Source organism: Nocardioides albertanoniae, from assembly GCF_006716315.1.
GTDB classification, from domain to species: domain Bacteria; phylum Actinomycetota; class Actinomycetes; order Propionibacteriales; family Nocardioidaceae; genus Nocardioides; species Nocardioides albertanoniae.
In genome coordinates this window covers 4,751,687-4,806,500 of the sequence record NZ_VFOV01000001.1, presented here as the reverse complement: position 1 = coordinate 4,806,500, position 54,814 = coordinate 4,751,687, and the positions used below count along the sequence as shown (strand labels likewise).

At 69.1% G+C, this 54,814-nt stretch carries 56 protein-coding genes and 1 tRNA gene (2 of these 57 cut by a window edge); 29 read left to right on the top strand and 28 right to left on the bottom strand.

All coding sequences use genetic code 11. From position 1 onward, the window contains the following. A protein-coding gene (locus FB381_RS23045) for a DsbA family oxidoreductase (protein ID WP_141782401.1) crosses the window boundary here: on the top strand, positions 1–673 show its 3' portion. 5 nt of this gene lie to the left of the window's left edge; 673 of the gene's 678 nt are visible here — the last part of the coding sequence; its start codon lies beyond the left edge, outside the window; its stop codon occupies positions 671–673. Between the two features lie 12 nt (positions 674–685). Here FB381_RS23045 and FB381_RS23040 read toward each other — a convergent pair whose 3' ends face one another. After that, entirely contained in the window at positions 686–1,117 is a 432-nt protein-coding gene (locus tag FB381_RS23040) for a winged helix-turn-helix transcriptional regulator (RefSeq protein WP_141782400.1), read from the bottom strand. A 120-nt stretch (positions 1,118–1,237) separates the two neighbouring features. Between FB381_RS23040 and FB381_RS23035 the strand changes: the two genes are divergently transcribed. Next, a complete protein-coding gene (locus tag FB381_RS23035) occupies positions 1,238–1,873 on the top strand; it encodes an FMN-dependent NADH-azoreductase (RefSeq protein WP_141782399.1) in 636 nt (211 codons plus the stop codon). 71 nt (positions 1,874–1,944) lie between these two features. Here FB381_RS23035 and FB381_RS23030 read toward each other — a convergent pair. Together FB381_RS23030 and FB381_RS23025 are read right to left on the bottom strand one after the other, a co-directional pair. Further along, a tRNA-Pro gene (locus FB381_RS23030) sits at positions 1,945–2,018 on the bottom strand. Positions 2,019–2,090: 72 nt separating this feature from the next. After that, complete coding sequence (locus FB381_RS23025) at positions 2,091–3,011, bottom strand: metallophosphoesterase (RefSeq protein ID WP_141782398.1); 921 nt, start codon at positions 3,009–3,011, stop codon at positions 2,091–2,093. Between the two features lie 26 nt (positions 3,012–3,037). On the opposite strand from FB381_RS23025, the gene FB381_RS23020 reads away from it, so the two are divergent. After that, positions 3,038–3,496, top strand: a complete 459-nt coding sequence (locus tag FB381_RS23020; protein ID WP_141782397.1) for a GatB/YqeY domain-containing protein — start codon at positions 3,038–3,040, stop codon at positions 3,494–3,496. 95 nt (positions 3,497–3,591) lie between these two features. On the opposite strand, the gene FB381_RS23015 is transcribed toward FB381_RS23020, so the two are convergent. Beyond that, the gene (locus FB381_RS23015; protein WP_141782396.1) at positions 3,592–6,042 is read right to left on the bottom strand and encodes a penicillin-binding protein; all 2,451 of its coding nucleotides are present in this window, start codon (positions 6,040–6,042) and stop codon (positions 3,592–3,594) included. Between the two features lie 226 nt (positions 6,043–6,268). Here FB381_RS23015 and FB381_RS23010 point away from each other — a divergent pair, with 226 nt between their 5' ends. Further along, positions 6,269–6,544, top strand: coding sequence for a WhiB family transcriptional regulator (locus FB381_RS23010; protein ID WP_141782395.1), 276 nt, complete (start codon positions 6,269–6,271; stop codon positions 6,542–6,544). Between the two features lie 76 nt (positions 6,545–6,620). Here the strand turns inward: FB381_RS23010 and bagB are convergent, their stop codons facing one another. Genes bagB through FB381_RS22995 form a run of 3 tightly spaced genes read right to left on the bottom strand, consistent with a single transcriptional unit; the run spans position 6,621 to position 9,686 of the window. Then, positions 6,621–7,802 carry an ArsA family ATPase gene (gene bagB / locus FB381_RS23005; protein WP_246088277.1) on the bottom strand — a complete coding sequence of 394 codons (1,182 nt, stop codon included), beginning with the start codon at positions 7,800–7,802 and terminating at the stop codon, positions 6,621–6,623. Next, positions 7,799–8,815: an ATPase BagA gene (gene bagA / locus FB381_RS23000; RefSeq protein ID WP_141782394.1), complete on the bottom strand. Its 1,017-nt coding sequence runs from the start codon at positions 8,813–8,815 to the stop codon at positions 7,799–7,801. The genes bagB and bagA overlap by 4 nt, the downstream gene beginning before the upstream one ends. Before the next feature lie 55 nt (positions 8,816–8,870). Further along, the gene (locus tag FB381_RS22995) at positions 8,871–9,686 is read right to left on the bottom strand and encodes a maleylpyruvate isomerase family mycothiol-dependent enzyme (RefSeq protein WP_141782393.1); all 816 of its coding nucleotides are present in this window, start codon (positions 9,684–9,686) and stop codon (positions 8,871–8,873) included. Between the two features lie 93 nt (positions 9,687–9,779). Between FB381_RS22995 and sp36 the strand changes: the two genes are divergently transcribed. The 4 genes from sp36 to FB381_RS22975 all read left to right on the top strand — a co-directional run bounded on the left by sp36 (position 9,780) and on the right by FB381_RS22975 (position 12,138). Beyond that, a complete protein-coding gene (gene sp36, locus FB381_RS22990; protein WP_141782392.1) occupies positions 9,780–9,935 on the top strand; it encodes a Sp36 family protein in 156 nt (51 codons plus the stop codon). Beyond that, on the top strand, positions 9,932–10,390 hold the full coding sequence (locus FB381_RS22985; protein WP_141782391.1) for a RidA family protein: 459 nt from the start codon (positions 9,932–9,934) through the stop codon (positions 10,388–10,390). The genes sp36 and FB381_RS22985 overlap by 4 nt, the downstream gene beginning before the upstream one ends. A gap of 84 nt (positions 10,391–10,474) precedes the next feature. Beyond that, on the top strand, positions 10,475–11,347 hold the full coding sequence (locus tag FB381_RS22980) for an NUDIX hydrolase (RefSeq protein ID WP_141782390.1): 873 nt from the start codon (positions 10,475–10,477) through the stop codon (positions 11,345–11,347). Continuing rightward, positions 11,344–12,138: an MBL fold metallo-hydrolase gene (locus tag FB381_RS22975; protein ID WP_141782389.1), complete on the top strand. Its 795-nt coding sequence runs from the start codon at positions 11,344–11,346 to the stop codon at positions 12,136–12,138. The genes FB381_RS22980 and FB381_RS22975 overlap by 4 nt, the downstream gene beginning before the upstream one ends. Positions 12,139–12,256: 118 nt before the next feature. On the opposite strand, the gene FB381_RS22970 is transcribed toward FB381_RS22975, so the two are convergent. Then, positions 12,257–12,934: a Crp/Fnr family transcriptional regulator gene (locus FB381_RS22970; protein ID WP_141782388.1), complete on the bottom strand. Its 678-nt coding sequence runs from the start codon at positions 12,932–12,934 to the stop codon at positions 12,257–12,259. A 187-nt stretch (positions 12,935–13,121) separates the two neighbouring features. Here FB381_RS22970 and nth point away from each other — a divergent pair, with 187 nt between their 5' ends. The 4 genes from nth to FB381_RS22950 are packed head-to-tail and all read left to right on the top strand — an operon-like array spanning position 13,122 to position 16,352. Then, positions 13,122–13,838 (top strand): endonuclease III, encoded by a 717-nt coding sequence (gene nth, locus FB381_RS22965; protein ID WP_141782387.1) that lies wholly within the window; start codon positions 13,122–13,124, stop codon positions 13,836–13,838. An 11-nt stretch (positions 13,839–13,849) separates the two neighbouring features. After that, the gene (locus tag FB381_RS22960; protein WP_170225281.1) at positions 13,850–14,488 is read left to right on the top strand and encodes a TlpA family protein disulfide reductase; all 639 of its coding nucleotides are present in this window, start codon (positions 13,850–13,852) and stop codon (positions 14,486–14,488) included. Continuing rightward, positions 14,485–15,177: an NUDIX hydrolase gene (locus FB381_RS22955; protein ID WP_141782385.1), complete on the top strand. Its 693-nt coding sequence runs from the start codon at positions 14,485–14,487 to the stop codon at positions 15,175–15,177. The genes FB381_RS22960 and FB381_RS22955 overlap by 4 nt, the downstream gene beginning before the upstream one ends. Next, positions 15,174–16,352: a MarP family serine protease gene (locus FB381_RS22950; protein WP_141782384.1), complete on the top strand. Its 1,179-nt coding sequence runs from the start codon at positions 15,174–15,176 to the stop codon at positions 16,350–16,352. Before FB381_RS22955 ends, FB381_RS22950 begins: the two co-directional genes overlap by 4 nt. Positions 16,353–16,488: 136 nt before the next feature. Here the strand turns inward: FB381_RS22950 and FB381_RS22945 are convergent, their stop codons facing one another. From FB381_RS22945 to nhaA, 3 genes are all read right to left on the bottom strand, one after another. Further along, entirely contained in the window at positions 16,489–17,421 is a 933-nt protein-coding gene (locus FB381_RS22945) for a DUF559 domain-containing protein (RefSeq protein ID WP_141782383.1), read from the bottom strand. A 178-nt stretch (positions 17,422–17,599) separates the two neighbouring features. Beyond that, positions 17,600–18,007, bottom strand: a complete 408-nt coding sequence (locus tag FB381_RS22940) for a phage holin family protein (protein ID WP_141782382.1) — start codon at positions 18,005–18,007, stop codon at positions 17,600–17,602. A gap of 42 nt (positions 18,008–18,049) precedes the next feature. After that, the gene (gene nhaA, locus FB381_RS22935) at positions 18,050–19,348 is read right to left on the bottom strand and encodes a Na+/H+ antiporter NhaA (protein ID WP_141782381.1); all 1,299 of its coding nucleotides are present in this window, start codon (positions 19,346–19,348) and stop codon (positions 18,050–18,052) included. A gap of 565 nt (positions 19,349–19,913) precedes the next feature. On the opposite strand from nhaA, the gene FB381_RS22930 reads away from it, so the two are divergent. Beyond that, positions 19,914–20,432: a C40 family peptidase gene (locus tag FB381_RS22930; RefSeq protein ID WP_170225280.1), complete on the top strand. Its 519-nt coding sequence runs from the start codon at positions 19,914–19,916 to the stop codon at positions 20,430–20,432. A 55-nt stretch (positions 20,433–20,487) separates the two neighbouring features. On the opposite strand, the gene acs is transcribed toward FB381_RS22930, so the two are convergent. From acs to FB381_RS22895, 7 genes are all read right to left on the bottom strand, one after another. Next, positions 20,488–22,455, bottom strand: coding sequence for an acetate--CoA ligase (gene acs, locus FB381_RS22925; RefSeq protein ID WP_141782379.1), 1,968 nt, complete (start codon positions 22,453–22,455; stop codon positions 20,488–20,490). Positions 22,456–22,564: 109 nt separating this feature from the next. Next, positions 22,565–24,184, bottom strand: coding sequence for a solute symporter family protein (locus FB381_RS22920; RefSeq protein WP_141782378.1), 1,620 nt, complete (start codon positions 24,182–24,184; stop codon positions 22,565–22,567). Position 24,185: 1 nt separating this feature from the next. Next, complete coding sequence (locus FB381_RS22915; protein ID WP_141782377.1) at positions 24,186–24,536, bottom strand: DUF485 domain-containing protein; 351 nt, start codon at positions 24,534–24,536, stop codon at positions 24,186–24,188. Positions 24,537–24,729: 193 nt separating this feature from the next. Continuing rightward, positions 24,730–26,250 (bottom strand): sodium/solute symporter, encoded by a 1,521-nt coding sequence (locus FB381_RS22910; RefSeq protein ID WP_141782376.1) that lies wholly within the window; start codon positions 26,248–26,250, stop codon positions 24,730–24,732. Further along, positions 26,247–26,621, bottom strand: a complete 375-nt coding sequence (locus FB381_RS22905) for a 6TM ABC transporter family protein (RefSeq protein WP_141782375.1) — start codon at positions 26,619–26,621, stop codon at positions 26,247–26,249. The genes FB381_RS22910 and FB381_RS22905 overlap by 4 nt, the downstream gene beginning before the upstream one ends. Beyond that, positions 26,618–27,385 (bottom strand): LytR/AlgR family response regulator transcription factor, encoded by a 768-nt coding sequence (locus tag FB381_RS22900; RefSeq protein ID WP_141782374.1) that lies wholly within the window; start codon positions 27,383–27,385, stop codon positions 26,618–26,620. The genes FB381_RS22905 and FB381_RS22900 overlap by 4 nt, the downstream gene beginning before the upstream one ends. Next, on the bottom strand, positions 27,382–28,497 hold the full coding sequence (locus tag FB381_RS22895) for a sensor histidine kinase (RefSeq protein ID WP_141782373.1): 1,116 nt from the start codon (positions 28,495–28,497) through the stop codon (positions 27,382–27,384). The genes FB381_RS22900 and FB381_RS22895 overlap by 4 nt, the downstream gene beginning before the upstream one ends. A 123-nt stretch (positions 28,498–28,620) precedes the next feature. On the opposite strand from FB381_RS22895, the gene FB381_RS22890 reads away from it, so the two are divergent. The 3 genes from FB381_RS22890 (at position 28,621) to FB381_RS22880 (ending at position 32,682) form a co-directional block, all read left to right on the top strand. Continuing rightward, the gene (locus FB381_RS22890) at positions 28,621–29,094 is read left to right on the top strand and encodes a PNPOx family protein (RefSeq protein ID WP_141782372.1); all 474 of its coding nucleotides are present in this window, start codon (positions 28,621–28,623) and stop codon (positions 29,092–29,094) included. A 463-nt stretch (positions 29,095–29,557) separates the two neighbouring features. Next, the gene (locus tag FB381_RS22885; RefSeq protein WP_141782371.1) at positions 29,558–31,018 is read left to right on the top strand and encodes an alkaline phosphatase PhoX; all 1,461 of its coding nucleotides are present in this window, start codon (positions 29,558–29,560) and stop codon (positions 31,016–31,018) included. Positions 31,019–31,230: 212 nt separating this feature from the next. Continuing rightward, positions 31,231–32,682, top strand: coding sequence for an MFS transporter (locus FB381_RS22880; RefSeq protein ID WP_141782370.1), 1,452 nt, complete (start codon positions 31,231–31,233; stop codon positions 32,680–32,682). 99 nt (positions 32,683–32,781) lie between these two features. On the opposite strand, the gene trpS is transcribed toward FB381_RS22880, so the two are convergent. Further along, positions 32,782–33,735 (bottom strand): tryptophan--tRNA ligase, encoded by a 954-nt coding sequence (gene trpS, locus FB381_RS22875; RefSeq protein WP_141782369.1) that lies wholly within the window; start codon positions 33,733–33,735, stop codon positions 32,782–32,784. 198 nt (positions 33,736–33,933) lie between these two features. On the opposite strand from trpS, the gene FB381_RS22870 reads away from it, so the two are divergent. From FB381_RS22870 to FB381_RS22850, 5 genes are all read left to right on the top strand, one after another. Further along, the gene (locus tag FB381_RS22870; RefSeq protein WP_141782368.1) at positions 33,934–35,127 is read left to right on the top strand and encodes an acetoin utilization protein AcuC; all 1,194 of its coding nucleotides are present in this window, start codon (positions 33,934–33,936) and stop codon (positions 35,125–35,127) included. 197 nt (positions 35,128–35,324) lie between these two features. Then, positions 35,325–35,528: a helix-turn-helix domain-containing protein gene (locus FB381_RS22865; protein WP_141782367.1), complete on the top strand. Its 204-nt coding sequence runs from the start codon at positions 35,325–35,327 to the stop codon at positions 35,526–35,528. 185 nt (positions 35,529–35,713) lie between these two features. Further along, the gene (locus FB381_RS22860) at positions 35,714–35,815 is read left to right on the top strand and encodes a 30S ribosomal protein bS22 (protein ID WP_008356322.1); all 102 of its coding nucleotides are present in this window, start codon (positions 35,714–35,716) and stop codon (positions 35,813–35,815) included. Between the two features lie 30 nt (positions 35,816–35,845). Further along, entirely contained in the window at positions 35,846–36,895 is a 1,050-nt protein-coding gene (locus FB381_RS22855) for an NAD-dependent epimerase/dehydratase family protein (RefSeq protein ID WP_141782366.1), read from the top strand. Further along, complete coding sequence (locus FB381_RS22850; RefSeq protein ID WP_141782365.1) at positions 36,888–37,841, top strand: lysophospholipid acyltransferase family protein; 954 nt, start codon at positions 36,888–36,890, stop codon at positions 37,839–37,841. Before FB381_RS22855 ends, FB381_RS22850 begins: the two co-directional genes overlap by 8 nt. Positions 37,842–37,908: 67 nt before the next feature. On the opposite strand, the gene FB381_RS22845 is transcribed toward FB381_RS22850, so the two are convergent. The 3 genes from FB381_RS22845 to FB381_RS22835 form a co-directional block, all read right to left on the bottom strand. Then, positions 37,909–39,123, bottom strand: coding sequence for a DUF5667 domain-containing protein (locus FB381_RS22845; protein WP_141782364.1), 1,215 nt, complete (start codon positions 39,121–39,123; stop codon positions 37,909–37,911). 142 nt (positions 39,124–39,265) lie between these two features. After that, the gene (locus FB381_RS22840; RefSeq protein ID WP_246088276.1) at positions 39,266–40,003 is read right to left on the bottom strand and encodes a sigma-70 family RNA polymerase sigma factor; all 738 of its coding nucleotides are present in this window, start codon (positions 40,001–40,003) and stop codon (positions 39,266–39,268) included. Between the two features lie 214 nt (positions 40,004–40,217). Beyond that, on the bottom strand, positions 40,218–41,117 hold the full coding sequence (locus FB381_RS22835; protein WP_141782362.1) for an HAD family hydrolase: 900 nt from the start codon (positions 41,115–41,117) through the stop codon (positions 40,218–40,220). 69 nt (positions 41,118–41,186) lie between these two features. Between FB381_RS22835 and FB381_RS22830 the strand changes: the two genes are divergently transcribed. The 7 genes from FB381_RS22830 to FB381_RS22800 all read left to right on the top strand — a co-directional run bounded on the left by FB381_RS22830 (position 41,187) and on the right by FB381_RS22800 (position 48,267). Beyond that, a complete protein-coding gene (locus FB381_RS22830) occupies positions 41,187–41,426 on the top strand; it encodes a glutaredoxin family protein (RefSeq protein WP_141782361.1) in 240 nt (79 codons plus the stop codon). A 193-nt stretch (positions 41,427–41,619) separates the two neighbouring features. After that, complete coding sequence (locus tag FB381_RS22825) at positions 41,620–42,330, top strand: redox-sensing transcriptional repressor Rex (protein WP_141782945.1); 711 nt, start codon at positions 41,620–41,622, stop codon at positions 42,328–42,330. After that, positions 42,327–43,661 (top strand): glutamyl-tRNA reductase, encoded by a 1,335-nt coding sequence (locus tag FB381_RS22820; RefSeq protein WP_141782360.1) that lies wholly within the window; start codon positions 42,327–42,329, stop codon positions 43,659–43,661. The genes FB381_RS22825 and FB381_RS22820 overlap by 4 nt, the downstream gene beginning before the upstream one ends. Continuing rightward, positions 43,658–44,698 (top strand): hydroxymethylbilane synthase, encoded by a 1,041-nt coding sequence (gene hemC, locus FB381_RS22815; protein ID WP_141782359.1) that lies wholly within the window; start codon positions 43,658–43,660, stop codon positions 44,696–44,698. The genes FB381_RS22820 and hemC overlap by 4 nt, the downstream gene beginning before the upstream one ends. Further along, positions 44,695–46,380, top strand: a complete 1,686-nt coding sequence (locus FB381_RS22810) for a bifunctional uroporphyrinogen-III C-methyltransferase/uroporphyrinogen-III synthase (RefSeq protein WP_141782358.1) — start codon at positions 44,695–44,697, stop codon at positions 46,378–46,380. Before hemC ends, FB381_RS22810 begins: the two co-directional genes overlap by 4 nt. Before the next feature lie 118 nt (positions 46,381–46,498). After that, positions 46,499–47,482 (top strand): porphobilinogen synthase, encoded by a 984-nt coding sequence (hemB, locus tag FB381_RS22805; RefSeq protein WP_141782357.1) that lies wholly within the window; start codon positions 46,499–46,501, stop codon positions 47,480–47,482. Positions 47,483–47,547: 65 nt separating this feature from the next. After that, positions 47,548–48,267, top strand: coding sequence for a TetR/AcrR family transcriptional regulator (locus tag FB381_RS22800; protein WP_141782356.1), 720 nt, complete (start codon positions 47,548–47,550; stop codon positions 48,265–48,267). A gap of 72 nt (positions 48,268–48,339) precedes the next feature. Here FB381_RS22800 and FB381_RS22795 read toward each other — a convergent pair whose 3' ends face one another. Further along, complete coding sequence (locus FB381_RS22795) at positions 48,340–49,617, bottom strand: lytic transglycosylase domain-containing protein (protein ID WP_141782355.1); 1,278 nt, start codon at positions 49,615–49,617, stop codon at positions 48,340–48,342. 366 nt (positions 49,618–49,983) lie between these two features. On the opposite strand from FB381_RS22795, the gene FB381_RS22790 reads away from it, so the two are divergent. Further along, positions 49,984–51,186 carry a hypothetical protein gene (locus tag FB381_RS22790; RefSeq protein WP_211352515.1) on the top strand — a complete coding sequence of 401 codons (1,203 nt, stop codon included), beginning with the start codon at positions 49,984–49,986 and terminating at the stop codon, positions 51,184–51,186. 67 nt (positions 51,187–51,253) lie between these two features. Here the strand turns inward: FB381_RS22790 and FB381_RS22785 are convergent, their stop codons facing one another. From FB381_RS22785 to FB381_RS22765, 5 genes are all read right to left on the bottom strand, one after another. After that, a complete protein-coding gene (locus FB381_RS22785; protein ID WP_141782354.1) occupies positions 51,254–51,589 on the bottom strand; it encodes a DUF202 domain-containing protein in 336 nt (111 codons plus the stop codon). Further along, on the bottom strand, positions 51,589–51,963 hold the full coding sequence (locus FB381_RS22780; RefSeq protein ID WP_141782353.1) for a YidH family protein: 375 nt from the start codon (positions 51,961–51,963) through the stop codon (positions 51,589–51,591). Before FB381_RS22780 ends, FB381_RS22785 begins: the two co-directional genes overlap by 1 nt. After that, positions 51,960–52,832 carry a formylglycine-generating enzyme family protein gene (locus tag FB381_RS22775; RefSeq protein WP_141782943.1) on the bottom strand — a complete coding sequence of 291 codons (873 nt, stop codon included), beginning with the start codon at positions 52,830–52,832 and terminating at the stop codon, positions 51,960–51,962. Before FB381_RS22775 ends, FB381_RS22780 begins: the two co-directional genes overlap by 4 nt. Before the next feature lie 124 nt (positions 52,833–52,956). Further along, positions 52,957–54,465, bottom strand: a complete 1,509-nt coding sequence (locus tag FB381_RS22770) for a sulfatase family protein (RefSeq protein WP_281285068.1) — start codon at positions 54,463–54,465, stop codon at positions 52,957–52,959. Continuing rightward, positions 54,462–54,814, bottom strand: the final stretch of a protein-coding gene (locus FB381_RS22765; RefSeq protein WP_141782351.1) for an aliphatic sulfonate ABC transporter substrate-binding protein. It continues 628 nt past the right edge of the window; the window shows 353 of its 981 coding nt (coding positions 629–981); the start codon falls outside the window, past its right edge; it ends in the stop codon at positions 54,462–54,464. Before FB381_RS22765 ends, FB381_RS22770 begins: the two co-directional genes overlap by 4 nt.

The following is a 54,814-nucleotide window of genomic DNA, read 5'->3' as shown; positions in this document are numbered from 1 at the left end:
AGAGATCCCGGCCGAGAAGGCACACCTGGCCGTCGAAGTCTGGGCGGACCTGGGATGTCCGTGGTGCTACATCGGCAAGCACCGTCTTGAGGAGGCCATCGGCCGCCGTCCTGATGCAGACCGCTTCGTGGTCAAGATCCGCTCGTTCGAGCTCGATCCGACCGCGCCGCGCGACCCGGAGTCGATCGAGGGTGCGTACATCCGCTCACACGGCGGCGGCGCCGAGGGGGTGCGAGCGGCAGAGGGACGTGCCCAGTCCCTGGCGGAGCGGGAGGGTCTCCCGTTCGCGCCCGACCGACTGCACGCGAACACGTTCGACCTGCACCGCGTCCTGCACCATGCCGAAAAGTCGGGGAGGGGGTCGGCGTTCTTCTCGCTGGTGCAGGACCGATACTTCGCCGGCGAGCTCAACCCGTTCGCCGCCGATGCGCTCATCGAGACGGCAGAGTCGGTCGGGCTGCGGGCGTCGCGGGTGCGGGAGGTTCTGCTCGGTGACGACTACGCCGAGGACGTACGCGCAGACGTACAGGAAGGTCTCCGGCTCGGGGCACGCGGTGTGCCGTTCACGGTGTTCGACCACCGTCTGGCGGTCTCGGGGGCGCTGACGGTCGACGGCTACGCCCGTGCGCTCGATGAGGCAGCCGGGAGCGCGACGGAACCGGCAGCGACATGAGCGCCCCCGTCCTCAACGGGCGCGAGAACCCTCCGGCGAGGTTGTGCGCGCCTTCTCTCGGCCGACGCCGGTCTGCTCGTGGGCTCGACGGTTGGCTGCGACGTCTTCGTGATGGGTCGCCGCCCATGCCGCCAGTGCCTTCACGGACGTCAGCAGCGACCGTCCCAGATCGGTGAGCTCGTATTCCACGCGCGGCGGAATCTCGGGGTAAGCGGTGCGTAGGAGCAGGCCGTCACGTTCGAGGGCCTTGAGGGTCACGGTGAGCATCCTCTGCGAGATCCCCGGGATGCTCGCCTGCAGGTCGGAGTAGCGCATCGGTCCACCGGCGAGCGTGCTGATGACCAGCACCGTCCACTTGTCACCGATGCGGTCCAAGACCTCCCGGATGAAGCCGCTCTCCTCCGGCCAGGCCTGGCACGGCCCGCTGGTCGTTCTGGCTGCCATGGCAACACCTCTTCCCATCTAGACGCTACCGCATCAGCGGTATGTAACGCACCTGGCTGGCCGGTCATGAGGCCGTGCTCGTCAGGGCGCGATCAACATCTCCATCGAAAGGAATCAGCCATGTCATATCTGCTGCACATCGAGTCCTCCTCGCTCGGCGAGGCGTCGGTCTCGCGCCAGGTCGCCCGGTCCTTCCGTCAGGCGTGGCAGGGCGAGGTCGTCTACCGCGATCTCGCCGAAGTGCCTGTGCCCCACCTCAACGGCGCGGGCATTACGGCCCGCGCCACCGAACCGGCCAGCCGTACGCCCGAGCAGGCCGATGCGGCCAAGGTGCAGGACGAGCTCATCGAGGAGTTCCTCGGCGCTGGCGCGTACCTGTTCACGGTGCCGATGTACAACCTGACGATGCCGTCGGTCTTCAAGGCGTGGCTCGACCAGATCATGGTGGACGGGCGCACCTTCAGCCATGCCGGGCCGTCGCCGGCCGCGGGCCGCCCGGCCGTCCTGATCTCGGCTCGCGGCGGCGGGTATGGACCGGGTGCGCCCAGGGAGGGCTACGACTACGTCGTGCCGGTCCTGGAGGCGATCCTCGGACATGACGACCTGCTGGGGCTGGACGTGACCACTGTGATCCCCGAGCTGACCATGGCGCGACACGCCCCGGCGCTAGATGCGCTGCTGCCGAAGCACGAGGAGTCGATGGCGCGCGCCCACGAGCGGGCACAGGAGCTTGCCGCCGCGATCGCCGCGGCGTGAGCGAGGGGCGATCGCACTGCAAATGAGCTCAGGCTCGGAGATCTTGACGATCTCCGAGCCTGAGCTCGATGTCGGGTTGACAGGATTTGAACCTGCGGCCCCCTCGTCCCGAACGAGGTGCGCTACCAAGCTGCGCTACAACCCGAATGCTGCACCGATCATCGGTCCAACGAGCAATGAGCATAGCCCAGACGACGGCCCCACCCGTAATCGGGCCCTACCGACGAGAAGAGCCCCGCGGAGTGAGCGTCAGCATGGTGGCTTCGGGGCGGCAGGCGATGCGGATCCGCGTGTAGGGGGAGGTGCCGAGACCGGCCGAGACGTGCATCCACGCCTGTCGTCCGCCGTGGGTGTGGGTGTGCAGTCCCCGCACCCGGTCGGGGTCGAGATCGCAGTTGGTCGTCAGCGCCCGTCCGCCGGGGAGGCAGACCTGGCCGCCATGGGTGTGGCCGGCGAGGATGCCGTCGTAGCCGTCGCGGGTGAACTGGTCCAGCACCCGCAGATACGGCGCGTGAGCGACTCCGAGGCGTACGTCGGCGGACGGGTCGGCAGGGCCGGCGACGGCCGGCAGGTCGTCGAGGCGCAGGTGAGGGTCGTCGACTCCGGCGAAGGCGATCTCGATGCCTCTGACGGTCAACGAGGAGCGGGTGTTGGTGAGATCGAGCCAACCGGCCTTGGAGAACGCCGTCGACAGGTCGCGCCACGGCAGCTGTGGCACGTTGGTCTGCCGCTTGCCGCTGTCGGGCAGCAGATAGCCGATCGGGTTGCGCAGCCGCGGCTCGTAGTAGTCGTTGGAGCCGTGCACGAAGACGCCGGGCACGTCCAGCAGCGTGCCGAGCGCGTTGACGACGGCCGGCACCGCCCGCTGGTGGGCGAGGTTGTCGCCTGTGTCGACGACCAGATCCGGCTTGAGCGAGGCCAGCGAGGCGATCCAGTCGAGCTTCTTGTGCTGCGAGGGAACGACATGCATGTCGGAGAGATGCAGCACCCGCAGCGGGTCGGCGCCCTCGGGGAGCACCGGCATCCTCACGTGGCGCAGAGTGTATTGGCGCGCCTCCCACAGGGCGTACGCAGTCATGGCGGCGCCCGTGGCGAGGCCGGTGCCGAAAGTAGCGCCGATAACTGAGGCGAGCCGCATGCCTCAACCCTGCCACAATGGGACACATGGGAACTCTGAAGGACCGACTTCGTACTGATCTGACCTCTGCGATGAAGGCGCGCGACAAGGATCGTGTCGGCACGCTGCGGATGGTCATGGCCTCGATCAGCGAGGCCGAGGTCGCGGGCGACGAGGCCAAGGAGCTCACCGACGAGGAGATCACCGCCATCCTCACCCGCGAGGCGAAGAAGCGCCGCGAGGCCGCCACCGCCTTCGCCGACGGCGGCCGTACGGAGCAGGCCGAGAAGGAGACCGCCGAGGCCGCGGTGATCACCGAGTATCTCCCCGAGCAGCTCAGCGCCGAGGAGATCTCCGCGCTGGTCACCAAGGCCATCGACCAGTCCGGAGCCGCTGGTGAGGGCATGCGTGCGATGGGCAAGGTCATGGGCATCCTGACCCCGCAGACCAAGGGTCGCGCCGACGGCGGTGCCGTGGCCGCCGAGGTGCGCAAGCAGCTCGCCTGACCGACCTACAGAGTCGACAGTAACCACAGAGACGACTGTGGCCCCCGCCGGATCGGCGGGGGCCACAGTCAGATGAGCTGGTGAGGGCGGCTAGATCAGCCGGACGGCCATTCGAAGCCCCAGTCGACATCTTCGTCGGGTGCGGCGGCCGGTTTCTTCTTGCCGTCGTCGCCCTTCTTCTTGTCGGGCTTGCCCGGCTTCTTGTCCGGCTTGGGATCCGGCTTCGGCTTCGGCTTGGGGCCGAGCGAGGTGTAGATCGTGATCGGCGAGCCCTCGGCCGCCTTGTCGGACGGGCTGGTGAAGGCCACGTCGCCGTAGGAGTACTCCGAGTAGGCCTCCGGGCCGACCTGCACCTGGAAGCCGGCCTTGCGCAGCACTCTCGTCGCCTTCTCGACCGACATGCCGCCGGTCCAAGGCACGTCGACCGTGTGGCCGGCGATGACCTTCGGGTCGGGCGCGTGGAAGTCCTGGTACTTCAGATACTGGTCGATCTCCTGCATCGCGCCGCCCCACATCGGCCCGGCGAAACCTGAGCCGGACGCCTCGTAGATGTAGGTGCCTCCGACGTTCTGGCCGCTGAGCTTGAGGGGCGTGCCCTTCGAGTTGGCTCCGGCGATCATCGCGGCGGTCGCGAGGCGCGGCGTGTAGCCCATCAGCCACACGGCCTTGTTGTCCTGCGTGGTGCCGGTCTTGCCGGCGCTCGGCACCGAGAGGGCCAGGTTCTGCCCGAAGCCGCCGGGCTCCATCACGCCGCGGAGGATGTCGTTGACGGCGTCGGCGGTGCCCTTGGCCATCACCTGCTGGCAGGTGGGCTTGTACTCCTTGATCACCTTGTCGTTGGCGTCGAGGATCTCGTTGACGGGCACCGAGTCGCAATGCTGGCCGCGAGCACCGAACGTCGCGTACGCCTCGGCCATCTCGAGCGGGCTGACGTCGACCACGCCGAGGGTGAAGGTGGGCACGCGCTCGGCGCCGCCGCAGCGCGTCTCGCTCGGCTTGCAAGCGTGGCCGTCGTCGAAGCTGACACCGAACGGGGCGGTGAGCTTGACGCCCATCTTCTGGGCCAGCTTGTAGGGCGCGCACATGCCGGTCAGCTGGAAGAGCTGGGCGTAGAAGGTGTTCACCGACTCGCGGGTGCCGGTGTAGGCGTCCTTCATGCCTGAGGTCGTCGAGTTGTGGAAGGTGTGGTTGCCGACCCGGTTGCCGTCGCCCGGGCACCCGGCGAAGGTGGACTCGTCGAGGGTCAGCTCCTCCGGGGCGTTCATCTTCTGCTTGAGCGGGAAGCCCTGCTGGATGGCCGACGCCAGCGTGAACGCCTTGAAGGTCGAGCCGGCCTGGAAGCCGTTGGAGTCGCCCGCCTTCTCCTTGGGCACCAGATAGTTGAGGTAGGACTGACCCTTCTTCTTGTTGTCACCCATCGGGCGCGACTGCGCCAGCGCACGCACCCGGCCGTTGCCGGGTTCGACCATCGCCAGGGCGCCGATGGCCTGGTCGGTGGAGTAGACGTGGGACTCGACGGACTCCTGGGCTGCGTTCTGGAACCGCTGGTCGAGGGTGGTCTTGATGGTCAGTCCGCCGGACTTGATCAGGGCCAGCCGGTCGGCCTCGGTCTCGCCGAAGGCAGGGTCCTTGGTGAGCCACTTGACCACGTAGTCGCAGAAGAACTCCGCCGACGAGCCGAGGCAGCCGTTGCGCTGCTTCTGGACGTCAAGACCGAGGTCGGCGTCCTTCAGCTTCTCGGCCTCGGGGCGGGAGACGACCTTGAGCGCGGCCATCCGGTCGATGACCACGTTGCGGCGGGCGATGGTGGCGTCGGGGTAGTTGGTCGGGTCGTAGCCGGTGGGGTTCTTCACCATCCCGGCCAGCATCGCCGCCTGCTGCCAGCTGAGCTCGGAGGCGTTGACGTTGAAGTAGTGCTTCGCGGCCGCCTGCACGCCGTAGGCACCATCGCCGAAGTAGGCCGCGTTGAGGTAGCGCTCCAGGATCCAGTCCTTGGAGTACTTCTCCTCGAGCGCGATCGCGTAACGCAGCTCGCGGACCTTGCGGGCCGTCGACTTCTCGATGGCCGCGTTGCGCTCGGCCTCGGTCTTGGCCGTATAGAGCAGCGTGGTCTTCACCAGCTGCTGGGTGATCGAGGAGCCACCCTGCACCGAGTCGCTGGCCTGGTTGGTGACCAGCGCGCGGAGCGTGCCCTTCAGATCCATCGCGCCGTGCTGGTAGAAGCGGTAGTCCTCGATCGCCAGAAGAGCTTTCGTCATGTTGGACGAGATCTTGTCGAGCGGACGGTAGACGCGGTTCTGGTCGTAGAGCGTCGTGATCAACTTGCCCTTGCGGTCGACGATCTTGGTCGTCTGCGACATGTTGTCGACCTCGAAGGCCTTCGGCAGCGAATCCATCTTCTCGGCGGTCGACTTGGCCGCGACGCCGGCGACGCCGGCGAACGGGATGGCCAGCCCGGCGGCGACGACACCCAGCACGGCTGCCACGCCGCACATCACGGCAAGATGCTTGAGCACGGTCTGCGGGCGCAGCGACGGCGAGGACATGGTGGTCATCGTAGGTGATCGCGGTTAATAGCACATGATCCACAGCCCACGCGGGACAGGGCGGTCAAATGCAGTCTTCTGAGGCTTCGCCATAGTCATTTCGGACTACGGATTTAGGGCCAGATGGGTGTGTCCCTCGCCGCACTTGTGTCTTTAACCTTTAACCCGCATGGGCGCCCACGCCGTCGCTGGGGAGGGCGAAGCGCTCTGACGAAGGGATGCACACATGTGGGTAGATGAATGGTCACTGCAGGCAGCGTGCCGCGAGAAGGAGCCCGACGAGCTGTTCGTCCGCGGAGCTGAGCAGAACAAGGCCAAGATGGTCTGCTCGGGCTGCGCGGTTCGCACCGAGTGCTTGGCCGAGGCTCTCGACAACCAGATCGAATGGGGTGTCTGGGGCGGCATGACCGAGCGTGAGCGCCGTGCGCTGCTCCGCCGCAGCCCCAACGCATCGTGGCGCGCAGTCCTGGAGGCCGCGCGCACCCGCGCCACCGTCGACTGACCGCCGGCGCACAAGCACACATACACACAAGCACCCGCGGGCCGGGACGTACGTTCGTCGTACGTCCCGGCCCGACTCATGCTCCGGCGAGCAGCCGCCCGATCTCGCGCAAGCCCGTCAGGTCGTGCACGTCACCGGAGAGCGCCGGCACGACGGAGGTCGGCACCTGAGGATGAGCGACCGCGAACCGGTCGCGCAGCTGCTCCTGGCGCTCGACGAGAAGCGCGCGGTCGGCGTGGAGTCGCAGCAGCCCCGCGGTCAGGGGAGCGTCGGGGAGCCGCTCGGAGGCGGCTCCGGCCGCGGAGGCGGTGAGCGAGACGTCGTCGGGGAGCGTGGCGCGGTTGATGATCAGCCCCTGGAGCGGCATCCGGTCACCGGAGAGGCGCTCGACGAAGTAGGCGGCCTCCCTGAGCGCATCGGTCTCGGGGGCGGCGATGACGAGGAAGGCGGTCTCATCGGCCTGGAGGAGTGCGTAGGTCTCCTGGGCTCGTTGCCGGAAGCCGCCGAAGACGGTGTCGAGCGCGGTGACGAACGTCTGCAGGTCGGTGAGCATCTGCCCGCCGAGCACCTTCTTGAGCGCGTTGGTGACCAGGTTGATGCCGGCCGACATCAGCCTGACGGGCCCCTTGGTGGGCGCCAGCATGAGCCGGATGAAACGGCCGTCGAGGAAGCTGGAGAGCCGCTCGGGTGCGTCGAGGAAGTCGAGGGCGCTCCTGCTGGGCGGGGTGTCGACGACGACCAGGTCGTAGCCGCTGGCGTCGCCGTCGTGGGCGAAGGAGTCGCGGTAGAGCTGGCCGAGCTTCTCCATCGCCATGTATTCCTGCGTGCCCGCGAAGCTGGAGCTGAGCGCGATGTAGAACGGGTTGGTGAGGATCTGCTGGGCCTTCTCCGGGCTGGCCTGCGACTCCACCACCTCGTCGAAGGTGCGCTTCATGTCGAGCATCATCGCGTCGAGGGTGCCCGGACCGATGCCGGGCACGGGGCGAGGAGTGTTGTCGAGCTGGTCGATGCCCATCGCCTGGGCGAGCCGTCGGGCAGGGTCGATGGTCAGCACCACGACCTTCCTGCCCCGCTCGGCCGCCCGCAGCGCGAGCGCCGCCGAGGTGGTCGTCTTGCCCACGCCGCCGCTGCCGCAGCAGACGATGATGTGGGTGTCGCGGTCATCGAGCAGCCGGTCGACCTGGACGGCACCGACGTCGCCCGCCTGGGCGTCGTTCGCGTGGGCGGCGAGCGGGCCGACCCGAGGACGGGACTTCATACGAGCCCCTGGTCCTGGAGATCTGCCGCGAGCTCGTAGAGCCCGCCCATGTCGATCCCGCCCGCGAGCCGGTTGAGCTCGTACGTCGGCACCCCGAGGTCGGCGACGATCCCTCGCTGGGCGTCCTCCAGCGACCGGCGCTCGGCGTAGTCCTTCGCCTCGGCGGTCAGTGTGGAGATCAGGGCGGGTTCGGCCTCGACACCGGCGCGCTTGAGGTCCTCGGCGATCAGGTCGGCATCGAGGTCGCCGGCGAGGGCCGTGGCGAGGGAGTCGTCGGGCAGGTCGCGCGGGCGCACCTGGTTGACGATGACGCCACCGACCGGGAGCCCGGCGGCGCGCAGCTCGCTGATGCCGTCCGCCGTCTCCTGCACGGGCATCTCCTCGAGCAGCGTGACCAGGTGGACCGCGGTCCTCCTCGAGCGGAACAGGGTCATCATGGTGTCGGCCTGGTTCTTGATCGGGCCGACCTTGGCCAGCCCCGCGACCGACTCGGAGACGTTGAGGAAGGTCGTGATCCGGCCGGTCGGGGGAGCGTCGAGCACCACGGCGTCGTAGCTGCGCGCCCCCTTGTTGCGACTGTTGCGTTGCACCGCCTCGAAGAGCTTGCCGGTGAGGAGCACGTCCCTGACCCCGGGGGCGATCGTCGTCGCGAACTCGATGACGCCGAAGCGGTCGAGAGCGCGACCGGCGGGCCCGAGCTTGTAGTACATCTTGAGGTATTCGAGGAGGGCTTCCTCGGGCCCGATGTGCAAGGCGTAGACGTTGCCGGGTGTGGTGTCGGTGCCGGGCGACGGCGGCGTGCGCAGCCCGGTCGCGATGCGGGTCTCGGCGTAGGGCAGCGGGTCGACGTCGAACATCCGCGCCACCCCCTGGCGCCCCTCGACCTCGCAGAGCAGGACGTTCTTCCCGTGCGAGGCCAGGCCCAGCGCCAGGGCCGCGGCCACCGTCGACTTGCCGGTGCCACCCTTGCCGGTCACCACGTGCAGCTGCACGTGGGGCCAGTCGGAAGTCATGGGGGCGACTTTATCTGGGTCTGCGGCGGCGCGAGACGGGTCCCAGGTTTCTCGTCTACGGGGTGATGTTGAGGTTGGCGACGACCTGGGCGCCGAGGTCGGCGTCGCCGTCGATCTTCACCTTCGCGGGGTCGCCGGAGGCACGGCCTCCGGCAAGGAGCACGTACGTCTCCCGGTCGGTCGTGAGGGTCACGGTCGGGTCGCTCGGCAGCTCAGGGAGCGGCGCGCCCTTGCCGCCCTCGGAGACCGCGAACCCGCGCGGAGCATGGCCCTCGACTTCGACGACGACCGTGGTGCCGGGGGCGGCTCCGACCTTCTTGGCGAGCACGAACCCGATGCCCTCGAGGAGGTATTCGGCGGTGTGGACGGCCCCGGCGGTGTCGAGGTGTGCGGGGCGTCCGGTCGCTCGGCGGATGTCCTGCTCGTGGAGCCAGACGTCGAGCGGCCGGTTGCGCAGCAGCTTGGCGTGGCTCCACCCGATCGCACCGAAGAGGCCGGGCGAGGGGGCTTCGGGGTCGTCGGGGAGGCCCGCGAGCAGCTCGTCGTGGCGTACGGACGCGTAGCGACGGATCTCGTCGACGATGCCGGCCCGGTCTGCGTCACGGCGGGTGAGGACGCCGATCTCCGTGAATTGGCCCATCGGCGACTTGATGTGCGCGAGCTCGGGCACGTCTGCCTCCTCGTGCTCCGCGCCCCCGGTGAGGCCCTCGAGATGAGCTACGTGGGAGGCGATCGCGCGGACGTCCCAGCCCGGGAGGTCGGTTGCCAGGCTCCAGTCGGAGTCGGGCAGCTCCTCGAGAAGAGCGATGAGGTCCTTGATGGAGGTCCACCAGGCTTCGACGTACGCCTGCAGCTGCTCTGTAGAAGTCACGAACCCGACGGTAGCGCTCCCGGCGGCCGCCCGGAAGGTCGGTCCACGGCGCTGAGGGAGCGGCGCGGACCACGGCGAAGTAGGGTGCGGGATATGACCAAGTGGGAGTACCAGGTGGCGCCGATCCTCAACCACGCTGCGGCGCAGATCCTCAACAACTTCGGGACCGACGGGTGGGAGCTCGTCTCGATCCTCGACAACGGCACCGGCAACTACGTCGGCTTCTTCAAGCGGGCGGTCGCGGAGTGAGCGGGCCCGAGGAGGTCCTCGCCGAGCTCGGGCTGAGCGTGCCGGAGGTGGTGCCGCCGGTGGCGGCCTACATCCCGGCGCTCCGCTCCGGCAACCTCGTCTTCACCTCGGGCCAGCTGCCGATGAAGGACGGCGCGCTGCTCTCGGTCGGCAAGGTCGGCGGCGAGGTCTCGGCCGAGGACGGCTACGCGGCTGCGCAGCAGTGCGCGCTCAACGCCCTGGCCGCGGTCAAGGCCGAGATCGGCGACCTCGCCCAGGTCAAGCGGATCGTGAAGGTGCTCTGCTTCGTCGCCTCCACCCCCGACTTCACCGGCCAGCCGGGCGTTGCCAACGGCGCGTCCGAGCTGCTCGGCAAGGTCTTCGGCGACGCCGGCCGGCACACCCGCTCGGCCGTCGGCGTCCCCGTGCTGCCGCTCGACGCCGCCGTCGAGGTGGAGATCGTCGTCGAGGTCTGAGCCTCGGAGCCGTGAACGCGGGTCGAGACCTACATCCTCGGATGGGGGTGGGGCTCGCGAGCGCGCGTCGCTACAGTGACGAGCGTGCGTATCCCGATCCCTCCTGTCCGGCTTGGTGACGACGTCGTGGCGTTGGCCGGGGAGTACGCCGAGGGCGTACGCACCCCGGCCGAGGCGCGTGATGCGGCGACCGTGCTGCTGCTGCGGCCCGGCGCCGGATCGGGACCCGAGGTCTATCTGCTCCGTCGCCAGCTGACGATGGGGTTCGCCGCCGGGATGGCGGTCTTCCCGGGCGGTGGCGTCGACGCGCGCGATGCCGAGCTGCCCGACTCCCGCTGGGCCGGGCCGCCCGCGGTCGAGTGGGCTGCCCGGCTCGGGGTCGATGAGTCGCGGGCACGTGCGCTGGTCGCCGCGGCCGTGCGGGAGACCTTCGAGGAGTCCGGTGTGCTGCTCGCCGGGCCGTCGGACGGAGTCGTCGTCGACGACGTCTCCGGCGCCGACTGGGAGGCCGATCGGGTCGCCCTCGAGTCGAGGGAGCTGTCGCTGACCGAGCTGCTGACCCGGCGCGGGCTGGTGCTGCGTACGGACCTGCTGGCGCCGTGGGCCGCGTGGACGACGCCGGTCTTCGAGCCGAAGCGATACGCGACCTGGTTCTTCGTCGCGCGGCTGCCCGAGGGGCAGGTCACCCGTGACGTGTCGAGCGAGTCGTCGTCGGTGCTGTGGCTGGGGGCGGCCGAGGCGGTGCGCCAGGTCGAGGCCGGCGAGCTGGCGATGATGCCGCCGACCTATCTCAACTGTCTCGAGGTCGCCTCGCTCGGCGGGGAGGACGACGTGCTCGCCGACGCGGCCGGGCGCACGCTGACGATGTTCACGCCGCAGGTCACGGCCGCCGACGGAGGGCACACGCTGTCGATGATGCCCCGACACGCCTCCCTCGTCGAGGGGAGGCGCTCATGAGCAGCAGCCCCTGGTCAGGTGGTGTCTTCGGGGAGCGCGGGCAGTGCATCCTCGCGCCCAACCCCGGCATCATGTCGCTCGACGGCACCAACACGTGGGTGCTGCGCGAGCCGGGTGCGAAGCGGTCGGTGGTCATCGATCCGGGGCCTCTGGACGAGGGGCATCTCGATGCTGTCGCGGAGGCCGCCGGCGACGTCGCGACGGTGCTGCTGACCCATCACCACTACGACCACTCCGAGGCCGCACGGGCTTTCGCGGAGCGGGTGGGTGCCGGCGTACGGGCTCTGGATCCTGAATACCGGCTCGGCACCGAGGGGCTCGGCGACGGTGATGTCATCGAGGTCGACGGCCTGGAGATCCGCGTCGTCGGCACGCCGGGGCACACCTCCGACTCGCTGTCGTTCTGGCTGCCCGGGGACGGGGCGGTGCTGACCGGTGACACCGTGCTCGGCCGTGGCACGACCGTGGTCGCCCACCCCGACGGTGAGCTGGGCGCCTACCTCGACTCGCTCGACCGGCTCCACGCGCTCGCCTCCGAGCATGGCATCGGCAACGTATGGCCAGGTCACGGGCCGGTCATCGGCGACGCGCTGGCCGCTCTGGACTACTACATCGCGCACCGGCGCGAGCGCCTCGGACAGGTCGAGGAGGCGGTCTCCAGGCTGGAGACCACGCCTGCTTCGGCCGATCCGAGGGCGATCGTCGAGATCGTGTACGCCGACGTCGACCCGGTGCTCTGGGGTGCCGCCGAGCTCTCCGTACGCGCTCAGCTCGCCTACCTCGCCGAATAGCGAGAATCAGGGCGTTCGGAGTGCGTGCATGGCAAGGCGGAGGAGGGAGGCGACCTTAGAGCGGAGCGGGTCGCCGACCGACGACAACGCCGCCAGGCGCGTACTCCGAACGTCCTGATCAGCGGGCGCGGCGGGCCATTCGCTCGATGTCGATGATGACCACGCTGCGGGGCTCGAGGCGGAGCCAGCCGCGGCTGGCGAAGTCGGCGAGCGCCTTGTTGACCGTCTCGCGGGAGGCGCCGACGAGCTGGGCGAGCTCCTCCTGGGTGAGGTCGTGGTGCACGTGGACGCCGTCGTCGGCGGTGCGGCCGAAGCGGTCGGCGAGGTCGAGGAGGGCCTTGGCGACGCGACCGGGCACGTCGGAGAAGACCAGGTCGGCGACGACGTCGTTGGCCTTGCGGAGGCGTCCGGCGAGCTGGGAGAGCAGGCCGCGGGCGACGACCGGGCGACCCTCGAGCCACTTGAGGAGGTCCTCGTGGGAGAGGGAGGCGAAGGTGGAGTCGGTGACCGCGGTGACGGTGGCCGAGCGGGGGCCCGGGTCGAAGAGGGAGAGCTCGCCGAACATCTGGCCGGGGCCCATGATGGCGAGCAGGTTCTCGCGACCGTCGGACGAGGTGCGACCGAGCTTCACCTTGCCGTCGACCACGACGTAGAGCTTGTCGCCGGAGTCGCCCTCGTGAAAGAGCACGTCTCCGCGGCGGAGCTTCGACTCTGCCATCGAGGCGTGCAGGGCCGTCATCGACTCATCGTCGAGTGCGCTGAAGAGCGGTGCCTGACGGAGTACGTCGTTGTCCATTGCGGCCATTCCTCCTGGTTTCCCCACATCCGCGGGCATTACACCCGGAATCCTATCTGTGTAACGTCTCACAAGTGCACATCCCCCACCGATAAGCGCAGAAACCGGACGTGTCGTGCCGAGCCGTCGGGAGCTGTCCTTGCCGGGCCGGATCGGGATTGTCGGTGCACCCGCGTAGCCTTGCCGCGTGCCTGCCCAGAAGTTTGCGACTGAGACGCGCCTGGGTCTGGTGCGCCGTGCCCGGCGTATCGACCGCATCCTCGGCGAGACCTATCCGGACGCGAAGGCGGAGCTCGACTTCACCAACCCGTTCGAGTGTCTGGTCGTGACGGTGCTCAGCGCGCAGACGACCGACAAACGGGTCAACGCGGCCTCGCCGGCGCTGTTCGCGGCCTATCCGTCCGCCAAGGAGATGGCCGCGGCGCCGCGAGAGCATCTGGAGCAGCTCGTCGGGCCGCTCGGGTTCTTCCGGGCCAAGACGGAGTCGTTGTTGAAGCTGAGCGCGGTGCTCGTGGAGGACTACGACGGTGAGGTGCCCTCCCGCCTGGAGCAGCTGGTGAAGCTGCCCGGCGTCGGGCGCAAGACTGCCAACGTGGTGCTGGGCAACGCGTTCGGCAAGCCCGGCATCACCGTCGACACCCACTTCGGGCGGCTCTCGCGACGTTTCGGATGGACGACCGAGAAGGACCCGGTCAAGGTCGAGCACGAGGTCGGCGCCCTCTTCGAGAAGCGCGACTGGACGATGCTGTCCCACCACGTGATCTGGCACGGGCGACGGATCTGCCACGCTCAGAAGCCGGCGTGCGGCGCGTGCCCGATGGCGACGCTGTGCCCTGCCTACGGCGAGGGCCCGACCGACCCCGAGGCCGCCGCCAAGCTGGTGCGCACGGAGGGCCGCAACTGATGGTGCGTGCCTTGGGGAGACGAGCCCGGGTCGCGGCTGGGGCTGCGCTGTCGCTGGCTGTGCTGGTTGGGCTGGCCGGCTGTGGCGAGGAGACGTCGGGCGGACAGGCCGGCGCGCCGCTCGGTGACAAGCCGAGCTCGTCCAAGGTCGATGTCGCCACCGACGAGATGGTCTCGGCCAAGAAGGCCTCCGAGGTGGAGCCGTGCCGAGCCGGACCTGCCGACGACGGCGGGTTGCCGAAGATCGAGCTGCGGTGCCTCGGCGGCGGTGAGTCGGCCGACCTCGCCTCCTTCGAGGGACCGTTGGTGATCAATCTCTTCCAGGGCTTCTGCGCGCCCTGCAAGGAGGAGATGCCGGCGCTGCAGAGCTTCTACGAGACCTATGGCGACCAGGTGCCGGTGATCGGCATCGACGTCATGGACACCGTGCCCGGGGTCGCTCTCGAGGAGGCGATCTCGCGCGGCGTGACCTTCCCGATGTACGCCGATCCCGGCGGCGAGCTGCAAGGCGGCCCGCTCACGGCGCGGGCGGTGCCGGCGACGTACGTCTTGTCCTCCTCCGGCAAGGTGCAGCTGCTGCAGATGGGTGGCATGAAGAGCGCGACCCAGGTCAAGGAGCTCGTGGAGAAGAAGCTGGGGACCACCCTGTGACCGCCGCTGAGGTGGCGAGCTCGCGGCCGGAGTGGTTCGAGGAGATCGTCGCGGCGGCGCAGCAGATCCAGGGCGAGGACATCTCCCAGTTCCTTCCGCCGGAGGACGGCAGTGCGCGTGAGTCGGCCGTGCTCCTGCTCTTCGGTGAGGGGCCCGACGGCCCTGACCTGCTGCTGACCGAGCGCTCGCACACGATGCGTTCCCACCCGGGGCAGGTGTCGTTCCCCGGCGGCAAGCTCGATCCAGGTGAGACGGCCGAGGAGGCGGCGCTCCGGGAGGCATGGGAGGAGACGGGTCTCGACCCGACCGGCGTCGATGTCGCCGCCCGGCTTCCCGCGCTGTGGATTCCTTTCTCGAACCACGCGGTGGTGCCGGTCATCGCGTGGTGGCGCGAGCCGTCGCCGGTTTCGGCGCGTTCGTTGGAGGAGGTGCACGCCGTCTACCGGGTGCCGTTGTCGGACCTGATCGAACCGGCTCACCGGATCCAGGTGGGCGCCCCCGGCCGGGTCGACTGGCTGATGCCCGCGTTCTTGATCGGACCGGCGAAGGATGTCATCCTCTGGGGCTTTACAGGTGGAATCATCAACCGCTTCTTCACCTTTCTCGGGTGGATCACGGAGATTCCGGACGCCCCTATCAAGGAGTTGCCCGATTACATGCTGCAGGGACGCGAACGGAATCACCCGTGAACTTTCTTGACTGGATTCTGATCATTCTCGTCGGTGCCTATGCGCTGTCGGGCTACTGGCAGGGCTTCATCACCGGCGCCTTCGCGACCGGTGGACTTCTTCTCGGTGGTTTCATCGGCATCTGGCTGGCGCCGAAGGTCCTGGGCAGCGCGGCCCCGTCGCTGTGGGTCTCGCTCGGTGCGCTCTTCGTCGTGATCGCGTGCGCGTCGATCGGGCAGGCGATCCTGCAGTACGGCGGCGTACGTGTGCGCGACGAGATCACCTGGCAACCCGCGCGGATAGTCGATGCGCTCGGCGGTGCGCTGCTGAGCGCGGCGGCCGTGCTCGTGGTCGCCTGGGCGCTCGGCGTCGCTGTCTCCGGTGCGCAGATCAACGGGCTCACGCCGGCGGTGCGCGGGTCCACGATCCTGGCGAAGGTCGACTCGATCATGCCCTCGCCCGCCGACCGTGCGCTCGGGGCGTTCAACGACGTCGTGGGCACCTCGTTCTTCCCGCGCTACCTGGAGCCGTTCGCTCGGGAGCGGATCGTCGAGGTCGGCCCGGGGCCACGGCGGATGCTGACCGACCCCGACGTCGCACGCTCCGGTGAATCTGTGCTCAAGGTCCGTGGCGCCAACGAGTGCGGCAAGGGCGTCGAGGGCACCGGTTTCGTGATCGGGCGCGGTTACCTGATGACCAACGCGCACGTCGTCGCCGGAGTCGACGACCCCAACGTGATCGTCGGCGACGGCTCCGTCGATGCGAAGGTCGTGCACTACGACCCCGAGATCGACATCGCGGTCCTGAAGTTCGAGGGCGGGGGCAACATCAAGCGCCTCGACTTCGACCGCACCGCCGCGGCCGAGGACCCGATCGCGGTCCTGGGCTATCCGCAGGACGGTCCGTTCGACGTGCAGCCCGGTCGTATCCGCGCCGAGCAGCGCCTCCGCTCGCCCGACATCTACGGCAACGGCACCGTCATCCGTGATGTCTACTCCGTGCGCGGCCTCATCCGTCCCGGAAACTCCGGCGGTCCCATCGTCGACTCCGAAGGTGACGTCGTCGGCGTGGTCTTCGCCGCCTCGGTCACCGACTCCGAGACCGGCTATGCCCTGACCACCGACCAGGTCATCGACATCGCCCGGGAGTCTCGCACCCAGACCGCCGCCGTCGACACCGGCGCCTGCGCCGGCTGACCACCCACCGCCGAGAAGTCACCCCTGCAGGTCGAGAGGTCAGGTCTGCAGGTCGAGTTGGCAGCCCGCCGCCAACTCGACCTGCGGGAGTGACTCTTCGACCTGCAGGGGTGACTCTTCGGCCAGCGGGCGGGGGTCAGAAGCGGCGGGAGCTGTATGTCGGGGTGAGGGCGTCTTTGATCTCGCGGAGCCATGCGAGGAGGCGGTCGCCGGTGAAGTCGCCCTTGCGGACGATGATGATCGTCCAGCCGTGGTCGATGAGCCAGCCGCGTCGCTCTTCGTCGTAGATGTGCTGGTCTTCGTTGTCGTGGTCCTCGCCGTCGTACTCGATCGCGACCCGGGCCAAGCGGTAGGCGAAGTCGAGGCGGTAGGTGGGGATGCCTTCGACGTCGACCCAGACCTGCGCCTCGGGGAGCGGCAGGCCGGCATCGCGGATGGCGAGCTTGACCCACGACTCGCGTTGCGACTCCGTGTGGCTGCTGACGAGAGGGATGAGGTCACGGAGCTGGAGGACGCCACGTCTCCCCTTGAACCTCGAGAGCTGGCCGCTGAGCACCGAGCGAGAGACCCCGTGTTTCTTGGCGAACTCGTCGAGCACGGCCATCGCCTCCCGACGGTTCAGGTTGCAGCCGAGGTCGAGCGCGGTGCGCAACGGTGTCGTCACCGGTACGCCGCCCAGGACCACGATGTCGTCGGGCACCAGGTCGCGGGTGCGGCCGTCGGTGCCGGGACGCCGGGTGCGGGTGTGCCCGCGCACGGCGCAGGTCTCCACGGGCGGCGGCTGCGCTTCCTCGGTCAGGCTGAAGGCGTCGATGCCATGCACCCAGGCCGCGCTCCGATCACTGATCACCTGGTGGCTGGAGACCACGCTGACCAGGGCTGCCGCCCGTGTCGCCGGATCGTCGTCGATCTTCGAGGGTAGATAGACCCCTCGAAACGGGCGACGCACGTCGCCGTGGCTGATCGCCTGGTCCAGGGCATACCGGTTGATCGCCATCGACTGGACGTCGACCGCGGTGAACGGGCGCTCGGGCAGGTTGCTGTCGGTCTTGACGAGTGACATGTTCATGCCCGCAGCGTGCGCCGGGCGGCGTACGAAATCATCCGTCTTGTCGACGGCTGTGGATAACGCAGGCCTCAGCAGTGCCTGTGGACAGCAACCGGCCCGAATACCTCGGCAGCCGTGACTACTCGACCTGCAGGAGTGACTCTTCGGCCTGTAGGGGTGACCTCTCGGCGGAGAGGGGTCAGTGGTGGCCCTTGAGCGCCCGGGGGATCTCCTTGCCCTGGGCGATCGCCTTCTCGGGTGCCTTGACCTTCTTGACCTTGAGCACTCCGACGAAGCCCAGGAGGGCGGCGAGGAGGACGTAGAAGCCGAAGACGATGAGGAAGGACCAGTGCAGGCCGAGGCCTGCCCAGTGGATGAAGTAGGCCACCGAGACCGAGAGCATGATCACGGCGAGCACCAGCAGGAACGCGGCTGCGGCGAAGAGGCCGATGCCGACGCCGGCGTTGGTCACCGAGACCTTGAGCTCCTGTTTGGCGAGCGCGATCTCCTTGTTGACGAGGCCGGAGATGTCGCGGGTGGCGTCGACGACGAGCTTGCCGATCGTCGGATCCTCGCCGCTCGGGGACTTCGCGATGTCGACTGCCATGGGAACCCTTCGCTGATACGTGTGATTGGAGCGTCTCAGACCTTACCGGTCCCGGTGCTCTTCATCCTCGAACACGTCCGGCACGCCGTCCTTGTCGACATCGATCGTCTCGAGCTCCCCGATGCGACGGTAGACGCGATTGCGGGCCCGCAGCACCACCGTGGCCAGCGCGGCGGCGAGGACGGATCCGAACAGCACGCCCACCTTCATGTGGTCGTGGGCGGCCGGATCGGCGTGGAAGGCCAGCTCGCCGATCAGCAGCGACACCGTGAATCCGATGCCCGCCAGCATCGCCATCCCGATCACGTCCCACCAGGCGAGGTCGTCGTCGAGCGATGCCTTGGTGAACCGGGACAGGAGCCACGTCGAGCCCGCGATGCCGATGGTCTTGCCGACGACCAGGCCGAGGATGATGCCGAGGGTGATGGGGTCGTGCAGCGCCCCGGTCACACCGTCCCAGCCGCCGAGGGACACACCGGCGGCGAAGAAGGCGAAGATCGGCACCGCGACACCGGCGGAGATCGGCCGGACCAGGTGCTCGAAGTGCTCGGCGAGCCCGCGCTTGGCCTCCGGGTTCCGGGCGATCACCGGCACGGTGAACCCCAGCAGGACACCGGCGACGGTGGCGTGGACACCACTGGAGTGGACGAGCGCCCAGGCGATCAGGGCGAGCGGGACGAGCAGCCAGGGGCTGCGTACGCGGCGCTGCACCAGCAGGGCGAAGAGCCCGATCGGGACGAGCGCCAGCAGGAGGAAACCGATGTGCAGGCTGGAGGTGAAGAACACCGCGATGATCGTGATGCCGAGCAGGTCGTCGACGACGGCGAGAGTCAGCAGGAAAGTACGCAGCCCGGCAGGCAGGTGGGTCGAGATGACCGCCAGGATGGCGACGGCGAAGGCGATGTCGGTCGCGACCGGGGTCGCCCAGCCGGCCAGCGATCCGTCGTCGACGAGGTTGACGGCAACGTAGATCAGCGCGGGAGCGACCATGCCGCCCACCGCTGCCGCGATCGGCAGCGCGGCCCGTCGCGGGTCGCGGAGGTCGCCGGCGACGAACTCCCGCTTGAGCTCGAGCCCGGCGACGAAGAAGAAGATCGCCAGCAGGCCGTCGGCGGCCCAGGCCCCGATGCTGAGGTCGAGATGGAGCGCAGCGGGCCCGACGCGGAAGTCACGGACCGCCTCGTAGGCCTCCTGCCAGGGGCTGTTGGCGAGCACCACGGCGATGATCGCGGCGATGATCAGGAGCACGCCGCCGGTCGTCTCGGCGCGCAGGATCTCGGCTGTGCGCGAGGTCTCCAGCCAGGATCCGCGGGTGAAGAGGCGGTTGCGGGTGTCGGTCACGGGTTGGCCTCCAGGGGCTCGGGGGTCGTCGAAATCACGCCGACCAGACTTCCCGGCACACCTGACATCGACCCTAGCAAGGCCTCGTGGCGACGTGCTCCGGGCTGCGCGGACGGACCCATTCTGCATGCAGTATCGAAACGGCAAACGCACGCAAACGAACGCAAACAGTCAGGACACGTGCTGAGATTTAGGTCTCAACGCGTTGCGGGAGCCGATTTTCGTTGCATAGTGGTTTCAGCCCTCACCAGATGGTGAGGCCGCTCCGGTCGCGCCGAGGCCCGTCACAGCCGGAGGAGAACCGATCCACACCAGGTGGCGGGCACGGGGGAGCCGAGCAGTACGCCGGGAGCCAGAGACAAGGCCGACCGGCTTGGGGTGAAGGCGCAGACGGAACACAGGGATTCCAGCGCCCGGGCATCAGCAGCCCGAATCCGACAGGTAAACCTTCGCAGGCGTCGCTGCACCGAGGGAACCTCGAATGATCGGATCGTGTATCCGTGCGCTTTCGCGCGCGCCCAGGAAGATCACCAGACATATCGGCATCGGACTCGCGGCAGCCCTCGTGACCGGGCTCGCACTCGTCGCCGTACCCAACCAGTCGGCCACCGCCGCCCCTTCGCCGGGGACGAGCGCCCAGACCGGCACCCACTCCGCCACGACCACGAGCGTCTCGGAGAAGAAGGCCGCCAAGCAGAAGGCCAAGAAAAAGAAGAAGTCGCGAGGCATCAGAGCCTGGCGTCGCGTCAAGACCCGCGCCGGTGACCCCTACTCCTACGGCGCCGCCGGCCCGCACTCCTTCGACTGCTCGGGCCTGACCCGGTGGGTCTACAAGAAGCTCGGCCACAAGCTGCCGCACAGCTCGTCTGCGCAGGTCAGCCACACCTTCAAGGTCAAGAAGCCGCGCAAGGGCGACCTCGTCTTCTTCTACGACGGCGGCGGTGTCTACCACGTCGGCATCTACGCCGGGAAGCACGACGGGCGCCGCTGGATCTGGCACGCGCCCAGGTCTGGCGAGACGGTCAAGAAGGACCCGATCTGGACCAGCAAGCACTTCATCCGGCGGGTGAAGTACAAGCACTGACGACGTACGCAGCGGCCCGGTCACCCATCACGGGTGACCGGGCCGCTGTCTGTGCTCACTCGGTCTCGGTGGTCTTCCCGGCCGCGATGAGATCCATGATGGTCTGGTCGGCGAGAGTGCTCGTGTCGCCGACGCCACGGCCCTCGGCGAGGTCGCGCAGCAGGCGCCGCATGATCTTGCCCGAGCGGGTCTTGGGCAGCTCGGGGACGATCATGATCTGACGCGGCTTCGCGATCGGACCGATCTCCTTGCGGACGTGGTCGGAGAGCTCCTTGTGGCAGTCGTCGGGGGCGCCGTCGCGCAGGATGACGTAGGCCACCACGGCCTGGCCGGTGTCGGCGTCGGTGGCACCCACGACGGCCGCCTCGGCGACGTAGTGGTGAGAGACGAGCGCCGACTCGATCTCGGTCGTGGACAGCCGGTGACCCGACACGTTCATCACGTCGTCGACGCGGCCGAGGACCCAGATGTCGCCGTCCTCGTCCTTCTTCGCGCCGTCGCCGGCGAAATAGAAGCCTTGATCCTTGAACCGCGCCCAGTAGGTGTCGATGAAGCGCTGGTCGTCGCCCCAGATCGTACGCAGCATCGACGGCCACGGCTTGGTGAGCACGAGATAGCCGCCCGCACCGTTGGGCACGGAGACGCCGTTGTCGTCGACCACGTCGGCGCCCACGCCGGGCAGCGCCTTCATCGCCGAGCCGGGCTTGCCGGCGGTGACACCCGGGAGCGGCGAGATCATGATCGCGCCGGTCTCGGTCTGCCACCAGGTGTCGACGACGGGCACCTTGTCGCCGCCGATGACGGTGCGATACCAGACGTAGGCCTCCGGGTTGATCGGCTCACCGACCGACCCGAGCAGGCGCACCGAGGACAGGTCTCGGGTGTCGGGCACGTCGCGGCCCTGCTTCATGAAGGTGCGGATCGCCGTCGGTGCCGTGTAGAAGAGGGTGACGCCGTACTCCTCGATGATCTGCCACCAGCGGCCCTTCTCCGGGAAGTCGGGCGTGCCCTCGTAGAGCACCTGGGTCGCGCCGTTGGCGAGCGGCCCGTAGACGATGTAGGAGTGGCCGGTGATCCAGCCGATGTCGGCGGTGCACCAGTAGACGTCGGTCTCGGGCTTGAGGTCGAAGACCGACCAGTGCGTGTAGGCCGCCTGGGTCAGGTAGCCGCCGGTGGTGTGCAGGATGCCCTTGGGCTTGCCGGTGGTGCCGGAGGTGTACATGACGAAGAGCGGGTGCTCGGCGTCGTGGGCGACCGGGGTGTGGTCGGTCGAGGCCGCGTCGACGGCGTCGCTCCACCACGTGTTGAGCGAGTCGTCCCACTCGACGTCCTGACCGGTGCGCTTGACGACCAGCACGTTCTCGACCAGGCCGGGCTGGGTCGCCTCGACCTTGGTGACGGCCTCGTCGACGGCCGGCTTGAGGGCCGAGGGCGCGCCCCGGCGGTAGCCGCCGTCGGAGGTCACGACCAGCTTCGCGCCGCAGTCGACGATGCGGGTCGCGAGCGCGTCGGCGGAGAAGCCGCCGAAGATGACGGTGTGGATGGCGCCGATCCGCGCACAGGCCAACATCGCGAAGACGGCCTCGGGGATCATCGGCAGGTAGATCGCGACCCGATCGCCCTTGCCGACGCCCAGCGCCTCGAAGGCGTTGGCGGCCCGGGAGACCTCGTCCTGGAGCTCGGCGTAGGTGATGGTGCGCTTGTCGTCGGTGGGCTCGCCGACCCAGTGGATCGCGACCCGGTCACCGTTGCCGGCCTCGACGTGGCGGTCGACGGCGTTGTAGGCCACGTTGATCTCGCCGCCCTCGAACCACTTCGCGAACGGCGGGTTGTCCCAGTCGAGGACACGGTCGAACGGCTTGGCCCAGGTGAGCCGGTTGGCCGCCTCGGCCCAGAACGCGTCGTTGTCGGTGTCGGCGGCGGCGTAGGCCTCTGCCTTGACGTTGGCGGCAGCGGCGAGCTCGGCGGGCGGCTCGAACCGGCGCTTCTCGTGCAGCAGGTTGGACAGGGTCTCGTCGGTCACAGTTGCTCCTACGTACGAAATATGTGGCTCAGACCACAGGGTAGTGCGGGGATGAGAACGATGGTGGGCCGCCGTACAGCCCGAGGTGTACGACGGCCCACCATCGAGATCAGTGCTGGATCGCCTTCTCGGAGCCCGCACCGGTGAGGGCGCGCACCTCGAGCTCGACGTAACGCTCGGCGGTCTCCGGCTCCTTCGACGTCACCGTGCCCAGCCAGCCCAGGAAGAACCCGAGCGGGATGGAGACGATGCCGGGGTTCTCGAGGGGGAACCAGGAGAAGTCGATGCCGGCCGGGAACAGCGAGAGGCTGTCGCCGGTGGCGGGGTCGACCTTGCCGGAGACGACCGGTGAGAAGAGCACCAGGCCGACGCACGAGATCAGTCCGCCGTAGATGGACCAGACCGCGCCGCGGGTGTTGAACCGCGCCCAGAACATGTTGTAGATGATCGCCGGCAGGTTCGCCGAGGCGGCGACCGCGAAGGCCAACGCCACGAGGAACGCGATGTTCAGCGACTGCGCCGGGATGGCCAGCAGGATCGCGACCAGGCCGATGCCCGCCGCGGCCCAGCGGGAGACCTTCATCTCCTCCTTCTCCGAGGCCTTGCCGCGCTTGATCACCGAGTTGTAGATGTCGTGGGCGACGGAGACCGAGGAGGTCAGCGTGAGGCCCGCGACGACGGCGAGGATCGTGGCGAAGGCGACCGCGGAGATGAGCGCCAGCAGCACGGCGCCACCGATGGAGCCGTCACCGCCACCGACCTCCTGGGCGAGCAGCGGTGCCGCCAGGTTGCCGGCCTTGTCCATGGTGGCCGGGTCGACCAGTGCGGCCGCACCGAAGCCCAGGACCAGGGTGAACAGGTAGAAGACGCCGATCAGGCCGATCGCCCACAGCACCGACTTGCGGGCGTCCGCGGAGGTCGGCACGGTGTAGAAGCGGATCAGGATGTGCGGCAGGCCGGCGGTGCCGAGCACCAGGGCCAGACCGAGCGAGATGAAGTCCATCTCGCTGGTGAAGCTCAGGCCGTACTTCAGGCCGGGCTGCAGGAAGGCATCGCCCTTGCCCGAGGCGTCGGCGGCGGAGCCGAGCAGCTCGGAGAGGTTGAAGCCGAACTGCGCGAGCACCAGGATCACGATCAGGGCCGAGCCGGTCATCAGCAGCACGGCCTTGACGATCTGCACCCAGGTGGTGCCCTTCATCCCGCCGACGGTGACGTAGAAGATCATCAGCGCGCCGACGAAGAGGATCACGATGTTCTTCACCGCCTGGTCCTCGACGCCGAGCAGCAGGGCCACCAGGGCGCCCGCGCCGACCATCTGGGCCAGCAGGTAGAAGATGCTGACGACGACGGTCGAGGTGGCCGCCGCCATCCGCACCGGGCGCTGCTTCATCCGGTACGCCAGCTGGTCGGCCATCGTGTAACGACCCGAGTTGCGCAGCACCTCCGCGACCAGCAGCAGTGCCACCAGCCAGGCGACGAGGAAGCCGATCGAGTAGAGGAAGCCGTCGTAGCCGGAGAGCGCGATGGCGCCGGAGATGCCGAGGAACGACGCGGCCGACATGTAGTCGCCGCCGATCGCGAGCCCGTTCTGGAACCCGGAGAACCCGCGGCCGCCGGCGTAGTAGTCGGCCGCGGTCTTCGTCTGCCGGCTCGCCCAGAAGGTGATGCCGATCGTGATCGCGACGACGGTCAGGAAGAGGACCGTGGTGAGGATCTGGCTGCCGTCCATGTCAGAGCTGCCTCTTTCCGGTCTCGTATTCCTCGTCCAGCTTCCTCGCCAGCGGGTCGAGGTGCTTGGTGGAGTAGTTGGCGTAGAAGTAGGCGATGCCGAACGTGGTCGCGAACTGCAACAGCCCGAAGATCAGCGCGACGTTGATGTTGCCGACCAGCTTGGCGTCCATGAAGCCGTCTGCCCAGTTGGAGCAGAAGACGTAGAGGAGATACCAAACCAGGAATGCCACCGTGGCCGGGAAGACGAACTTCCGGTACGCCGACCGTAGAGCGCGAAACTCAGCGGTGGCGTGCAGGCTGTCGTAGACCGGGTCGTGCCGGTGGGCTTGGTCGTGTGCTTCTTCGCTCACGGTCGAACCCTTTCGTTGACGAGGCCGTCCTCCGTGGGGGTGAAGGACGGGCGACGTGTGATTGCAGTCACAGTAGGGGCTCACGGGTGTGCGCGTCGCGAGGAAGCGCCCGGTCCCTCGGTGGGCGGCGCTGTCGCGCGACGAGCGGTCGAAATGGCGCGCCGAATGGCGCCTCCTGAGCGGCGGTGGTCTCTCAGCGCTGCTGCATCGCGGGAGTCGTGACCGTCGGCTCGGGGGTGTGGAGGCGTACGAGGAGGCGGGTGGTGTGGGCGGGGACGCGGGCGGCCGTCGCGAGACTGGCGAGGATCATGACCGCGAAGGAGAGGGGCACCGTCCACAGCGCGGGCTGGGTGAGCACGACGTCGACCCAGGTGTCCGTACGCCACCCGCTGATCGTGAAGATCACCGCCGCCCCGGTCGTGAGCAGCCCGGTGACCAGGCCGGCGGCGGCGCCGTAGGCGGTCAGGCGGCGCCACCAGATGCCGAGCAGGAGGAGCGGGCAGAAGGTGGCGGCGGCGAGGGCGAAGGCGAGCGCGACGCCGCGGGCGACACCGACGCTGGGGGTCAGCAGCGCGCCGGTGACCGGCACGATGACGGCGACGAACGAGGCGATGCGGAAGGCGGCGACGCCGCCGAAACGGCTGCCGCGGCGACGCAGCCACGGCACCACCACGTCTTGCGAGAGCACGCCGGAGACGGCGATCGCCAGGCCGGAGGAGGTGGAGAGGAACGCCGCGAAGGCGCCCGCGCACACCAGACCGGTCAGCGCGTCGCCCGCCCAGCCGGAGACCATCAGCCGAGGCAGCTCGAGCACCAGGGTGTCGGCGGAGGCGGGGGTGGCTGCGTACACACGCCCGAGCACGCCGAGCACCGGCGGCAGCAGGTAGAAGACGCCGATGAGCGCCAGCACCACCAGGGTCGTGCGGCGGGCGGCGCGGCCGTCGGGGTTGGTGTAGAAGCGCACCCCGACGTGCGGCAGGCCCATCGTGCCGAGGAACGTGGCCGCGATCAGCGAGTAGGTGGCGTAGAGACCGGTGGCGTCGTTGGTGCCCATCGGCAGCGACCACGCCTGGCTGAGGTCGGCGCGGGGTGCGCCGTCGCTGCCCCAGACCGCGACCAGCACGCCGACGGGCACGAGCAGAGCAGTGAGCTTGAGCCAGTACTGGAAGGCCTGCACGAACGTGATCGAGCGCATCCCGCCGGAGAAGACGGAGACGAGCACGACGGTGCCGACCAGCGCCGCACCCACCCAGCGCGGCGCACCGGCGACCAGCTCCAGGGTGAGGCCGGCGCCCTGGAGCTGGGGGATCAGGTAGAGCCAGCCGATCGAGACGACGAGCAGCGAGCAGAGCCGTCTGACTCCTCGTGAGGCGAGTCGCTCCTCGGCGAAGTCGGGCAGCGTGTATGCCCCTGACCTGCGCAGAGGGGCAGCGACGAGGGTCAGCAGCACCAGGTAGCCCGCGGTCCAGCCGATCGGATACCAGAGCATGTCGGCGCCGGAGGTGAACACCAGCCCGGCGATGCCGAGGAACGACGCGGCGGAGAGATACTCCCCGCCGATCGCGCTCGCGTTGAGCGCTGGGCGCACCGAGCGGGAGGCGACGTAGAAGTCGCTCGTCGTGCGGCTGAACCGGAGGCCCCAGGTGCCGATCGTCAGCGTCGCGAGGGTGACCAGCGTGACCGCGACGATCGCGGGGGCGGAGTCGAGGGTCATGGTGTCTCGTCGCCGGTCTCCGGGTCGAGCAGGTCGGCGTAGCTGGCCTCGTTGCGCTCGGCGCCGCGCAGATACCAGGCGCCGAGGAGGAACAGGAACGGGTAGACCAGCACGCCGAGGAGCAGCCAGGGGAGCGGGATGCCGGCGAGAGCGACCCGGGTGAGGCCTGGGGCCAGCCAGAACAGCAGCGGGAGGGAGCCGACGCCGAGCACGAGCACGGCCAGGGCGCGGAGGGCGATCGAGAGCTGGGCGCGCATCAGCGACCCGAGGTAGACCTCGCCGAGGCGGGTGTCCTCGGCGACATCGACCCGGCGGACGGCCGGGCGCCGGCGGGGCGGTCCGGTGATGCGTACGCGTTGGGGTTCTGTCATCGCCGGGCCAGCAGGTCCTTGAGCTGGCGGGTGTGGCGGCGGCTGACCTGCAGCTCGGTGCCCGCCGACGCTCCGCCGACGACGACCGAGCAGCGCCCGGCGTCCGACCGCACCTCGGTCACGTGGGCGAGGTTGACCAGGAGCGAGCGGTGGATGCGTACGAAGCGGGCTGATGCCCAGTCCTGCTCGAGCTGGGTCAGCGGGATCCGCACCAGGTGGGAGGCGTCGGCGGTGTGCAGCCGGGCGTAGTCGCCCTGGGCCTCGACGTGGGTGATCTGCGAGCGCCACACGAAGCGGGTGACGCCGCCGAGCTCGACCGGGATCTGCAGATCACCGCTCGGCTCCTCCTCCGGCATGCTGCCCATCAGCCGGGTGACCGTCTCGGCCAGGCGCTCGGCGCGCACCGGCTTGAGCACGTAGTCGACCGCGCGCAGATCGAAGGCCTGCAGCGCGTGCTCCTCGTGGGCGGTCACGAACACGACCGCCGGCGGCGTCTTGAACCGCGCCAGCAACCGGGCCAGCTCGAGCCCGTTGAGACCCGGCATCTGGATGTCGAGGAAGACCGCGTCGACGCTCGACTCCTGCAGCTGCTGCAGCCCGTCGGTCGCGCTCAGGCAGGTGCGCACCTCGGCCACCCGCGCATCCTGGGTGAGCAGGTAGGAGAGCTCGTCGGCCGCCGGCGGCTCGTCGTCGACGACCAGCACACGGAGCCGGCCGCCGGGGGCGCCGTGGCGTGGTCCGGCGTAGGACGCGGTCGGACTCATGGGTGCACTCCTGGGGCGAACTTCGGGATCCTGAGGATGACTTTGGTGCCGGCTCCCCGGGCCGTCTCGACGACTAGGCCGTAGTCGTCGCCATAGGCGTTGCGGAGCCGGGCGTCGACGTTGCCGAGGCCGACGGAGTCGGCGCCGCCGGCCAGCGCGTTGCGCACCTTCTCCGGGTCTTCCCCGGCGCCGTCGTCCTCGACCTCGATCACGCACTCGGTGCCGCTGTCGGCAGCCCGGATGGAGATGTGGCCGGCCTCCGCGTCGGCCAGCCCGTGGCGTACGGCGTTCTCGACCAGGGGCTGCAGGCACAGGAACGGCACCGCGATCGGCAGCACCTCGGGAGCCACCGAGAGCTTCACCGAGAGCCGCTCCCCGAACCGGGCCTGCTCCAGCAGGAGATAGCGCTCCACCGAGCGGAGCTCCTCGGCCAGCGTCGTGTATTCGCCGTGGGTGCGGAAGGAGTAGCGCGTGAAGTCGGCGAACTCCAGCAGCAGCTCTCGCGCGCGCTCGGGATCGGTGCGTACGAAGCTGGCGATCGCACCCAGGGAGTTGTAGATGAAGTGGGGGCTGATCTGCGCGCGGAGCGCACGCACCTCCGCCTCCATCAGCCGGCGGCGGGACGCGTCGAGCTCGGCGAGCTCGAGCTGGCCGGAGACCCAGGTGGCGATCTCGTCGGTCGCGCGCACCATCATCGCCGAGGTGTCGGGGGCGTAGGCCTGCAGCGTGCCGACCAGATGGTCGTCGACGACCAGGGGGCTGACCACGGCCGAGTGCAGCGGGCAGCCGGCCTGGCCGCACTCGAGGTCGACGCGGTCGTAGAAGCGGGTCGCGCCGCGATCGAGGGTGGCCTCGGCCAGCTTGGCCGCTCGGTCCTGGTGGTGGGTGCCGATGCCTTCCCAGGCCAGCAGCCCGTCGGTGTCGGTGATCGCCAACGCGGGGGCGGCGAGGAGCGCCTGCAGATGAGGGGCCGCCCGCTCGGCGCTGTCGACGGTCAGACCGCCGCGCAGCGCGGGGCTGGCCAGCGACGCGTTGTGGAGGGTGCGGAAGGTCGCCCGGTCGGCCTCGGTGCCCAGGTGGGTGCCGCTTCGGTTGCGCAGCCAGCGCCGCATCGGTGCTCCTCTCCGTGCCCTTCTCCGTACGTTTCCCGTGCCCTGCTCATCGCCCGCACGTGTGGTGGCGCACACGTTATCGCTCATCCGGGTCGCTTCACGGGCGCGCGCTAGGTTTGCGGCATGCGATTGAGTCGAGTGGTTCCGGGCGTCCTGGCAGTCGGCGTGGTCGGCGCGGGCGCTGCCTTCGTCGTCGGGATGCGCAACAAGTCGCCGTGGCTGCAGGACCGCATCCGCGCGTTCTCCAAGCAGTTCGCCTCGGAGGCGCTCAAGACCGCCGGCAACGAGGGGGCCGCCAACGGCGTGGTCATCCACGTGGGGCGCCGGAGCGGACGGGAGTACGCCACCCCGGTCACGCCGCTGCCGACCGCTGACGGCTTCGTCATCAACCTGCCCTACACCTCGAAGGTCGACTGGGTGCAGAACGTGCTGGCCGCCAACTCGGCCACGATCGTCCACGACGGCGTCGACCATCGCGTCACCGACCCGCGGGTGGTCCCCTACGCCGAGGTCGCCTCGATGCTCCCGAAGAGCGCCGGCGTCGTGCGGGCCGTCTTCGACATCCAGGAGTTCCTGCGCGTCACCACCGTCGACTGAGAGCTCGCGGACCGGCGTAATGGCTGGTCAACGCACTGTCACAGTTCATCAACAGGTCGTTCTCAAGTGTGGGATCGGCTGGTTTCTGTGCCACGCTGGATGGGTTATACAGACTTTGTTCACCTAGAAGTGTGAGGAGTTAACCCATGACCTCGGTTATGTGTGCTGTGTGCACCGAAGACCAGGAGATCCGGGTTCTCACGCGTTCGGCGGGGGGCCGCCGGCAGCTCATGTGCTGCAGGTGTGGACACGCGTGGGAGCGTGCGGGCCGCTCTGGTGCCGCCGCCCGGAGTGGCGGCCTGATCGGGCTGTTCGGCGCCGCCTGAGGGCTTTCGGCGTACGTTTCACGGTGTCGTCGCCTGAGGTTCACCTCGGGCGGGCGCGGCGGTGTCGCGGAGTGGATTGAGTAGTGGGCTGAGACCTGTCTCGGGATCCCCTACGAAGCTCCGAGGAGTATCCACCCATGTCTGCAACCCGACGCTCCCTGCTGACCGGAAGTGCTGTCGCCGGTGTCGGCCTGGCGGTGGCCGGCGCCGTGCCGAGCCTTGCCGAGGCGAAGCCGGCCAAGCCCGGCGGCCCGCGTCCCGGCACGGGGCCGCGCGAGCCGTTCCCGCCGCTCGTGGACGACCCCAAGGGGATCCTCGCGCTGGCCGAGGGGTTCACCTACGCGATCGTCACCTCCGCCGGTGAGACCACCCTGAAGACGGGCGAGAAGACGCCGTCCAACCACGACGGGATGATGGTGATCGGCGGCAAGCGCGGTCGCTACACGTTGATCCAGAACCACGAGATCGAGCCCGGCGAGGGCGTGCCGGTGCCGCTCGTCGAGGGCACCGTCTACGACCCGGGCGCACTCGGCGGCGGCTGCACCGTGATCACCACCGACGCGGGCGGCGCCAACCTGGGTGAGTACGTCGCGATCTCGGGCACCTCGACCAACTGCGCCGGCGGCCCGACCCCCTGGGGCACCTGGCTGACCTGCGAGGAGACCGTCAACGACGCCGGCGAGGCCTGGGAGGGCGAGGACGGCACGAAGGGCGTCTACGAGAAGGACCACGGCTACGTCTTCGAGGTCTGGGCCGACGGCTCGGCCGACCCGCGTCCGATCAAGGCGTTCGGCCGCTACGACCACGAGGCGCTGGCGATCGACACGACCCGCACCCAGGTCTTCCTCTCCGAGGACGCCGACGAGCCCAACGGGCTCTTCTACCGCTGGACCGCGCCCGCCGGGGTGAAGCTCGGCCCGGGCGTGTGCACCGAGCTGGCCGACGACGCCGGCACGCTCGCCGCGATGCAGATCATCCTGCCCGACGGCTCGGTGCTCCCCGACGTGGCCTACCTGACCTCGGCGCAGATGGGGCAGCCCTTCCCGGTGACCTGGAAGGCGGTGCCGGAGCGTGACGCTCAGGAGAAGCCGTGCCGCGAGCAGTTCGCCGACGGCGAGGTCACCCGCGGTCGCAAGTTCGAGGGCGTGTGGGGCACCGACGAGGGTGTCTACGTGGTCAACTCCTACGCCTGGGAGGACACCGACCTGCCCGGCGACGCCTCGCCCCACGACGGCATGGTCTGGTTCTACGACTACGCCGCCGAGACGATCCAGCTGGTGACCTACTTCCCGCACCAGACGCAGTCGGAGGACGGTGCTCCGGCACCGAAGTACAGCGACCTCACCTTCGACGGCCCCGACAACGTCACCGTCACCCCCTGGGGTTCGCTGGTGCTCGCCGAGGACGGCACCGGCGCCTCGCACGTGCTCGGCGCGTTCCCGGGCGGCCCGGCGTACGCCATCGCCCGCAACGACCTGAACGACTCCGAGTTCTGCGGCCCCTGCTTCTCGCCCGACGGCAAGGTGCTCTTCGTCAACATGCAGGACCCCGGCTACACCCTGGCCGTCACCGGCCCGTGGGAGCGCTACCTCGGCTGACCACCGACCACGTACGCGGCGGGCGGCTCGCCAACGGCCGCCCGCGGCGTACGGCGGTGATCTCGCTGCCGCCCATCCCGGCGACGTGATGTGCGTTCCTTGTGAGGCCGTGAGCGGAAGTTGACGGGGTTGGGCGCAGGGGTCTGCTGCACCCGAAACCTGGGCTGCCGATGGTGGGTACGTCTCGCCAACCGCTGCACGAGGAGCCTGCCATGAGCCGCCGCCACTGGATCGATGACTGGCGTCCGGAGGACGCCGACTTCTGGGACGAGACCGGAGCGAAGACCGCCCGCCGCAACCTGATCTGGTCGATCTTCGCCGAGCATCTCGGCTTCTCGGTCTGGCTGATCTGGTCGGTCTCCTCGGCGTTCCTGGTGGCCCAGGGGTTCGACTTCACCCCCGGCCAGCTCTTCTTCCTGGTCGCGCTGCCGAACCTGGTCGGCTCGCTGCTCCGGGTGCCCTACACGCTCGCGGTGCCGAGGTTCGGCGGCCGCAACTGGACGATGATGTCGGCCGGTCTCCTGCTCGTGCCGACCCTCGGCTTCGCCTACGCCGTCACGCAGCCGTCCACGCCCTACTGGGTCTTCTGCCTCATCGCCGCCACCGCCGGGCTGGGCGGGGGCAACTTCGCCTCCTCGATGGCCAACATCAACTTCTTCTACCCCGCGGCCAAGAAGGGCGCCGCGCTCGGCCTCAACGCCGCCGGCGGCAACCTCGGGGTCGCACTCATCCAGCTCCTGCTGCCGGTCATCGTCGGCAGCGCGGGCATCTTCGGGCTGGTCAAAGCCTCTTCCGGCGGAGTTCACCTCGAGCGGGCCGCGTTCGTCTACGCCGCCCTCGCCGTCGTCGCGGTGCTCGCCGCCTTCTTCTTCATGGACAACATCACGTCCGCGAAGTCGTCTCCGCGCGAGCAGCTCTCGATCATGAGGTCGCGCCAGACCTGGGTCATGGCGTTGCTCTACATCGGCACCTTCGGCTCGTTCATCGGCTACTCGGCCGCGATGCCGCTGCTGATCAAGCTCAACTTCTGGGTGCCCGATCCCGCGCCGCTCGGCACCGGCATCTACTTCGCCTACTTCGCCTTCCTCGGCGCGCTGATCGGGTCTGCGACCCGGCCGCTCGGCGGCTGGCTCGCCGACCGCTGGGGCGGCGCCAAGGTCACGCTCGGTGCGTTCATCGGGATGGTCGTCTTCACCCTCGCCGTGCTGTGGACGCTGATGCAGCTCACCCCGAACCCCGATGCCTCGCCCGCGATCGCGCAGGCGAACCAGTCGTGGTTCCCGGCGTTCCTGGGCTTCTTCATGCTCGTCTTCGCCGCGACCGGCATCGGCAACGGGTCGACCTACAAGATGATCCCGGCGATCTTCCGTCGCGAGGCCGAGCTGGCCACCACCCCGGGCACCGCCGAGCGCGATGCCGAGCTGGCCGGCGCGACCAAGAAGTCGTCGGCCGCGGTCGGCATCATCGGCGCCGTCGGTGCGGTCGGCGGGTTCCTCATCCCGATCGCCTTCAACAGCCCCTGGGTCTCCAACCCCCTCGACGCCACCAAGTCGGCGTTCGTCGCGTTCACGATCTTCTACGCGATCTGCGCCCTGGTCACCTCCGTGGTCTACCTGCGCCCGCAGGCTGTGCGCGTGGGGGAGCTGGCCGACGCGCGGATCTGACGGCGCAGGCCGGTGTAACACGTCGTTCGTAGGACTTCTCGCCCGTTCAGATAGGGCGAGTAGTTCCACGAACAGCGTGTTACACCCGGCACGCCGCCATCAGGCCAACCCGATGGCAGCTTCCGCCGCAGCCAGCACCGGAGCGGTGACCTCCCGGCAGCGAGCAGCTCCCGCGGCGTACGCCTCGGTCACGTATGCCCGGTCGGCGGCGAGCTCGCGGTAGCGCTTCTGCAGCGGCTCGAGCTCGGCGACGACGGCGTCGGTGACCGCCGACTTCAGGGCGCCGTAGCCCGACAACCCGGCAGCAGAACCTCCGCAGGCCTCGAGGATGTCGATCAGGTTGGTGACCCCTGGCCGGTCCTCGTCGCGGGAGACCTCCCCGGCCGAGTCGGTGACGGCACGGGCCACCTTGCGGCGTACGACATCGGGCGGGTCGAGGAGGTAGATCGAGCCGGCGTGGTCGTCACCGGCGGACTTCGACATCTTGCGTGCCGGGTCGGCCAGGTCCATCACGCGCGCTCCGAGGCTCGGATGCACCGCCTCCGGCACCGTGAAGACCTGGCCGTACGTCGTGTTGAACCGCACCGCGACATCGCGAGCGAGCTCGACGTGCTGGCGCTGGTCGTCGCCGACGGGCACCTCGGCCGCCCCGTAGAGCAGGATGTCGGCCGCCATCAGCACCGGGTAGGTGAACAGCGAGGTGCGTACGGAGGCCCCGACCCGGCGCGACTTCTCCTTGAACTGGATCATCCGGCCCAGCTCGCCGGTGTGTGCGACGCACTCCAGCAGATAGGTCAGCGATCGATGGGCCGGCACGTGCGACTGGATGAACAGCGTGGCCGGCTCGAGCCCGGAGGCCAGCAGCAGGAGCGCCATCTCCTCCGTGCGCGCACGCAGCACCGCCGGGGTGTGCGGCACCGTCAGCGCATGCAGGTCGGAGAGCCCGTAGAAGGCGTCGGGGCCGGCCGCGTCTGCCATCGGTCGCAGCGCGCCGAGCAGGTTGCCGAGGGTGAGTCGTCCGGACGGGGTGATGAGCGAGAGTCGCCTGGTCATGGTGAACCTTTCGATGAAGGCCCACGGGTCGGCGTACGAGGTCTCGAGACATCCCGAACACAACGAAGGCCGCCCGTGGGCGGCCTGATGTGAGTGCTCAGCTATCGGGTGGGCCGCCTAGGAGGCGGGCCACCACTGGATGGCACGAATCGTGAACACGTCTCCAGTCTCGCACATCTCACGGATACCGTGTGGCCCATGACGACTGCGACGACCACCTGCCAGGGGCACGCGACGGTCGTCTACGACAGCAGCCTCACCGACTACGACTTCGGCCCCACCCACCCGATGGCGCCGATCCGCGTCGACCTGACGATGCGGCTCGCCGACGAGATCGGGGTGCTCGACCGGTTGAAGGTCGTCGAGGCGCCGATGGGCACCCCCGAGCAGCTCCTCACCGTCCACGACGAGGGCTACATCGAGGCCGTCATGAAGGCGGGCAGGAGCGGTGAGCCTGACCTCGCCCACGGCCTCGGCACCGAGGACGACCCGGTCTTCTCGCACATCCACGACGCCAGCGCCCACATCGTCGGCGCGAGCATCGAGGCCTGCCGCCAGGTCCACTCCGGCGAGAGCGTGCACAGCGCCAACATCATGGGCGGCCTCCACCACGCGATGCGCGGCCGCGCCGCCGGGTTCTGCATCTACAACGACGTCGCCGCCGGCATCTCGTGGCTCCTCGACCAGGGCGTCGAGAAGATCGCGTACGTCGACGTCGACGTGCACCACGGAGACGGCGTCGAGCGCGCGTTCTGGAACGATCCGCGAGTCCTGACGATCTCGCTCCACGAGACCGGGCAGCTGCTCTTCCCCGGCACGGGTTTCGCCGAGGAGGTCGGAGGGCCCGAAGCCGAGGGGAGCGCGGTCAACGTCGCGCTGCCCCCGGGCACCGCCGACCACGGCTGGCTGCGCGCCTTCCATGCGATCGTGCCCGGCCTGGTGCGTGAGTTCGAGCCGGAGATCCTGGTGACGCAGCAGGGCTGCGACTCGCACGTCGATGACCCGCTCGCCGACCTTGCCGTCAGCGTCGACGGCCAGCGGGCGGCGTACGTCGCGCTGCACGAGCTCGCCCACGAGGTGTGCGACGGCAAGTGGGTGGCGTTCGGTGGCGGGGGATATGCCGTGGTCGACGTCGTGCCCCGCGCGTGGACCCACCTACTTGCGCTAGTCTCGGGCCATCCCTTGGAGCCGACGCTCGACGTGCCGGGTGGCTGGCGCGACCACGTGCAGACGCGCCTGGGGAGGGTCGCTCCGTTGCGCATGACGGACGGACGCGAGCCGGCCTACCGCGACTGGGGGAGCGGATACGACCCCGGGACCTGGCTGGACCGGCAGGTGCACGCGACTCGCACAGCGGTGTTTCCGCTGCACGGGCTCGACCCGATGCCTTGAATCTTCGGCTGCCCCGAGCCCGGGCTCTGACGTGCGCAAAAGGCAACTCGACACGCCGGTAGTATGTGAGATTTCAGGAGTGTCCCCTTCCCCATCAGTCACATCAGGCTCTATTCTCACTTGGGGATCGCGTTTGTGGACCAGAGGTGGGGAAGCCGCTGGCGTCGCGATCACTCGAGAGAGAACGGTGGAAGCAGATGGTTACTCCTCCTGGAGACATCTCTGACAGCAAGTTCCTGACCGTCGCCGAGGTGGCGTCGATGATGCGCGTCTCCAAGATGACGGTCTACCGGTTGGTTCACTCGGGCGAGCTGCCTGCGGTGCGCGTCGGTCGTTCCTTCCGGGTTCGGGAGGACGACGCGAACGAATACCTCAAGAGCTCGTTCTACAACGCGGGCTAGTTGTCGGACCCCGCGCCCGACCGACCTGGGCGCGGGGGCAACACCGGTCTCATCAGGTCACCGATTCTCTCTGGGTGGCCTGACTTCGTTAGGCTGACTCCCTAGGCCTGTCCGTCGCTCGTGGCGGCGAGTGGCCGCGCCGGCACAGGGCCGGCATCCTCTGCATCGATCGTGAAGGGTTCCCCGTGGGTTCTGTCATCAAGAAGCGTCGCAAGCGCATGGCGAAGAAGAAGCACCGCAAGCTGCTCAAGAAGACTCGCGTCCAGCGCCGCAAGCTCGGCAAGTGACGCCTGCCGGCACGGTCTGAGACGACGTACGTGGCGGAGCGCAGCGGAGCTGACCGAGGCGAATCCCGGAGGACTCAGCACGGCCGGGTCCTCCTGGTCACCGGGGTCTCACGTGACCTCGGGCGCCGCTTCGCGCGCGGTGCCGCCCGCCATCCCAACGTCGAGCGGGTCATCGGCGTCGACGTAGCGCCGCCCCGCGGCGACATGGGCGGGGTCGGCTTCGTCCGTGCCGACATCCGTAACCCGGTGATCGCCAAGGTGATCGCCAAGGAGGAGGTCGACACCGTCGTCCACCTCAGCGTCATCGCGACCCCCGGATCCACCGGGGGTCGTTCGACGATGAAGGAGCTCAACGTCATGGGCACGATGCAGCTTCTCGCTGCGTGCCAGACGGCTCCTTCGCTGCGTCAGGTCGTGGTGAAGTCGACGACCCAGGTCTATGGCGCGAGCAACCGTGACCCGGCGATGTTCACCGAGGCGATGGAGCCGCGGCGTACGCCGTCTTCGGGCTATGCCCGCGACGTGGCTGACATCGAGTCCTATGTGCGCGGGTTCGCCCGGCGCCGCCCCGACGTGGCCGTCACGGTGCTGCGCTGCGCCAACCTGCTCGGACCACGGGTCAACAGCCCGATCGCGTCACACTTCCGGCGCTCGGTCGTGCCCAACGTGCTCGGCTTCGACCCGCGCCTGCAGTTCCTGCACGAGCAGGATCTCTACGCTGTGCTGGCGCACGCGGTGCGCGCCAAGGTGTCGGGCACCTTCAACATCGCCGGTGACGGCGTGCTGACCCACTCGCAGGTCGCCCGGCGGCTGCAGCGGGTGACGGTGCCGATCCCCGAGCCGCTGTTCGGCATGGCCAGGTTCGGCGGCGGCGAATATCCTGCCGAGCTGAGGGCGCTGCTGACCTACGGCCGCGGCGTCGACACGACCCGGATGCGGTCGCTGCTGGGCTTCGAACCCAGCTACACCACTGAAGACACGGTCGTAGACTTTGCGGACAGCGTGCTGCCGTCCTCCAACCGAGCCGACCGTGCGCTGGCCGCCCTCGAGAGTCGACTGACAGGAGCGCCCGGTGACTGAGTCCGCCACTCCGTTCAGCCCGACCACGTCGCGTGAGCGGCATCCGCTCCGTGCGATCCCCGCCTCCGACTGGGCAGCTGCCCTCGACAGCGCGGCCAAAGAGGTCTTCGGGGCCGAGTGGGAGCTGCAGCTCACCCGTTTCATCGCGTTCCTCCGGCGCCGCATCTCCGGGGGCTACCCCGTCGACGAGTACGGCTTCGACCGCGAGCTCACCGAGCGCTTCCTGCTGGCCGTGCTGCGCCCGATCAAGGAGAAGTGGTTCCGGGTCGAGGTGCGTGGCCTCGAGAACATCCCCGACGACGGTGGCGCGCTGATCGTCTCCAACCACTCCGGCACGATCCCGATGGACGGCCTGATGACGATGGTCTCCATCCACGACGAGATCGGGCGCAACCTGCGACCGCTCGGCGCCGATCTGGTCTTCCGGATGCCGATCGTCGGCAACATGGCCCGCAAGGCCGGCGCGACGCTCGCCTGCAGCGAGGACGCCGAGCGGATGCTGCGCAACGGCGAGCTCGTCGGCGTGTGGCCCGAGGGCTTCAAGGGCATCGGCAAGCCCTACAGCGAGCGTTACAAGCTGCAGCGTTTCGGCCGTGGTGGCTTCGTGTCCGCCGCGCTGCGCACCGGCGTGCCGATCGTGCCGCTCTCGGTCGTGGGCGCCGAGGAGATCTACCCGCTGGTCGGCAACATCCCGGCCCTGGCGAAGGTGCTCGGTCTGCCCTATCTGCCGATCACGCCGTTCTTCCCGCTCCTCGGCCCGCTGGGCCTCGTCCCGCTCCCGTCGAAGTGGCTTCTCGAGTTCGGCGAGCCGATCCGCACCGATGCGTACGACGCCGCCGAGGCCGACGACCCGATGCTGGTCTTCAACGTGACCGACCAGGTGCGCGAGACGATCCAGCAGTCGCTCTACCGTCTGCTGGGCGAGCGACCCTCAGTCTTCGGCTGAGAGACCCCGCTCGCAGCCGACCTCAGCCCGCCCAGAGTCAGAGCCCAAGGGCAGAGGCCGAGAGGTCTCAGAGGCTGGGCTTGGTCTTGGGCTTCAGGAGGCCGGTGGCGCCGGCGACCACGTCGCCGACGAGCCCGGTGACCCCGGTGACCAGGCCGGTGACAGGACCTTCCGGTGCCGGGTCGTCGGAGGGGTCGTCCGACGGGTCTTCGGAGGGGTCCGGAGTGACCGACGGGGGCAGGATGCCGCCGTCTTCGCTCGCGCCGTCGTCGGGCTCGCCCGACTTGTCGTCGTCCTTCTTGCCGTCCGGGTCGGTGACCGAGCCGGGGCCGATCTTGTCGGGATCGATCGAGGGAAGGTCGAGCGCGCTGTCGCTGCGGGCGGGCGGCGGCAGCGCCTCCGCCTCGGCGACGGTGTCGGCGGGGAGCATCCCGTCGATGTCGGAGGTGAGGCTGGAGACCAGCGTCGAGGGCAGCTCGTTGATGCCGCCCTCGCAGGTCGGGCAGAGCTGGGCCGCCGCCTGGTCGATCAGCACCAGCGTCTGAGCGGCGTCGGAGACAGCCGGCTCGGCGCGCTCGGGAGCCTTGGAGCTGAGCTCGGCGAGCTCTTCGACACCGTCGGCCGCGAAGGTGCGCAGCTGGGCGAGCGACTGGTTGTTCTGCGTACGCCCGAAGTCACTGATCAGCAGGTCGGAACCGTGGGCGGCCTGGGTCGAGAAGGCCTCCAGGGTCGAGGTGACGCGGTCGGCGTCGGTCAACGGCGCATCGGCGACCAAGGTCTTGGCCTCGCGCAGCCGGGTGCCGGCGTCTTCGAGCACCCGGACGCCGCGGGCGTGGGTGCTGACGGTGAAGCCTGCCGAGACGTTCTCGACCGCACGCTTGACCGGGTAGAGCGAGTCGCCCGGAAGAGCGGTCTGAGAAGCGGTCGCAGCCCCTGCGGTGCCACCGACGATGGCCATCGCGGCGATGGCGACGGTCAGCTTGCGCTGCCGGCGCGGCTTGCGCACGTGGTTGACGGTGAGCTTGCGCTCGAGGGTCTTCTCGGTGCGGGGAGCCGGCACCAGCTCGGTCTCGGCGGCCACCATGAGGCGCTCGCGCAGCGAGGCGGAGAAGTCGCGACCGGGGTGCGCGGAGTCGCCGACAGCGGACAGCGACGACGCGAAGACTGCCAGGTCCCGAAGGTCGTCGGTCGTCTTCGAGGTACGCCGATCGGGCGCGGCAGAGGCCGCGACCATTCGGTCGAACTCTTCCGCGCGCTTACGCGCCGGGAACGCCGGGATCATCGGAGGGTTCCTACTCGGTATCGGCAGTGAGGGATTCGTCGAAACAGCTGAACGCTAGGTGCAGCCATGTCGAACAACGAGTCGCCCCGGCCGCGGGTTACGGCAACCGGTCGAGCATTCACAGTGGTGCGGGACACATTCATCAGCGGATCCCGTCAGGCATCTGCTTGGCGAGGTTGCGGATGCCGCGCAGCTGCAGCTGCTTCACGGCTCCGTCGCTGCGCCCAAGGATAGCAGCGGTCTCCGCGATCGAGAGCCCCTGCAGGAAGCGCATGATGATGCAGTCGCGCTGCTCGTCGGGAAGCTTCGAGAGCGAGGCGAGCAGCATCTCGTTGGTGATCCCGGCCATCACGATCTTCTCGGGACCGTCCGAGGAGGAGTCGTGCTGACCCATGTCTTCGGTGGTCAGCTCGAGGCGCGTACGCCCCGCCTTGAAGTGGTCGGTGGCCAGGTTGCGGGCGATGGTCATCAGCCAGGCGCCGAAGTCCTTGCCCTGCCAGCGGAAGCCGGTCATCGACCGCAGCGCCCGGAAGAACGTCTCCGACGTCAGGTCTTCGGCGACCTGGGTGGAACGCGTGCGGTAGAAGAGGAAGCGGTAGACCGCGACGTGGTAGTGGTCGTAGAGGAGGCCGAACGCGTCCTTGTCGCCCTTGCGGGCGAGCTCGACCAGCGCGATCAACCGGGTGCGGTCGGCCTCGGACTCCTCCGAGGAGGCGGCCAGCTCGGTGTCGTCGTCGGGATCGTGCTCGGAGTCGGGCTTGATGTCGTGGGTGCCGCCGGAGCCGCGGCGATCCGGCTCGGCGAACGGACCCGAAGCGCCGGCCACACCGGCGTACGCAGGCTCGTAGCCCTCGTTCGCCAAGAGCTCGACCGCAGTCACGACGGCAGCACGCAGTGCATCAAAGCGACGTTGAACGTCGTTGGCGCGGCGCGACATGCGGGTCCCTCCCGAAGACTCCCCTGAGCCTGCCCAACCTTACGGGTTGCGGCGTGCGGATGTCAGGTCCCGAGGCCATTCCGTGTCGGCGTGTAACGGCAAATATTCCCGATCGGCGGGTGATACCCGCCCCCATATGGTCGGGCGGGGCCGGAGGTCAGCGGCGGCGACCGCGCAGGGCGATCGCCACGGCGATGGCGCCGGTTGCCGCGCCGCTCAGCGCTGCCGTCGCCACCCCGGCCCGGGCGGCCTTGCGCCCGGTGCGGTAGTCGCGCACCGGCCAGCCCTTCGTGCGCGCGTGGGCGCGCAGGCGCGCATCCGGGTTGATCGCGCACGGGTGACCCACCAGCGAGAGCATCGGAAGGTCGTTGAACGAGTCGGAGTAGGCCGCGCAGCGCGAGAGGTCGAGCCCCTCCCGGGCGGCGATGGCCTTCACCGCCTCCGCCTTGGCCGGCCCGTGGAGCATCTCGCCGACCAGCTCGCCGGTGTAGACGCCGTCGTCGGTGGCCGCCACCGTGCCGAGCGCACCGGTCAGGCCGAGCCGTCGGGCGATGACCTTCGCGGCCTCGACGGGCGCTGCCGTCACCAGCCACACCCGCTGCCCCTGGTCGATGTGGGTCTGCGCGAGGGCACGGGTGCCGGGCCAGATCCGGTGGGCCATCGCCTCGTCGAAGATCTCCTCCATCAGGCTCTCGACCTCGGTCGCGCGATGCCCGCGGATGAAGGAGAGGGCCGAGGTGCGCGCCGACTCCATGTGGGCCGGGTCCTCGACACCGGCTACCCGGAAGTAGGCCTGCTTGTAGGCGGCCGAGGCGATGTCGCGGGTGCGGAAGAACTTGCGCCGGTGCAGGCCACGGGCGAGATGGAAGATCGTCGCGCCCTGCATGATCGTGTTGTCGACGTCGAAGAAGGCAGCCGCCGTCGTGTCGCCGCTCTCCGGATAGAGCCAGGCCTCGATCTCCGCGGCCGCGGCCGATGCCTCACCGGCCAGCGCCGATCGGCGCTTGAGGTCTTTTCGCCGCAGCTCGGCGCGGCGGCGGTCGCTGGCGCTGCTCATTTCGCCAACAGTAGTGGTTCTTGCCCGGCCTCACCCGCAGGCTGCCGAGGATGCTGCCAAGATGGTCGGATGGAACCGCGTGTGACCTTCTACTCCCGCCAGGGGTGCCATCTGTGTGACGAGGCCCGGTCGGTCATCGAGAGCGTGGTCGGCGACGACTATGCGGAGGTCGACATCGACCAGGACGCCGATCTCCAGGAGCGCTTCACGAACGAGGTGCCGGTGACGTACGTCGACGGCAGGCAGCACGACTTCTGGCGGGTCTCCGAAGATCGGCTCAGGGCAGCGCTGGCGCGCCCCCCAGAATAACTGTCGGTCGACCCCATACCTCGGATCGACCCCCTCTGACAACTCCCGAGAAGCGTGTGCTAGCCGACCGTTCGCGAGTTTGTTCCCGAATGCACAAAGTCCGTATGGTGGCGGAGCCGCACGGCGATCCCGGGCTAAAAAGCCCCCGCCTGTGGCGCCGGCATTGAAAGAGCAGAGCGTGACGGCACGGAGCATGCATACGGGCGAGGGCAGCAGTGCCCATGACCCCCACCGGGACATCCCCGAGGCGACTGTCGCCCGACTCCCGGTCTACCTCCGGGCGCTGACCTCTCTCGCGGAGAGAAACATCGCCTCGTGCTCCTCCGAGGAGCTCGCGACGGCGGCCGGCGTCAACTCCGCCAAGCTGCGCAAGGACCTCTCCTACCTCGGCTCGTACGGCACCCGTGGGGTCGGCTACGACGTCGACTACCTCAGCTATCAGATCGCGCGCGAGATCGGTGTCACCCACGACTGGCCGGTCATCATCGTCGGTATCGGAAACCTGGGACAGGCGCTGGCCAACTTCTCCGGCTTCAGCAGCCGCGGGTTCCGTACGGTCGCGCTGCTCGACGCGGCCGAGCCGATGCAGGGCCGCACGGTCGCCGGCATCGCGGTCCGGCCGTTTGCCGACCTGGCCGAGATCGTCACCGCCGAGCAGGTCTCGATCGGGGTGATCTCGGTGCCCGCCGCAGCCGCCCAGGACGTCGCCGACGCGATGGTCGAGGCCGGCATCAGCAGCATCCTCAACTTCGCGCCCGCCGTGCTCAACGTGCCCGACGGTGTCGACGTACGCAAGGTCGACCTCTCCATCGAGCTCCAGATCCTCGCGTATCACGAGTCGCGCAAGGCCGCGGAGGCCGAGGAATCGGTGGATGATGGTTCTGGGGAAGGAGTTTCCGCATGAGTGTCTTGGTCGTCGGGATCTCGCACAACTCTGCTCCGGTCTCGCTGCTCGAGGCGGCCTCGGTCGACATCGACGGGCTGCAGAAGCTGCTCACTGACGTGGCTGGTTGTGAACACGTCAGCGAGGCAGCGGTCATCGCGACCTGCAACCGCCTCGAGATCTACACCGAGGTGGAGCGGTTCCACGGCTCCGTCGAGGAGCTCTCCCGCCGCATCATCGAGGGCGCCGGCCAGACGCTCGAGAAGATGCTGCCGCACCTCTACGTCCACTATGACGACGGTGCCGTCTCCCACCTGTTCAAGGTGGTCGCCGGCCTCGACTCGATGGCCGTGGGCGAGGGCCAGATCCTGGGGCAGGCGCGGTCCGCGCTCCAGCTCGGCCAGGAGATGGGCACGGTCGGTCCGGCGCTCAACAGCCTGTTCCAGCAGGCCCTGCGGGTCGGCAAGCGCTCGCGCGCGGAGACCGACATCGACCGGGCCGCCCCGTCGCTGGTGACCGCATCGCTGGGCCGCGCGGCCCGAGCCGTCGGTGACGTACGCGGCAAGCGGGTCGTCGTCGTGGGCGCCGGCGCGATGGCCGGGCTGGCCACCGCGACGGTCTCCCGGATGGAGGCCGCCGACATCGTGGTCGTCAACCGCACCGTGAAGAACGCCGAGCGGCTCGCGCTCGAATACTCCGCGCGCTCGGCCGAGCTCGTCCAGCTGGCCGACGAGGTCGCCGCGGCCGACATCGTCATCACCTGCGCGGGTGCGAGCGGCCTGCTCGTCCGGGCCGACATGGTCGGTGACCGCAGCGGCCGCCCGATCGCGCTGATCGACCTGGCGCTGCCCCACGACATCGACCCCGCGGCCGGCTCGCTGCCGGGCGTGACGCTGATCGACCTGGCCGCGCTCGCCGACGAGCTGCACGCCTCGCCGGCCGGCCGGGAGGTGCTCGCGGTGCGCGACATCGTGACCCAGGAGGTCGCGGCGTTCCTCAGCGCTCGTCGTCAGTCGGCGGTCACCCCGACGGTCGTCGCTCTCCGCACCATGGCGACGGGCGTCGTCGACGCCGAGATGGACCGTCTCGACGGCAAGCTTCCCGACCTCGACGAGGCCACCCGTGCCGAGGTCCTGCGCACCGTACGCCGGGTGGCCGACAAGCTTCTCCACGAGCCGACCGTCCGGGTCAAGGAGCTCGCCAACGAGAGCGGCGCGGTCTCCTACGCCGCCGCTCTGGCAGAGCTCTTCGCGCTCGACCCCGAGGCAGTCGCCTCGGTGACCCGCGCGGAGGTGTCGACAGCGGCCACCTCCGTCGCAAAGCCCCCCACCCATGAAGGAGGATCCGCATGAGGACCCTTCGTCTCGGCACCCGCCGTTCCCGGCTCGCCGTCACCCAGTCGACCCTCGTCGCCGACATGCTCCGCGCCCGGGGATACATCGTCGAGCTGGTCGAGATCGTCTCCGACGGCGACCGCACGCAGGCCACGAACACCCCGCTGACCAGCTCGAGCTCGACCGGCGTCTTCGTCAGTGCCCTGCGCGACGCGCTCCACGCCAAGGAGATCGACCTCGCGGTCCACTCGCTCAAGGACCTGCCGACCTATCCCGAGGAAGGCATCGATCTGGCCGCGGTGCTGCCGCGTGAGGATCCGCGCGACGTCGTCGTGGCGCGCGACGGGCTCACCCTCGGTGAGCTCCCGCCGGGCTCGCGCGTGGGCACCGGCTCGCCGCGGCGGGTCGCCCAGATCAAGGCGCTCGGCCTCGGTCTGGAGCTGGGCGGCATCCGCGGCAACATCGACACCCGCATCGGCAAGGTCCGGTCGGGCGAGTTCGACGCCATCGTCATCGCGCGGGCGGGCCTGGCCCGCATCGACCGGCTCGACGAGGCCACCGAGATCCTCGACCCGATCCAGGTGCTGCCGGCTCCCGGGCAGGGGGCCCTCGCGGTCGAGTGCCGTGACGGCGACGCCGATGCCGACGTACGCAAGATCCTGACCTCCCTCGACGACTCGTCCACCCGAGCGATCGTCGAGGCGGAGCGAGCGGTGCTCGCCACCCTGGAAGGCGGCTGTGCCGCGCCCATCGGGACCCTCGCCGACCTGGTCGAGGGCGAAGAAGGACCAGAGCTGTGGGTGCGGGCAGTAGCGCTCTCGCTCGACGGCTCGCTCTCGGTGCGCCTCTCCGCATCAGGGCCGGTCGACGACGCCGCGGGCGTCGGACGACGGCTCGGCGAGGAGATGCTTGCCGAGGGTGCTGCAGACCTGACCGACGAACCCACGGACAACGCCGAAGCGCAGCCCGAGGCGACGAGCAGTGGCCAGGCTGTCATGGACACGGGCGGTTCCCCCCAGACCGCTCCCGAGCAGGACAAGGTGCACAACTCATGACCCGAGCTAAGACCACCGAGCAGAAGGCCGAGCAGGGTTCGGCCACCCCACTGGGCTGGGTGTCCTTCGTCGGCAGCGGTCCCGGTGACCCCGAGCTGCTGACCGTACGGGCGATCGACCTGCTCGAGCAGGCCGATGTTGTCGTGACCGAGGCGCCCGAGCACGCATCGATGGTGCGCGGCGTCCTCGGCATCCCCGAGCCGGTCGAGCCGGCCGAGGGCGAAGAGGCTCCGGAGCCGGTCGGACCCGAGTTCATCGACGGCGGGTTCGGCGTCGACGGCCAGCCGCTGGCCAACGCCGCCCGTGCCAAGGCCGTCGTCAAGCAGGCCAAGCTGGGCAAGCGCGTCGTGCGGCTGATGACCGGCGACCCGTTCCTCTACGCCTCCGGCCCCGAGGAGGCGCAGTCGTGCGCCAAGGCGGGCATCGGCTTCGAGATCGTCCCCGGCGTCTCCTCGGTGAGCGCGGTCCCGGCCTACGCCGGCATCCCGCTCACCACCAAGGACCACCACGAGGTGGCGGTCGTGACCTGCAACGAGAAGATCGACTGGAGCCAGTACGCGGACAACCGCACCCTGGTGCTCCTCTCCGGTGTCGGCATGATCGGCGACATCGCCAAGGAGCTCGTCGCCGCCGGCCGTCCGGCCAAGACCCCGGTCGCGATCACCCGCGTCGGCACCACCACCGAGCAGGCAACCGTCGAGTCGACGCTGGAGAACGTCGCCGTCGACGCCCGCGCCGCCCGGATGGCGCCGCCCGCGATCGTGGTGATCGGCAAGGTCGTCAACCTGCGCGAGACGCTCTCCTGGTTCGAGACGAAGCCGCTCTTCGGCTGGCGCGTGCTGGTGCCGCGTACGAAGGAGCAGGCGCCGGCGCTGTCGCTGAAGCTGAAGGGCTTCGGCGCCGTGCCCGAGGAGGTCCCGACGATCTCCGTCGAGCCGCCGCGCAACCCGCAGCAGATGGACAAGGCCGTACGCGGTCTCGTCGAGGGCCGCTACAACTGGATCGCCTTCACCTCGATCAACGCGGTGCGCGCGGTGCGGGAGAAGTTCGACGAGTACGGCCTCGACTGCCGTGCCTTCTCCGGTCTCAAGATCGCCGCGGTCGGCGAGAAGACCGCTCAGGCGCTCGAGGCCTGGGGCCTGCGCCCCGACCTGGTGCCGCACACCGACAACCAGTCGGCGGCCGGTCTGCTCGAAGTGTGGCCGGAGTTCGACGAGGACCTCGACCCGATCAACCGGGTCTTCCTCCCGCGCGCCGACATCGCCACCGAGAACCTCATCGCGGGCCTGGTCGACCTCGGCTGGGAGTGCGACGACGTCACCGCCTACCGCACGGTCCGGGCGGCTCCGCCGCCCGCGCCGACCCGCGACGCGATCAAGACGGGCAAGTTCGACGCGGTGGTCTTCACCTCCTCGTCCACGGTCCGCAACCTGGTCGGCATCGCGGGCAAGCCGCACACCTCCACGGTGATCGCCGCGATCGGCCCGGCCACGGCGAAGACCGCCGAGGAGCACGGCCTGCGCGTCGACGTGATGTCGCCGGAGCCGTCGATCGAGGCGCTCACCGAGGCGCTCGCCGACTTCGGTGCCGCCCGTCGCGCCGCTCTGGTCGAGCAGGGTCTGCCGGTCACCAAGCCGTCCGACCGTCGCCCGGCGTCGCGCCGCCGGTCACGCACCAGCTGAGCGGCGGATGCTCACCGAGGTAGCTCGGTGAACGATCCCGACGGCCGCGTGCTCCCGAGTGTGGGAGCACGCGGCTGTTGCACTACCGTGGAACGTACCCATTCGTGATGGAGTGCAGATGAACATCGAGAAGCCCGTGATCCGTCCCCGCCGGCTGCGCCGCACGCCGACGCTGCGTCGGATGGTCGCGGAGACAGCCGTACGTCCCGCCAACCTGATCCTGCCCGCGTTCGTGCGGGAAGGCGTCGACGAGCCGGTCCCGATCTCGACCATGCCGGGCGTCGTCCAGCACAGCCGCGAGTCGCTACGCAAGGCTGCGGCCGAGGCGGCCGCGGCCGGCATCGGCGGCATCATGCTCTTCGGCGTGCCGGAGACGAAGGACGCGGTCGGCTCCGGGGCACTCGACTCGGAGGGCATCCTCAACGTCGCGATCGCCGACGTCGTCTCCGAGGTCGGCGACGCGCTCACCGTGATGAGCGACCTGTGCCTCGACGAGTTCACCGACCACGGCCACTGCGGCGTGCTCGCCGAGGATGGCTCCGTCGACAACGACGCCACCCTCGAGATCTACGCTCAGATGGCGATCGCCCATGCCGAAGCGGGAGCCCACATGGTCGGTCCGTCCGGGATGATGGACGGTCAGGTCGGCGTCATCCGCGACGCGCTCGACCACGGCGGCCACACCGACGTGTCGATCCTCGCCTACTCCGCGAAGTACGCCTCGGCCTTCTACGGACCGTTCCGGGAGGCTGTCGACTCCTCGCTCAAGGGTGACCGCCGCACCTACCAGCAGGACCCGGCCAACGCGCTGGAGGGCGTGCGCGAGGCGCTCCTTGACGTGGCCGAGGGCGCCGATATCGTGATGGTCAAGCCCGGGCTTCCGTATCTCGACGTCTTGCAGCGAGTGCGTGAGTCTGTCGATGTTCCTGTCGCGGCCTACAACATCTCAGGTGAGTTCTCGATGCTGGAGGCCGCCGCGGCGAACGGCTGGATCGACCGCGAACCGGCGATCCTGGAGACACTGACCGCCTTCAAGAGGGCGGGTGCGGACGTGATCCTGACCTATTGGGCCACCGAGGCAGCAGGCTGGCTGCGGGGCTGATCGGCGCTCCAGCGACCCGGGCAGCTCGGTGACGTGGAACATCTCCGGAGAGTAGGCTTGAAAGCGTGACCGATCGAGAGTTGGGCAACCCGAAGCGCACCGGTCGACCCCGTAACAGCGGACGAGATTCGGCCAACCCGCGAGAAGAGATCCTCAAGGAGGCCTCGCGGCTCTTCACCGCCCAAGGTGTCGCTGCCACGACGATCAGTCAGATCGCCGAGAGCGTCGGGCTGCGCCAGTCCTCGATGTACTACTACTACAAGTCCAAGGAAGAGATCCTCTCGACCTTGATGGAGAAGAACCGCGAGTCGCTCACGCTCGCGGAGAAGCTCATGGAGGAGGACGGCCCGGTCGCTCCGCGCCTCTACGCCTTCCTCTACACCGACGTGCGCCAGCTGTGCACGGCTCCGCTCGACTTCTACGAGCTGGAGGTGGCCGCCCAGGGGCAGCCCCAGGTCTTCGAGGGGTTCGACGACGACTGCGACAAGCTCCGTGCCGTATCTGCCAGGCTCGTCGAGCTGGGTGTCGACAGCGGTGAGCTGCGCGAGACCGACCCGGTCGACACCGCGCTGATGCTGCTCTCGCTCAACGAGGGTGCCCAGCACCGGCTCTGGCACGGTCGCCGCGAAGACGAGGCCGCGCCGACGAACTCGCACGCGCTGGCCCGGTCGGTCGCCGACTACCACCTCAGCTCGCTGCTGGCCGACGCCTCCACCCTCGCCGCGGTGCGTGATGCCGGCCGTGCCTTCGTCACCGAGTACGAGGACGACCAGCCCGCTGCCTGAGGCGGCCAGCGCCGACGTACGTCCCACGACGAAGGGCCCCGCCACGATGGCGGGGCCCTTCGTGCGTGACCGTCAGTTCTTCAGACCGAGGGTCAGGATGTTGTTGATCACGCCGACGAGTCCTCCGAGCACGCCACCGACGGCGCCGAGCGCCTCAGGGACGGTCTTGGTGGCCAGCTGGTTGACGCAGGTCTGGATCGGGCCGCTGAGAACCCCGAGCATGCCGGGGTACTTCTTGGCGAATGCGTCGGTGCAGATCTTGAGCAGCTCGTCGGTGCTGGCGGCGATCTTCTCGACAGGCTTGGTCACCGGCTCGAGCGGCTTCGCCGGGTCGGTGGTGCCGTCGTCTCCGCCGTTGTCGCCGCCTCCGCCGGGGCTGCCAGCGTCGCCGCCGCCGGGCTTGGAATCGGCAGGAGCGTCGCCGGGCGAGGAGGGAGCATGGGAGGCGCCGCCGCGCGGGCCGGCCTGCTTGCCGCCTGCCCGGAGCTCACGGCCCTTCTGCTTCTCGGTGCCGGGAGCGTCCATCTTCGGGATCGCGTAGTCGGCCGGGACCGTGCTGTTCGGGATCGAGGTGAAGTCGCCCGAGCGGTAGGCCTCGGCGACGCCGAGCACTGTCGAGACGTACGCCTGGCTGTGGTTGTAGCGGAAGACAGCCTTCCGTGCGCCCTGGTCGGTGGAGAGGTTGTCGGGGCCGGAGCAGAGGTAGACGGCCGTCGCGAGAGCGGAGTCGTTGATGTCCTGCGGGTTGCGCTTGCCGTCGCCGTCGGCGTCGACGCCGACCATCGCCCAGGTGGACGGGATGAACTGCATGGGGCCGACCGCGCGGTCGTAGTCGGTGTCGCCGTCGTACTGCCCACCGTCGGTGTCGGTGATCTGGGCGACGTTGCCCTTGCCGTTGAGCGGCAGGCCGAAGATGCCGGGGGTCGAGATGCCCTCGGCGGAGAGTCGGTTGTCGTTCGCGCGCCCGTGGTTGGACTCGACCCGCCCGATCGCGGCGATCAGGGGCCAGTCGATCTTGCAGGTGGCGTCTGCTGCGTTGATGACGGTGGCCGCGCGCTGATAAGCCGAGAGGGCGGCCGACGGGATGCCGGCGGCGTTGGCCGAGCCGGCGATCGACTTGCCGTCGTCGCCCTTGTTGGTCGAGGCCGACACGCTCGCCGGCGCCTCGATCGCCTCGGCCGGCACCGAGGTGCCGTCAGGCAGGCTGAAGGCGTCGTTGTAGGTGGTCCCTGATGCGGTGGCACTCGACTGCGTCAGACCGGTGACGTTGACCGTCCAGGCCGCGCTGAGCAGCGCGAGCGGAACGAGCGCGGTCGCCTTCTGAAGGCGGCTGTAGCGCGAAGCGGACATCCAATCTCCCTTTCAATCCCCGGACAGCGGTGCTCCGAGTCTTGCTCCCCAAAATCGCAATGTTCTGAACGAACATTCTCACGCCAAAGTTACGCAAGTCACGTTTTACCGGAACATTGCGTTCCAGTAACCGAGACGCTCATGAGACGCGAGATGTTGCAGCTCATGACGGAGAACCACGCAAAGTCGTACGCACGGGTAACCGATCCGGGCGGGCGGGCCGACTTTCCGTCGAAGCATTGACGGAGAAAATGCACCCTGGCTGAATCTGCGGGGAGCCACCGTCCGCCGGCACCGACCACGCCACATCTGGCCGGTCGGAGCGTCGGTGCCGACATGACAACTCACGGACTCGGAGCTGATCCCATGCCACGACACCGCCTCGTTGTCAGCGCGGTCGCTATCGCCGGTCTCGTCGCCGTGACGTTCGCGGTCGTCGCTCTCACCACCGGGGGCGGCGACCGGAGCAGCGACCGGGGTGGCGAGCGTGCCGACGTCGAACCGCTACCGGCGCTGGGCGTGCTCGGCGCCAACTACAACGAGAACCTCGACCAGCTCGACTTCCGCGAGCTGCGTCAGGCGCGTGCGAGCTGGGTGCGTGGCTTCTACCCACTGCCCGAGGCCGACCGCGTGCCGCCGAGCGAGAGCGAGACGATCACGGCGGTTCACGAGGCCCACGACCGAGGGCTCCGCACCGTGCTGAGCCTGAAGTTTCCGAAGTCCGACAGCTCCTTCCCGAGCCCTGGGAGCAAGGAGATGGCCGCCGAGCTCGCGCGGCTGGACCGCGTGCTGCCCACGGTGCTCGGGACCGTCGATGTCGTCACCATCGGCAACGAACCCTTCATCGAGAGCAGACGGAACGAGCGCGACCAACGGCTCAACAGGTTCTACGAGGCGATCGCGCGTCACGTCATCGAGGCCCGCGCCGAGCTGTGCGGCGGCGCGGGTTGCTCGACCCACCTGTTCATGGGGGCTCTCAACCGACTGGATCTGGCGGCGAACCGCACCCCGGCCGTCGAGCGCTACCTCGCGTTCGTGCGCAAGACCCCCGAGATCGAGGGGGTCGACCTGCATCCGCACGTCCCCGACGAGGCTCGGATCCAGGACTTTCTCGACTACACCCTGCCGCGGCTCCGCCCCGAACAGACCTTCCTCGTCACCGAGTTCTCGCTGGTCTCCTACTGGAAGCGGCACATGACCGACCGGATCCCGGCGGCGTTCGCCCGGCGCTACGCCTACGCCCCCGACACGGAGGTGTGGCAGGTCATCGGCGACGCGATCGAGCATCCCTTCCGGTCGCGCAAGTGGAACGAGCTCCTCGCGCAGAGCCCGTGGTTCGAGTCCAAGAAGCATCTGTTGAGGGACGAGATGGCGCGGTTCCGAGGCACGGGACGACTCGCCGTGGCGACGTACGGTTTCCCTCAGATCTCCTCGATGACCGCCAACTGGAGCGCGACGAAGACCCCGTGGCTGCTCAACAGCGTGTTCGCCTCGCTGACCGTCCAGCCCCACGGGAGGACGTCGACCCCGGGGTACGCCTGGATCGATGACTTCCGCCGGCTTCAGTGATCGGGCCTCGACGGCACGGGAGGGAAGGCTGCAGTCCTACCCCAGCACAGAGCTACCCAGCACAGTCCTACCCCAGCACCTCGGTCGCTCGGACGAGGCACAGGCAGAAGACGGCCGCAGCGAGCACGATCACGGCGAGGGACATCAGCGCACAGGGGAGACCAGCATCCTGCACCCGGCCGTTCCCGCCGGTGTCACGGTGAGCGGCGCCATAGCGGCGCCGGCTCGCCAGGTAGCAGCCGACGGAGGCGGAGAGCGCAAGGGCTCCGGCGACCACGCCGGCCGTGGCGAACCGTTCGACCGTGTAGTGGAGCAGCAGTGCACCGCCGGCCGCGATCGAGAGGCTCGTCCGCTGCCAGGCGAGCAGGGTGCGTTCGGCCTGCACACCGGGAGTCGGTCGCATCAGCCCCGCCCCGGACCGCCGAGGAGCGCGCCGGTGAGCAGCAGCACGAGGGCCACGACGAGCAGCGCGGCGAGACCGCCGCCGATGCCCAGGCCCGGCAGCGGTGACCCGATCCGCAGCGCCCGCTGGGCGGCGGCCCACGAGAACCACGCCCAGGCGGCGGCCCCCAGCGCCGCGAGCGTGAAGATGGCTGCCGCGGCCAGCTGCAGCCCTGCGTGCAGCGGCAGGTCGAGCGCGAGCAGGGCGACCCCTGCTGCCAGGAGCGCCAGTGACGTCCGGATCCAGGCGAGGAAGGTCCGCTCGTTGGCGAGGGTGAACCGAGGGTCCGGCTCGGTGCCGTGCCCGTAGACCTTCGCCGGGAACCGCGTCCTCATCGCCAGGTGTCCGGGACGTCCGGCGTCGCCGCGACGGTGCGGAAGCCGGTGTTGCCCATCGACGAGTCGGGTGTGTTCGAGGAGCGGGCGGCGTTGCGGTATCGGTTGCAGTACGAGTCGTGGCAGAGGTAGGAGCCGCCCCGGAGCACCCGCGTCGTGCCCTGGGCGGGGCCGGTCGGGTTCTCGCTCGGCGCGACCCGGTAGTAGGCCGGGTCGAACCAGTCGGCGCACCACTCCCAGACGTTCCCGACGGTCTGCCAGAGCCCGTAGGAGTTGGGCGCGAAGGACCGCACCGGCGCGGTGGTCGTCCAGCCGTCCTCGGCGGTGTTGCTCACCGGGAAGTCGCCCTGCCAGATGTTGGCCCGCCACTCGGTGCCTGCCTTCACCTCGTCGCCCCAGGGGAATCGAGCGCCGGTCGCGCCACCCCGCGAGGCGAGCTCCCATTCGGCCTCCGTGGGCAGTCGCCGCCCGCTCCACCGGCAGTAGGCGAGCGCGTCGTTCCAGCTCACGTGCACCACGGGATGGTCCTCCAGCCCGGTCAGGTCGCTGAGCGGCCCTCCCGGGTGTCGCCAGGTCGCTCCGCGCACCCCGAGCCACCACGGGGTGCCGGGAGCCGCACCCAGCACGTCCGAGTCCTGTGCCTCGAGCGCCAGATGGAACACCGCGGAGAAGTCGTACGACTCCGCCTCGGTCACGTAGCCCGTCGCGTCGACGAACTCGGCGAAGGCGGCGTTCGTCACCGTGGTGGCGTCGATGACGAACGGGTCGACGTGGACCTCGTGTACGGGGAGCTCTCCGTCGGCCGGGCTCCCGTCGCCCAGGTTGTCGCCCATGAGGAAGCGACCGCCCGGGATCGGGCGCTGCTCCATGCGGTGAGCCGTGAGGTCGGTCTCCGGCGCGGCTGTGCGAGGTTGCCGGGGCCCGTCGTGCTCCAGGCTCGGCGAGCAGCACGACGCGACCTGATCGGTTCGCTCGACCGCGCCGGTGCTGCCCTCACTCACGCCTCGCTCCTTGATAGGTGGCTTCGTCCAGGCCGCTCAGCGTGGGGTCGTACGCGACGTCGCCGACGTCGTACATGGACGTCATCCAGTGGTAGAAGTTGTCCCCGCGCTCGCGAAGCACGGCGTAGAGACGCCGGATCATCTGCGTGCGGACCTCCTTCATCTCGGGCAGTTCGTAGCGGTTCAGCAGCTCGTCGGGGTCGGACTCCAGGTCGTAGAGCTCGTTGACCGAGTCGGGGTTCACCACCAGCTTATAGCGCTTCGTGCGCAGCATCCGCTGGGGATAGGGGAAGTGGTGACCGTGGAACTCGCAGACGATGTAGTCGTCCCACTCGGCCTCCTCGCCGCCGACCAGGGGCAGCAGGCTGCGTGAGTCGACCGCCTGCTTCGGGTCGATGTCGGCGAGCTCGAGGATCGTCGCGGTGCAGTCGAGCAGGCTCACGAACTCGTCTCGCACGACGCCGGCCGGCTGCCCCGGCACCCGCAGCAGACCCGGTGTCCGGTAGATGTCCTCATACATCGCCGGCCCCTTGTCGTGCAGTCGGTGAGAGCCGGTGAACTCGCCGTGGTCGCAGGTGAAGAAGACCGCCGTGTCGTCGACCAGCCCGAGCCGCTCCATCGCCTCCATGACCCGGCCGATCTGCTGGTCGATGAGCGCGACGTAGCCCCAGTAGACCGCGATGAGCTTGCGCGTCGTCTCTATCGGCATGGTGTCGAACGTCCAGTGGGCGCTGTAGTTCTTCTGCACCGGGGGCTTTCCCCAGAACGTCTCCGCGACCGACCGGGGCAGCTCGACGTCGGCCGGGTCGAACAGGTCGAAGAACTCGTCCGGCAGGATGTACGGCAGGTGAGGCCCGAAGAAGTGCAGGGCCAGGAAGAACGGCTTACCAGGGTCGTGCGTCTCGGCGGCGTACGTCTCCAACGTCTCGATCGCCCGGGTGGCGAGGTAGTGCTCGAACGTCGCCTCCACCGGCTGGTGCAGCCGGGCCGCGAGCAGGTTGCCGGGGCCGCCGCTGGGCAGCGTGCCCCGGATCCGGTCGGAGATCTCGTACGCCGGCAGGTCGTGCTCCGCCAGATAGGCCAGGTAGTCCGGGTTGTCGACGGGGTTGTGCCAGCCGGGCAGGTCCGGCCCGTCGAAGCCGAAGTCGCCGGCGGTCTTCTCGGTGCCGACGTGCCACTTCCCGATGAGCCCGCAGTTGTAGCCCTTCTCGCGCAGCGCCGTCGAGAAGGTGAACATGCCCTCGGGGATGTCCTCGATGTAGCCGACGTTGCGCTCGTGGTTGGCGAGCACCTTGTGCCGGAACGGCGCCTGTCCGGTGAGCAGGCTGGCCCGCGCCGGCGTGCAGATCGCGGTCGGCGTGTACCACCGGTCGAAGCGTGCGCCGGTCCTCGCCAGCTCGTCGAGGACCGGCGTCGCCGCCAGCTCGTTGCCGTACGCGCCGAGGGTGTCCGCGCGGTGCTGGTCGGTCATCAGGAAGAGGATGTTCCTCGGGCTCGTCACTTGGCGGCCCCCGTAAACAGGTCGCCCGTGTAGTAGCTGTCCGGGGCGACCGGAGACTCGAGCTGGCCGGCGTCGACGAAGTAGTCGGTCATGGCGGTGAGCCACTTGTCGATGGTGCCGTCCTTGGTCATCTCGTCGACCTGCTCGACGGAGAGCACCTCGACGTTCGCGGCGTCGGCCTCGACCTGCTCGACCGGCACGCCGAGCATGTCGGCGGTCAGCTTGATCGACTCGTCCATGTGGGCGGTTCGGTACTCCATCGCCTCACGCAGCACGGCGATCGTCTTCTCCGTCTTCTCGGTGTCGTCGGAGACGACCTTGTTGCCCGCGACGAACGCGGTCGGGAAGC

Excerpts from the sequence above, each read along its gene's own strand:
- FB381_RS23040 (WP_141782400.1), bottom strand. The coding sequence starts at position 1,117 with ATGGCAGCCAGAACGACCAGCGGGCCGTGCCAGGCCTGGCCGGAGGAG.
- FB381_RS23035 (WP_141782399.1), top strand. The coding sequence starts at position 1,238 with ATGTCATATCTGCTGCACATCGAGTCCTCCTCGCTCGGCGAGGCGTCG.
- FB381_RS23025 (WP_141782398.1), bottom strand. The coding sequence starts at position 3,011 with ATGCGGCTCGCCTCAGTTATCGGCGCTACTTTCGGCACCGGCCTCGCC.
- FB381_RS23020 (WP_141782397.1), top strand. The coding sequence starts at position 3,038 with ATGGGAACTCTGAAGGACCGACTTCGTACTGATCTGACCTCTGCGATG.
- FB381_RS23015 (WP_141782396.1), bottom strand. The coding sequence starts at position 6,042 with ATGTCCTCGCCGTCGCTGCGCCCGCAGACCGTGCTCAAGCATCTTGCC.
- FB381_RS23010 (WP_141782395.1), top strand. The coding sequence starts at position 6,269 with ATGTGGGTAGATGAATGGTCACTGCAGGCAGCGTGCCGCGAGAAGGAG.
- bagB (WP_246088277.1), bottom strand. The coding sequence starts at position 7,802 with ATGAAGTCCCGTCCTCGGGTCGGCCCGCTCGCCGCCCACGCGAACGAC.
- bagA (WP_141782394.1), bottom strand. The coding sequence starts at position 8,815 with ATGACTTCCGACTGGCCCCACGTGCAGCTGCACGTGGTGACCGGCAAG.
- sp36 (WP_141782392.1), top strand. The coding sequence starts at position 9,780 with ATGACCAAGTGGGAGTACCAGGTGGCGCCGATCCTCAACCACGCTGCG.
- FB381_RS22975 (WP_141782389.1), top strand. The coding sequence starts at position 11,344 with ATGAGCAGCAGCCCCTGGTCAGGTGGTGTCTTCGGGGAGCGCGGGCAG.
- FB381_RS22970 (WP_141782388.1), bottom strand. The coding sequence starts at position 12,934 with ATGGACAACGACGTACTCCGTCAGGCACCGCTCTTCAGCGCACTCGAC.
- FB381_RS22945 (WP_141782383.1), bottom strand. The coding sequence starts at position 17,421 with ATGAACATGTCACTCGTCAAGACCGACAGCAACCTGCCCGAGCGCCCG.
- FB381_RS22940 (WP_141782382.1), bottom strand. The coding sequence starts at position 18,007 with ATGGCAGTCGACATCGCGAAGTCCCCGAGCGGCGAGGATCCGACGATC.
- FB381_RS22920 (WP_141782378.1), bottom strand. The coding sequence starts at position 24,184 with ATGGACGGCAGCCAGATCCTCACCACGGTCCTCTTCCTGACCGTCGTC.
- FB381_RS22910 (WP_141782376.1), bottom strand. The coding sequence starts at position 26,250 with ATGACCCTCGACTCCGCCCCCGCGATCGTCGCGGTCACGCTGGTCACC.
- FB381_RS22905 (WP_141782375.1), bottom strand. The coding sequence starts at position 26,621 with ATGACAGAACCCCAACGCGTACGCATCACCGGACCGCCCCGCCGGCGC.
- FB381_RS22900 (WP_141782374.1), bottom strand. The coding sequence starts at position 27,385 with ATGAGTCCGACCGCGTCCTACGCCGGACCACGCCACGGCGCCCCCGGC.
- FB381_RS22895 (WP_141782373.1), bottom strand. The coding sequence starts at position 28,497 with ATGCGGCGCTGGCTGCGCAACCGAAGCGGCACCCACCTGGGCACCGAG.
- FB381_RS22890 (WP_141782372.1), top strand. The coding sequence starts at position 28,621 with ATGCGATTGAGTCGAGTGGTTCCGGGCGTCCTGGCAGTCGGCGTGGTC.
- FB381_RS22885 (WP_141782371.1), top strand. The coding sequence starts at position 29,558 with ATGTCTGCAACCCGACGCTCCCTGCTGACCGGAAGTGCTGTCGCCGGT.
- FB381_RS22880 (WP_141782370.1), top strand. The coding sequence starts at position 31,231 with ATGAGCCGCCGCCACTGGATCGATGACTGGCGTCCGGAGGACGCCGAC.
- trpS (WP_141782369.1), bottom strand. The coding sequence starts at position 33,735 with ATGACCAGGCGACTCTCGCTCATCACCCCGTCCGGACGACTCACCCTC.
- FB381_RS22870 (WP_141782368.1), top strand. The coding sequence starts at position 33,934 with ATGACGACTGCGACGACCACCTGCCAGGGGCACGCGACGGTCGTCTAC.
- FB381_RS22865 (WP_141782367.1), top strand. The coding sequence starts at position 35,325 with ATGGTTACTCCTCCTGGAGACATCTCTGACAGCAAGTTCCTGACCGTC.
- FB381_RS22845 (WP_141782364.1), bottom strand. The coding sequence starts at position 39,123 with ATGATCCCGGCGTTCCCGGCGCGTAAGCGCGCGGAAGAGTTCGACCGA.
- FB381_RS22835 (WP_141782362.1), bottom strand. The coding sequence starts at position 41,117 with ATGAGCAGCGCCAGCGACCGCCGCCGCGCCGAGCTGCGGCGAAAAGAC.
- FB381_RS22830 (WP_141782361.1), top strand. The coding sequence starts at position 41,187 with ATGGAACCGCGTGTGACCTTCTACTCCCGCCAGGGGTGCCATCTGTGT.
- FB381_RS22825 (WP_141782945.1), top strand. The coding sequence starts at position 41,620 with ATGCATACGGGCGAGGGCAGCAGTGCCCATGACCCCCACCGGGACATC.
- FB381_RS22820 (WP_141782360.1), top strand. The coding sequence starts at position 42,327 with ATGAGTGTCTTGGTCGTCGGGATCTCGCACAACTCTGCTCCGGTCTCG.
- hemC (WP_141782359.1), top strand. The coding sequence starts at position 43,658 with ATGAGGACCCTTCGTCTCGGCACCCGCCGTTCCCGGCTCGCCGTCACC.
- FB381_RS22810 (WP_141782358.1), top strand. The coding sequence starts at position 44,695 with ATGACCCGAGCTAAGACCACCGAGCAGAAGGCCGAGCAGGGTTCGGCC.
- hemB (WP_141782357.1), top strand. The coding sequence starts at position 46,499 with ATGAACATCGAGAAGCCCGTGATCCGTCCCCGCCGGCTGCGCCGCACG.
- FB381_RS22795 (WP_141782355.1), bottom strand. The coding sequence starts at position 49,617 with ATGTCCGCTTCGCGCTACAGCCGCCTTCAGAAGGCGACCGCGCTCGTT.
- FB381_RS22790 (WP_211352515.1), top strand. The coding sequence starts at position 49,984 with ATGCCACGACACCGCCTCGTTGTCAGCGCGGTCGCTATCGCCGGTCTC.
- FB381_RS22785 (WP_141782354.1), bottom strand. The coding sequence starts at position 51,589 with ATGCGACCGACTCCCGGTGTGCAGGCCGAACGCACCCTGCTCGCCTGG.
- FB381_RS22780 (WP_141782353.1), bottom strand. The coding sequence starts at position 51,963 with ATGAGGACGCGGTTCCCGGCGAAGGTCTACGGGCACGGCACCGAGCCG.
- FB381_RS22775 (WP_141782943.1), bottom strand. The coding sequence starts at position 52,832 with ATGGAGCAGCGCCCGATCCCGGGCGGTCGCTTCCTCATGGGCGACAAC.